The sequence below is a fragment of the Ornithinimicrobium sp. genome, assembly GCF_051004135.1.
GTDB lineage: Bacteria > Actinomycetota > Actinomycetes > Actinomycetales > Dermatophilaceae > Ornithinicoccus.
Genome location: NZ_JBPCKQ010000247.1, coordinates 56,200 through 104,538, shown reverse-complemented (window position 1 = coordinate 104,538; position 48,339 = coordinate 56,200). Strand labels below are relative to the sequence as shown.

The following is a 48,339-nucleotide window of genomic DNA, read 5'->3' as shown; positions in this document are numbered from 1 at the left end:
GTCAGAGGGCGTGTCACCCATCGCCGCAGCACCGCGCCGAAGACACCCACAACCACCCGACCGCACCACCACGAGCGGAATCACCAGAACTGCCGAATGATGCATCAGCTGCAATTCCGCTCACTTGCATCGTGGTGACGAAGGTGTGCCGCAGCATGTGGGGGTGCATCCTGGGCAGGCTGATCCCAGCCTCATCGGCCAGGTGATGCAGGCGTCGGGTGGCGGCGTGGCGGTCCATCCGGCCGCCGCGTCGGTTCCGCAGGATCGGGCCTGCCTCGCGGCGGTCGACGGCGCGTTCTATCGCGCGTTGCACGGCCGGGGGTAGCGGGGTGAGCACGACCTTAGACCCCTTGCCACGCACCTTCAGGACACGGTGGCCGTGTTCCTCCCGGAGGTCTTCGATGTCGGCGCCGCAGGCCTCGAAGATGCGCAGCCCGAGGAGTCCGAGCATGGTGACGAGGGCAAAGTCGTTGATGTTGGCGCTGGTGCGCGCGGCGTGCAGCATGGCTTCGAACTGCAGGTGGGACAGCCCTAGGGTGGGTGATTCGGGTGGGACGTGGGGTCGGCGGACGTGGTCGGCCGGGGGAGGCGGTCAGGACGCCGTCGATGACGCAGGTGCGGTAGAACCCAATGACCACGCTGAGTCTGCGGGAGATCGTGGCCGGCTTGTACCGGCGGACTTCCTGCATCCACCGCACGTACAGCTCGACATGGACGCGTTGGGCGTGTAGGGGATCAAGGCCGCGCTCGGTGCACCAGGTGAGGAAGGCGCGCAGGTCGGAGTCAGTGTGGGTACGCGTCTGCCCGGTGTACCGGGCCAGGTGCGCGGCGACGGCGCGACGGAACGCGCTGTCGGCACCGTCGAACGGAATCGGAACGAGGACTGCTTGGGGCTGGGGTGTGCTCATGGACCATGCTGGCTCCCTCGACCTGTTGTGCCCACGACGTCCTTGCCCGCTCCTTGTCGTACGACACTCGGCATGTCCGGACGAAAGGAGGACACGATGAGCCTGACTCGGAGGCGCCCGGTCGCCCCCTACGGGGTCCTCTCCGGTGCCGGGGCCGCGAGCAACCTGGCTGGCTCGGTGAGAGATTCCGTGCACGTCTCGAGTCGGTCGGGGCCAGGGGCTGATCAGTCGCGTTGGGTGGCGACCGCCCGACCGTCCTCGGTCTCGAGGACCGCGATGTCTCCGTCGGTGTCGGTGCGCAGCACCACCGCCCCCGTCTGGCGCAGCAAGGCGAGCGCGCTGGGCGTGGGGTGCCCGAAGGTGTTGTCGGCGCCCACCCCGATCATGGCGACCTGCGCGCCCAGCCCGTCCACCAGCTCGCGATCCTGCACGGCCGACCCGTGGTGGGCGACCTTGAGCACGTCGAACCGCTCGCCGGCCACGGCCCGACGCAGCTGCGCGGCGGCCATGGTCTCGATGTCGCCGGTGAACAGGATCCGGGTGCGCCCGCTGGTCAGGTCGAGCACGACGCTCCCCTCGTTGGCGCCGGTGCGTGCACTCGTCGTGGGCAGCGGCCAGAGCACCCGCGCCGAGGCCGAGCCCCACTGCATCTGGTCACCCGCGAGCGCGGGGTATGTCGGAACGCCGGCGTCGGCGAGCAGGTCCAGGGTGCGCTCGGCCTCCCCCGGGGGGTCGCGCACCGGGGTGACGTAGGCCGCGCCCACGGGCATGGCGTCCAGCACACCCGACAGCCCCTGCACGTGATCACTGTGGAAGTGGCTGAGCACCACGGCGTCCAGGGTCTCGACGCCCAGCTCGTCGAGGCACCGCACCACCAGTCCGGGCTCCGGCCCCGTGTCGACCAGCACGGCCGAGGTCGGCCCGGTCGGCACGACGAAGGCGTCGCCCTGGCCGACGTCGCAGCCGGCGACGACCCATCCCGTGGGTGGCCAGCCGCCCGGGGTCGGCACCGGCCACGCCGCTGCGGCCAGCAGCGCGAGCAGGGCCAGGACCGCATACGGGTGTTGACCGGCACACTGCCGCAACCACGGCCCGGTGAGCAGCACGACCACGGTGAGCCCGGTCAGCAGCCACGCTCCGGGAGCACCGTCTACCCAGTCGAGCTGTCCCATCGGCACCTCGGCACAGACCCGTGCGATGCGGCCGATCAGCCAGGCGGGCAGCGCCCCGGCCCAGGCCAGCGGTGCAGCGATGGGCAGCCACAGCACGCCGAGCAGGGCCGCGCCGATGCCCGCGATGGTCGTCGGCGCCACGAACGGGGCGGCCAGCAGGTTGGCCAGCACGGCGATGGTGCTGACACTGCCCTGCAGCAGCACGATCACGGGCGCGCAGACCACCTGCGCGGCCAGGGGGATCGCGATCGCGTCGCCCATCAGCGAGAGTCGCTTCGGCAACCGGCCGGCGATGGCGTCACCCCACGGCCGGGCGAAGATCACCAGACCGAGGGTGGCCAGGGTCGACAGGGCGAACCCGTAGGACCGGGCCAGCTCGGGCCAGATGCACAGCAGCACCAGCACTGCGACGCCCAGCGCCGGCAGGCTGCTGCTGCGCCGCGCACTCGACAGCGCGATCAGCCCGACGACCCCCATGACTGCGGCCCGGAGCACACTGGGCTCGGGCCGGCAGAGGATCACGAAGCCGACCAGCGCGCCGACGGCGATCACCGGTCGCCAGGCGCGGCGCACGCCGCAGCATCGGCACAGCACGACCACGGCTCCGAGCACGATCGCGACGTTGCTGCCGCTCACCGCAGACAGGTGACTCATCCCCGTGTCGAGCATGGCCTCGGTGAGCTCGGTCGGCGTCAGCGAGGTGTCGCCGATGACCAGCCCGGGGATCAGGCCACGGGCGTCCGCGGGCAACGGGTCGACCGCGGAACGCAGCCGTGAGCGGGCGTGCTCGGCCCACCCCAGCAGCACTGTCGGTCGCTGGACCAGCCGCGGCGCGGAGTGCGGAGTGAGCACGGCCACGGTCGCGGCCCCGGTCTCCTCCGGCGGGCCGAGCCGCCCGGCGACCTCGATCCGGGAGCGCCACGAAACCTGCGACCACTCATCTGGGCTGGTGGCGAAGACGAGCACGGGGGTCCGTGGGCTGCTTCGCTCGCCCCGACCCTCGACGTGGTCCACGCGCAGGGTCAGCACCACGAGGTCGGCCCGCTCGTCGGCGCGGCTGATGGTCCGGGGCTCGGTGAGCACCGTCCCGCGCACCTGGACGACGGCGCGCTCAGCAGCCAGGGTCGGCACCTCGCCCGCACGGGCCACCGCGGCGTGACCGGCCGCTGCCACCAAGACCAGTCCGCACGCGGCCGCCGACAGTCCGACCTGCGCTGCGGGCGCCGTCGTCCAGGTGGCGCCGGGGTGATCACCGCGAGTCGGTCCGCGCGGGCCGCGCAGGAATCTGCGGACCGACAGCGCCACCGCCCCCAAACCGGCCGCGACACCCAGCTGCGCACCCGGCGGACATGGCAGCGCGGTCGCGGCCACGGCCCACGCGACGAGGGCCGGGACCAGCAACCGCAGGTCCAGCCGCGGCGCGGCCACCGCATGGACGCTCGCCGTGCTCGCCGTCACGGCCCCAACCCGACGTGCGGGCGGAGCTGCTCCAGCGTGCGCTCCCCGATGCCACTCACCTCCAACAGCTCCTCGACGGTGCTGAAGGCGCTGTGCTCCTCGCGCCACGCCAGTATCCGCTCCGCGGTGACCGGACCCACCCCGGGCAACGTCTCCAGCTCGGTCTGGTCGGCGGTGTTGAGGTCGACCACGGTGTCGTCGCCGGCGGCACCGTCGCTCGACCCGGCACCCGGAGCCGCCGAGGTCGGGACCGGTAGCGGTGGCGCCGGCAGCTCCGGTGGCGGCTCCTCCCCCGGCACGGGGACCCACAGCCGCTCCCCGTCGACAGCGGGCCGGGCCAGGTTGAGGCGGCTCAGGTCGGCCCGTTCGCTGAGCCCGCCGGCGCCCTCGACCGCATCGTGGACCCGGGAGCCGGGCGCCAGCGAGACGATGCCGGGGTCGCGCACGGCCCCGATGACGTGCAGCACGATCTGCGGAGCGGACGTGGCGGAGACAGCCGAGTTCGCGACGGACTCGCTCGACGGTACCGAGGCAGAGCTCTGCGGACTGCCGAGGACAGGCGGCGCCGTCGTCGTGGCAGCGCCAAGATCGGCGGAGTTCCCGGGAGCCGACACCGGCCGTGGCGTGGCGCTGCGCTCGGCCCAGGCCACGCGTACCCCCAGGACCACGGCCAGGACCGCGACGAGCACCACCACACCGCGTAGGACGGGAGTGCTCACGCCCAGCCGGGCACCGTGCAGCGACGACGGCAGGGACAGCAGGGGGATGCGCCCCGGCCGGTGTCGTCCGAGGGGTACCGCGTCTGCTGCCGTGCCCTCGCGCACACGACCCGGTCGCGGCGGTGGCCCTGGCGGCTCACCGGCCCTGCCCGTCTCTTCGGTCCCGCCGCCCGCCTGCATGCCTCGAGCGGCCTCGGTCCCGAGCGCCTCGATCAGCCGATCGAGGCGCTCGTCAGGGGTGGGCATGACCGCACGCTAGGCACGAGACCCGCAACTCCGACAGCCACGACTCCGCCGTTGTGGACGCACGACTCGAGGGGCGGGGATGTGGACAAGGGTTCGGCCGCGACTAAATCTCAGCCAGCAGACGGGGAGACGACCACGGCCAGCGTCCCGGGACCGGTGTGCACCGCGGTGACCGCGCCGAGCTCTACCAGGTCCACCCGGCAGTCCGGCAGCTGCTCGCGCAGCCGGCCGGTGAGCTCGTCGGCACGCTCGGCCCAGGCCAGGTGGTGCACGGCCACCGCGACCTCGCGCCCACCGTCGCAGTGCCCCTGCGCCGTCTGCACCGCCTGTGTCTCCAGCCGGGCCAGCGCCTTTCCCCGCGTGCGGACCCGCTCCCACGGCTCCACCTGACCATTGCTGACCTGCAGCAACGGCTTGATGGCTAGCGCACCGCCGACGACCGCCGCCGCGGCCCCGACCCGGCCACCACGGCGCAGATACTCCAGGGAGTCCAGGTAGAACCAGGCCATGCTGTCGCCGGCCCGCTGCAGGACGCGCCGGACGACCTCCTGCGGCGCAGCACCCGCCGCGGCTGCCTCGGCACCGGCGCACGCGGCATACCCCATCGCCATGCCCAAGGTCCGACTGTCGACCACACTCACCCCGATCTCAGATCGCACCGCAGCAGCAGCCAGCTCCGCCGCCTCGACCGTGCCACTGATCCGCGAGGACAGGTGCACCGAGACGATGTGGTCGACACCCTCCCGCTGCGCCAGCGCCCGGTAGCGCTGGACCAGCTCTCCGGGCGAGGGCCGAGAGGTGCTCACCTGCTCCTTGCCTTTGCGCAGCAGGTCGGCGACCTCGGCGGAGCCGATGTCGACCCCCTCGGCATACGTCCGCCGACCCACGACGACATGCAGCGGGACGACCTCGACCCCGCGTTCGGCGGCGAGCGCGGCCGGCAGGGACGCGGTCGAGTCGGTGACGACGACAGTGCTCATCGAACGGCGGTGCTCATCGAACGGCGGTCCTCACGGGGCGCTCCCTGCGGCAGGGACGATGTTGACCAGCTTGGGCGCACGCACGATCACCGTGCGGGGCTCGCTGCCCCCCAGGATGTCGCGGATCCGGCTCGTCGCCAAGGCCCGCTCGCGCAGGTCGGTCTCGGCGATGTCGGCCGGCACCTCGATCCGGTCGCGCACCTTGCCCTTGACCTGCACCACGCAGGTCACCGTGTCCTGCACCAGCAGCGCCGGGTCGGCCAGCGGGAAGGTCGCGAACGCCAACGACTCGGCGTGCCCCAGCCGGGCCCACAGCTCCTCGCCGAGGTGCGGGGCCACCGGGGCGACCATCTGCACCAGAGGCTCGATCGCCTTCCGCGGCACCGCAGCCAGCTTGGTCAGCGCATTGTTGAGCTCGATCATCTTGGCAATGGCCGTGTTGAAGCGGATGCCCTCATAGTCGGCGCGCACCCCGGCGATCGTGCGGTGCAACGCCCGCTCGGTCTCGGCGTCCATCGGCTCGTCCACGACGCGGACCTCGCCGGTGTCCTCGTCCACGACGTTGCGCCACAGCCGTTGCAGGAACCGCTGCGACCCCACGACCGCCCGGGTCTCCCACGGCCGGTACTGCTCCAGCGGGCCCATCGACATCTCGTAGACCCGGAACGTGTCGGCGCCGTACTGCTCGCACATGTCGTCCGGCGTCACGACGTTCTTCAGCGACTTGCCCATCTTGCCGTGCTCCTGGGTGACCGGCCGGCCCTGCCAGGTGTATGTCGACGCGCCGCCGGCTGGGTCGGTGTGCTCGGCCACCTCGTCGGCCGGCACCGGCTGACCGCGGGAGTCGCGGTAGACGTAGGCCTCGATCATGCCCTGGTTGATCAGCCGCCGGAACGGCTCCTCGCTGCTGACGTAGCCCAGGTCGTGCAGCACCTTGTGCCAGAACCGGGAGTACAGCAGGTGCAGCACGGCGTGCTCCACGCCACCGATGTAGAGGTCGACGCCACCGGGGTCCTTCGCGCCCTCGGGCGCCCCGGCGACCGGCTCGTCGCGCGGCCCGATCCAGTAGCGCTCGACCTCCGGGTCGACCGGAGCCTGCTTGTTGTCCGGGTCCAGGTAGCGCAGGTAGTACCAGCACGAGCCCGCCCAGTTGGGCATCGTGTTGGTGTCCCGGCGGTAGGTCTGCAGCCCGTCACCGATGTCCAGCTCGACCTCGACCCAGTCGGTGGCCCGGGCCAGCGGCGCCTCCGGGTTGGAGTCCGCGTCGTCCGGGTCGAAGGTGCGCGGGCTGTAGTCGGGCACCTCGGGCAGCTGCACCGGCAGCATCTCGTCGGGCACGGTGTGCGCGACACCGTCGGCGTCCCAGACCACCGGGAACGGCTCGCCCCAGTAGCGCTGCCGGCTGAACAGCCAGTCGCGCAACCGGTAGGTGATCGTGGCCTCACCGCGGCCCTGCTCGCCCAGCCAGGCGACGATCGCCTCCTTGGCCTCGACGATCTCCAGCCCGTCCAAGCTGACGTCGTCGTTGGCCGAGTTGATCGCCGGACCCTCCCCGACATACGCCTGGTCCCCCGGGTGGTCGTCGCTGGGTTGCACCGTGCGCAGGATGGGCAGCCCGTATGCAGTCGCGAAGTCCCAGTCGCGCTGGTCCTGCCCCGGCACGGCCATGATCGCGCCGGTGCCGTAGCCCATCAGCACGTAGTCGGCAACAAAGACCGGGATCTGCTGTCCGTTGACCGGGTTGGTCGCGAAGGCACCGGTGAACACCCCCGACTTGGTCCTGGTGTCGGCCTGGCGCTCCAGGTCGCTCTTGGTCGAGGCCGCCCGCTGGTATGCCGTCACCGCCGCCCGCGGGTCGTCCGCGCCCTGTCTCCAGAGCGGGTCAGTGCCGTCGGGCCAAGCCGCCGGCACGATCTGCTCCAGCAGCGGGTGCTCGGGTGCCAGCACCATGAAGGTGGCTCCGAACAGCGTGTCCGGGCGGGTCGTGAACACCCCGATGTCCACCGCACCCTGCGCCACACTCCCCTGCACCACGGGAGTGGCGAAGCGCACCCGGGCGCCGGTGGACCGGCCGATCCAGTTGCGCTGCATCGCCTTGACCCGCTCCGGCCAGTCGAGCCGGTCCAGGTCGTCGACCAGCCGGTCGGCATACGCGGTGATCCGCATCATCCACTGGCTCAGGTTGCGCCGGAAGACCGGGAAGTCGCCGCGCTCGGTCAGCCCCTCGTTGGTGACCTCCTCGTTGGAGACCACGGTGCCCAGGCCGGGCGACCAGTTGACCGGGGCCGATGACACGTAGGCCAGCCGGTGCTCCTCCAGCACCGCCGCCTGCTCGACCCGGCTCAGCTCCGCCCACGGCTGGCCCCCAGGGGTCACCCGCTCCCCGGACTCGAACTGCTCGACCAGCTCGGCGATCGGTCGGGCCCGCCCGGTGCCGCCCCCCTCGCGCGGCGCGTCCACGTCATACCAGGAGTGATAGATCGTCGAGAAGATCCACTGGGTCCAGCGGTAGTAGTCGGGGTCGATCGTGGCGAACCGGCGGCGCTGCTCATGCCCCAGACCCAGCTGACGCCACTGCCGCAGGTAGGTCTCGATGTTGGCCTCGGTGGTGGCGCGCGGGTGCTGCCCGGTCTGCACGGCATACTGCTCGGCCGGCAGCCCGAAGGCGTCGAAGCCCATGGTGTGCAGCACGTTCTTGCCGGTCGTGCGCTGGAACCGGGCGTAGACGTCGGTGGCGACGTAGCCCAGCGGGTGGCCGACGTGCATGCCCGTCCCCGAGGGGTAGGGGAACATGTCCATGATCATCAGGTGGCCACGCTCGGGAGCCAGTCGTGGGTCGTCCGGCTGGGCCCATGGCCCGGCCGGGTTGGCCGAGGAGAACGTGCCCTCGACGTCCCACCGGTCCTGCCAGCGGGCCTCGATCTGCCCGGCCAGCGCCGCGGTGTAGCGGTGCGGGGGTGTGTCCTCGCTCATCTGCCTGGTCTGTCCTTGCCTGAGGTCTGCTGCTGAGTATGTCGTCCGGTCCGGTGCACAAAAAAGCCCCTCGGCGCTCGAGGGGTCAGCCGCGCTGGGTGGTGCGTCGTCAGCGCGGCCGCATAAGGAGAAGGTGCACGCAGGCCGGGGTCGTCATGGTCTCTGCATCGTAGCGCAGCGCCTGGGCGCTGTATATTGTGATGTATGTCTGCCACGCGCACCCAGATCTACCTCACGGCGCAGCAACGCTCCCGGATCGACGAGCTGGCCGCGTCCGAAGGGCTGACCATGGCCGAGGTGATTCGCCGAGCACTTGATGCCTACCTCGCTGAGGAGCACCCCGATCCTGCTGCGGCATTGAGTCAGACCTTCGGCACGGCACCGGACCTCGTTACCCCCACCAGGGACGAGTGGCTGCGTGGCTGACCTGCTGATCGACACGGACGTCTTCATCGACCACCTGCGTGGGGCGCACGAGCTGTCGCCCGGTCGGCACCGGCTGCACTACTCGGTGATCACGCGCGCCGAGTTGCTGGCGGGCAACTCGGCCACCGAGCGCACGCACATGCTGCTGTCACCGTTCCGGGAGATCACGGTGAATCGGGCAATCGCCGAGCGTGCCGGCCGAATCCGCAGAGAGTCCGGGACTCGTCTGCCTGACGCGCTCATCGCGGCCACCGCGCTGGAACTCGGCCTCAGCCTGGTCACGCGCAATCGCTCGGACTTCGACAAGGTCCGGCAGCTGAGGATCAAGAGTCTCTGACCCCGTTGCGCGCGACACCCCTGGAGATGCCGAAGGCGCCCTCCCGGTCTCGGGTGAGCGCCCTCGCAGCGTGAGGCCGCCGATGGCGGCAGCCGGCTCAGCCGAGGCTGGCGGTCTTCTTGGCCATGGCCGCCTTCTTGTTGGCGGCCTGGTTCTTGTGGATGACGCCCTTGGAGGCGGCCTTGTCGAGCTTGCGGCTCGCGTCACGGAGTGCGATCTGCGTCGCCTTGGCGTCGCCGCTGGCGTGCGCCTCGCGGAACTTGCGCAGCCAGGTGCGCAGCTCGGACTTGTGCGCGCGGTTGCGCTCGGTGCGTACGGCGTTGGTCTTGACGCGCTTGATCTGGGACTTGATGTTGGCCACGAAGTGTCTTCCTGCTCGATCGGTCGGGGTATGTCGTGAGGGCCACCCGGCTCGGGCCGGGCGCCGATGTGGCGCGCGCGGGGATCGGAGTCGGTGCTGCCCGTTTGGTCGTGCATGCGCGCACGACCTGAGCGCGCACGCGACCGCCCACGATACCGCGAGCTGCCCTGCATCACCAAGACGCACGTCGGCGTCCGTATGCTGCCTGGATGCGCGCAGGAGATCCGGTGCTGCGGGCCGCCTGGCTCGCGCAGCCGGCATACCTGATCGGTGAGGTGCTCATCGGGCTGGTCACCGGGGTGACCTACTCCTTCCGCGACAACACGATCAGCGCGCTGGGCACCTCGTGCGGCTCGGACGTGGTGAGCGGCTGCTCCAGCGCTCCGGCGGCCATGAACGTCGTCTTCATCGTCTTCGGCGTGCTGCAGGCCCTCGGGGCGGTGCTACTGCTGCGGCGCTCGCCTCGATCCCATCAGTTGGTGGGGACGCTGTGGGCGGTGGCCGGGCTGTTCTCGATCTTGGTGGGCCTGCTGCCGGTCGATGACCACCCCACCGCACACACGCTCGTGGCCCTGCCGGTCTTCGTGGCCCAGCCACTGGCGATCCTGCTGCACGCCCGGCTGATGCCGGCGGGCGCGACGCGCCGCACCGGCCTGGTCTTGGGTGTCGTCGCGGTCAGCGGGGCTGTGGCCTTCGCTGCACTGCTGGGCTCGGCGACCTGGGAGGGTGCGGTCGAGCGGGTGACGATCTGGCCGGCCAAGATCTGGCTGTTGCTCGCCGCGGTCACGATGCTGCGCGGCGAACGGAGACCGTGACGACCGACCCTTCTCCATCCCCCTTCGGGCGCGTAGAATTTGCGGGACGTGGAAGGAGTCACCATGGACCTCGGACGACCGATTGCCCGGCACATCGCACGTCGACCCCAGGAGTGCGGCGACCACGCCCCGCCCGGCGACAGGCCGCCCGTCGACGTCCGTGTCAGGACGCCCGACCTCGCGGAGACCGAGCAGCCGGTCTCGCCTGACCCTGCGCCGGTGGGCCGCCCCACGGGCTAGCGGGCCCGCGACCCATGGAGCTGCTCATCGCCATGCTGGTGCTGGTCCCGCTGCCCCTTGCGGTGGAGTGCCTGACGCGAGCCCGACGCCGCCGGACCCGCCAAGCACGGTGGGAGGGCCACGACATACACGCGTGTGACCAACCGTTCCGCGGTTACAAGGTCGCGCAGCTGATCGTCGGGGACGGGCGAGCCTGGCTCGCCGGGGTGATGGGTGCTCGCTACGACGTCGACGACCACGCGAGGTGCCTACGAGGCGACTGCGCTCCGCCCGGCCTGAGCTGTTTCTGCGGGTTCTATGCCTTCCGCGACCGCACCCAGGCCCTCGAGCTGATCGACCGGCTCGGCTCGATCCAACCGACCCGCAGCTACGTGCTGCTGACCGCCGATCTGGACGGCGACGTGCTGGAGTACGAGCACGGCTACCGCGCGCAACGTCAGCGGATCGTCCGCATCGAGGTCGCAGATCGGTGCCAGCCGTGCGCACGCGAAGGCATGAGTGCCGCCGCCTGCCCGATCACGCATCCACGGTTTCGCAGCGAGCAGCTCTTCGCCCAGCAGGACCTGGTCTCCCGCAGCGCCATGCCCCTGGGTAGCGCACCCCTGCGCCCGTTGTGCGAGCGACACACGCCGGCGACCCTGGCTCGACGGCATACCCTGCTTGAGCTGCGCGGGCTCATCGGCACGGAGGTGATGACCCTGCCGCCGGACGAGGGGCCTGGCCGGTCAGTGGCGACCGAGGAAGCCGCGTAGGTCCCGTCGGCGCAGGGCAAGAGCGACGGACAAGACAGCGCCTACGGTCCTGGACGAGATCCTGGCGGCGTGGCAGGCCGCGTCACCTGCCCCCGACGACGCGCGACAGCAGGCCGTGGCCGAGCTCGACGGCGTCGGTCTGACCGATCCGGATCAACGGCATCCCGGGGGCGCTGGGTGATCGCCTCGGCAACGGTGGGGCTCACCCTCGACACCGGAGCCCTCCTCGCTCTGGATCACCCGACCAAGGCCGTCATCATGCTCACGACTGGACGAAGCGCGACGTCGCAACGCAGCGATCTGCATCCCCGCGGTAGTGGTCGCCCAGGCGTGGCGCGGACCAAAGCAGGTGCGCCTGGCTCGACTGCTCAAGGCTCACGACGTCGACATCGTCAGCATCGACCCCAGCCTGCCGCTGATCCGGGCGTAGGGGCCCATCGCCCTACGTGTCGTTGGGCTCCGCTTCCAGCGTGGTGAGGGATCGCACCGTCACGAGGTGCTCCAAGTCTGCAGAGCTGTCGTCGATCGCTTCCTCGACTCGGTCACGCACACCCCACGTCGCTGGCGTCCTGCCGAAGCTCCGCCAGGCCGATCTCGTCCTTGTGCCGCGTCGTGCATGCGGTAGCTGGACTCCCGACCCTGGCCCTGCTGTACAGTTTTCCGTACGCCCCGGAGAGGAGAGATTCACGTGAGGACCATGACGTACACCGAGTCGCGCGCACGCTACGCGGAAGTGCTCGACTCCGTCATTGACGATCGAGAGGCGATCGTCATCACCAGGTCGGGCCACGATCCGGTGGTGATCGTGTCGTTGGAGGATTTCGAGTCGTTGCGGGAGACGGCCTACCTGATGCGCTCGCCGGCCAACGCGCGGCGCCTGTTGGATGCCATGGAGCGACTGGAGGCCGGAGGCGGGGACCAGTACGACCTGATCGACGCCGACTGATGCGCCTGGTCTGGGATGTCAACGCCTGGGAGGACTACCTGTGGTGGCAGACCCAGGACCGCAAGATCCTCAAGCGGGTCAACCTGCTGATCCACGACGTGATGCGAAAAGGCAACGAGGGGATAGGGAAGCCGGAGCCACTGAAGCACGACTTCGCGGGCTACTGGTCTCGCCGCATTACCGACGAGCACCGGCTGGTCTACAAGGTCACCGGCACCGAAGTTCGCATCGCCGCCTGCCGTTACCACTACGGCAGGTAGAACGACGGGTGGCCGGTGCGGATCCGCAACCGTGTCACGCGTCGCTGCTCACTCTCGATGGTGAACGATGTTGATGACAGTGCCGTCCGGTGCCTGGACGAGGAACCGGCGCACCCCCCAGGGCTCCGTGGTGAGGGGATGCACGATCTCGTAGCCGAACCGCTGAGCGTCGGCATAGGCGCCGTCGACGTCATCCGTGTGGACGGAGATGACCGAGTCTTCGGGTGCGGACGCGTCGCGGGTGAGGAGCTGGACGTTCGCTCCCGAGTCGGGGGAGGTATAGCGGACCACCCAGCCCAGGTTGAACTCCTCAGTGCTCAACCCGAGGTAGTCGGTGTAGAAGTCCTTGGCTGACTCGACGTCGGCCACTCGAAGATTGGCCGTGATGCGGATGGCGCGCATGGGGTCCTCCTATCGGCAACGGTAGTGGTATTCGGCAGGCTCGGTGAAGCCGGCAGCCGGGTAGAGACGCCGTGCCGCGACGTTGGACTGCTCGACCTGCAGGTACAGGTGTGGTGCGTCGTTCGCTTCGCCCCACTGCGCGATCGCCGACAGGGCCAGGCCCCCCACCCCGCGTCTGCGCGCGGTCCGGATGGTGGCCATGGTGAAGACGCCGGTCCAGCCGTCCTCAGCGACGGCGCGGCCGATCCCGACCGGCTCCCCATCGGCACGCACGACGACATACGCCTGCGGCCGATCGACCGGTCCAGGAGACGCGTCTCGCGCTCGACATCGGTGCCGGACTCGCTGGTCGCGAGCAGAACCTCGAGCCATTCCCTGACGGGCGTCGCGCTCACGTGCACCGTCATTCCCGATCTGGGCTGCGGAAGTGCCTGTGGACCGGCGACCGACGTCAGCAGCGAGATCGCCGACTGCCTCAGGTAGCCGCGCTCGGCCAACGACGGGTCGAGCCCGTCGGGACAGTCCGGACAGATCTGGAAGCGTGCGTCGGCGTCGTGCTCGGCGTAGAAGCTCTCCGCGGTCTGGATGCGCTCGTCCAGCGCATCGGCGGCGCCGTGGGCAAGGACCGCTCCCGACCACCAGGTGTCGTTGTCGGTGTGCCGCAACCACCAGCCGGACCCGCGGGCCTCCACGGCAGCCGGCGTGGCCCGCGCCGCCCGTTCCAGCAGATCACCGACCATGCCCACGCCTGCATGGTCCCACCTCAGCTGCGCCGCTCCCGGCAGATGGTCATCACAGCCCGCTCCACGGCATACTCCGGCGACCTCGCCACGGTCGTGCCGGTGCGCAGACCGCCCTTGACCTCGACATCGGCGGCCGCGACCGCCTGAATAGCGCGTCCCAGCCGGTGCCCGTCCCACCCCTGCGCCACCCGCCGCGCCTGGTCCACCTGCCAGGGCGCGATGCCCAGGTCCTTGGCCACCGTGCCCGAGCTGGCCCGTCCGGCGGCGCCGACCCGGCCGACCTGCCGCAGCTGCATCGCCAGCACCGCCACGATCGGCACCGGGTCCAGCCCTCCGGTCATCGCGTGCCGCAGCAGCCGCATCGCCTCCGGCTCGTTGCCGGCCAGTGCTGCCTCGGCCACCTTGAAGCCGGTGGTCTCCACCCGTTCCCCGTAGTAGGTCTCGACCTTCTCGACGCCCACGCTGCCGGTGGTGTCGCGGATCAGCTGCTCACACGCTCCGGCCAGCTCGCGCACGTCCTTGCCGACGGCGTGCACCAGGGCCAGGGCCGCGTCCCGCTCGATCCGGCGCCGCCCGGTCTGGAACTCCCCCATCACGAAGCCCAGCTTGTCGCCCTCGGACTTGATCGCCTTGGCCTCGATCACCCGGGCCCCCGCCTTGCGCAACGCATCGAGCACCCGCTTGCCCCGGTTGCCGGACTTGTGCCGCACGATCAGGGTGACCCCGTCCGCGGGCGCGGCCAGCAGTGCCATCACGTCATCCAGCAGCGCGTCGTCGGCCTCGTCCAGGTCGTGCACCACGATGACGGTCCACCCACCGAACAGCGACGGGCTGGCGTGCACCCCCAGGTCACCCGGGGTGTAGGACCCGGCATACAGCCGGACCACCTCGGCGTCCGCCTCCTGCTCCCGGACCAGGGTGACGACGCTGGCCACTCCTCGCTCGGCCATCACCTCCTCGGGACCGCTGACCAGCACGTATGTCGGGGGCTGGGTGCTCATGACGTGCTCACCGTGAGCTCCAGCTGGTTGAGCCGGGCGGTCACCAGGTCGGGCGCCAGCTCCAGGTGCTCGGCGACCTCCTCGATGCCCACCCCGGCCTCGACCCCCTCGCGCAGCTCAGCATCCTGCTCATCGGTCCAGGCGTGCCCTCCCGTGACGGCCGTGCGCGCTGACCGGGCCACCGGCGGCGGACCGGCGCTGGGCCGCTCCCCCGGCTGCTGCACCGGCTCCGGCGGGCCCGCCGTCTGGTCAAGACGTCGTAGTGCACCGAGCACCAGGTCACGGTCCTTCGTCGGCCAGAACGGTGGCAGCGAGCGCTGCAAGAAGCCGGCGTAGCGCGCGGTCATCATCCGCGAGTCCAGGAAGGCGACCACGCCCCGGTCGTCGCTGCGCCGGATCAGCCGGCCGGCGCCCTGCGCCAGCCGCAGCGCCGCGTGGGTGGCGGAGACGGCCATGAAGCCGTTGCCGCCCATCCGCGAGATCGCCTCGGTGCGCGCCGAGGACAGCGGGTCGTCCGGCCTCGGGAAGGGCACCCGGTCGATGATCACCAGCTGGCACGCCGAGCCGGGCACGTCGACCCCTTGCCACAGCGACAGCGTGCCGAACAGACACGTCGTCGCATCGGAGGCGAACTGGCGCACCAGGGTGGGGGTCTGGTCGTCGCCTTGGCACAGCACCTCGATCTCGGCGTCGGCGAGCCGGGTGCGCAGCTCCGCAGCCGCCACCTCGGCGGCCCGCCGCGAGCTGAACAGCCCCAACGTGCGTCCCCCCGCCGCGCGGACGAGGGCCTCGATCTCGTCGAAGACGACCGACCCTGCCCCGTCGCGCCCGGGCGGCGGCAGGTGCGCGGCGACATACGCCATGGCCTGCTGCGGGTAGTCGAACGGGCTGCCCACGTCGAGGCCCTGCCACCGCGGGGCGTCCGGCCCGCGCAGGCCGAGGGTGCCGGCGACGGCGTCGAAGCTGCCGCCCAGCTCCAGGGTGGCCGAGGTCATCACCACGGTGCGGTGGCCGAAGACCTTGTCGCGCAGCAACAGCGCCACGCTCATCGGCGCGACCCGCAGCACGGCGCCGCGCCGCGGGTCGCGCGAGACCCAGGCGACGTCGAGCTCGCGCTCCTCGAGGACCCGTTCGACGGTGTCGAAGATCTCCTCCAGGGCGGCCTTGGCGAGCTGCTTGGCGCCGTCGCCGGCGTCCTTGGCCTCACCCTTGAGCTCGCTGGTCAGCCCGCGGCTGGCGTCACGGACCGCGGCCAGGGTGATCGCCAGCTGCTCGGGCACGCCGCCGGTCAGCCGGCCCTCGGGCAGCTGGTCGAGCACGTCCTGCACCTGCTCGGAGGCCTCGGTGAGCTGGTCGGTGTCGGCGAACCGCTTGGCCTTCTTGGCCGCCGCGGTCACGGTGCCCCCGGTCAGCTCGTCGGTGATGGTGGAGGTGACGCGGTCGGTGAGCTCGTGTGCCTCGTCGATGACCAGCAGGTCGTGCTCGGGCAGCATCTGCCGGCCCTCGAAGGAGTCGATCGCCATGAACGCATGGTTGGTGACCACGACGTCGACCTCGTGGGCGGCCGCCCGGGTCTGCTCCACGAAGCACTCGGTGACCATCGGGCAGCGCTGCCCCAGGCACTCCCGGGCGCTGACCGACACCTGCCGCCACGCCTGCCCACTCACCCCGGGCACCAGCTCGTCGCGGTCACCGGACTCGGTGACCTCGGCCCACTCACGCAGCCGCACGATCTGTGTGCCCAACCGGGAGCGGTCGGCATCGACAGCTCCCATCGAGAGGAGACTGTCCTCGTCGTCGTCGGGGAAGCCGCCGGCCAGCTTGTGCTGGCACAGGTAGTTGGCCCGGCCCTTGACCAGCGCGAACGTCGGACGTCGTCCCATCAACGGCGCCAGGGCGTCCGCGATCCGGGGCAGGTCACGGTCCATGATCTGGGCCTGCAGGGCCAGGGTGGCGGTGGCCACGATGACCGGCTTGCCGGTGGCCATGGCGTGCGCGATCGCCGGCACGAGGTAGGCCAGCGACTTGCCGGTGCCGGTGCCGGCCTGCACCAGCAGGTGCTCCTCGTGCTCCACCGCGTCTCGCACGGCGTGCGCCATCTGCACCTGGCCCGGTCGCTCGGTGCCGCCGACCGACTCGACCGCCGCGTGCAGCAGCGCGTCGAGGTCAGCGGTCGAGGGGTCCGGCACAGCCCCAGGGTATGCGGTGGCGCCGACCGTCAAGCACGCTTGCAGGTGCCTCTGTGGACAACTTCTGCGGCGGGCACGGCATATCTGCTGGTATGCCGTCATGACCCGCTCCCCCCGCTCGTCCGACCAAGTCGCTACCGGCGCTGAACCTGGCCGCCTACTCGCTAAGCGCGGACCGCAAGGCCGTCCGGAACTCCTCGGGCCGGTCGCGAGCGGGGTCGTCGGCCGCCCGTTCGATGATGTGGAGCGGCCAGCCGTGGCGGATGCTGGCCCGTTCGGCGACGCGCACGCGGTTGGCTCGGTCGTCGCGGCCCCAGATGAGCGTGGTGGGCACGTCGATGCGGTCCAGTTCTTCGTCCGGGATGCGGGGTAGACCGGCCGTGCGGAACAGGCGCCCTGCTTCGCTGGCCGAGTCCGATGTGGCCATCCCCAGGTTGTAGGCCACGAACGAGGGCCAGTCCTCGGCCAGGTCGTGCCGCAGCTCGTCGAGGTCGTAGGCGCACTGGCTCATGAAGCGCTCGTAGCTCCGCTCGCGGGGGCGGGCCTGGAAGTGCAACAGGCCGAGGGCGAAGCGGGCGCGAGGCCGGAAGCGGCCGAGTCCCAGCGAGTCGACCAGCACGAGCCGCCGCAGACCGCCCGGGCGGCGGGTGGCGAACCTGGCGGCGATCGCCCCGCCGAGCACATGGCCCACGACCGTCGGTGGCTCGTCGCAGGTCGCCTCGATGAGCGCGCCCAGCCAGTGCACGGCGCGGTCTGCGTCCAAGGGCGGGTCGCTGGCCGCCGAGGAGCCATGCGCGGGAAGATCGGGCGCGATCACTCGATGGGTCATGACTAGATCGGGGATGGTCCAGCGCCAGTTCACGGCCGACTCGCCCGGACCGTGGAGGAGCAGTACGGGCGGGCCGTCGCCGCCGTCGAGGACGGCGGTGGAGATGCCGGACACGTCGAGCCGACGCTCGGTCACCGGCACGCCCCGCAACAGGCGGTTCCGGTACTGCTGCAGCGTGGTCGGGGTCATCACTCCTCCCGGTGACCGGTGACGGTCAGCAGGCCGGGTTCCAACACCGAGCCGTCGCCGTCCACGAATGGCGCGCAGCGCTGGACGACCTCGGCCTCCAGCGCTGTCCGCGCCCGCTCGTCGAGCTCGGCCGCCGCCGCAGCCAGCGGGGTGCTCTGGACGTACTGCCAGAAGAAGTCGGCCGGCGACGCCACGCGCAGCGGCACCGACGTGGTCTCGGTGTTGACGCGGTCGAAGCCGGCCGCCTTCATCAAGGTCCGCGCCTCGTCGGCGTCGTGCAGCGAGAACACGGTGTGGACGAACATGGACGCGCCCGGCCCCATGTGGTTCGTGAGGGCCTCGTCGATGGCCTCGAACAGCGGAGGCGTGGGCCCGGGCGTGCACCATACGACCCGACCGCCCGGGGCGAGAACCCGGCGCGTCTCCCGCAGCGCCTGGTCCTTGTCGGTGAAGAACTGCAGCCCCATGGAGCACAGCGCCAGGTCGAAGGCGGCGTCGGGCAGCGGCATGGCCTCGGCCGGCGCCGCGTGCCACTCGATGCCGTCAGGACACACGGTGCGGGCCACCTCGAGCATGCCGAGGTTGGCGTCGAGGCCGGCGACGGTGCCTTCAGGTCCGACGGCCGAGGCCGCGAGGCGGGCCGCGATTCCGGTGCCGCAGGCGATGTCGATCACCCGCTCACCCGAGGCGAGCCGAGCGGCGGCGACGAGGCGCCGGGCGATCGGTTCGCCGATGACGGGTACGAAGTAGCGCTCGTAGTTCTCGGCGCTGCTGGCCGCGTACTTCTCGTACAGCGACGTGGTGGTCCGGGTGCTCATCGGTTCCTCCTCGATGGGTGATGGAAGCCAACGTACGCATGGGCCGACCCGGCCGACTTCGGGGGAATCCGCCAACTTCGTGGGGGTCCGCCTGGGGGAGAACCCCCACGCCCGCACTGGGGGCCGAGACCGCGCTACAGCAGACCGTGCTCGTAGGCGTGGGCGGTGGCAGCCGTCCGGTTGGACACCCCCAGCTTGGTGAAGATGTTGCCCAGGTGGCGCTCGACAGTCTTCTCGCTGATCGTCAACTCGCTGGCAATCGCCCGGTTGGTCCGCCCCGCGGCCACCAGGCGGAGCACCTGCCGCTCCCGGCCGGTGACCAACCGGCCCCGACCCGATGACCCGGAGGGCTCGGTCACGTCCAGGGAATCGTCGGCCAGCAGCCGGTCGAGCTGCGCCAGCGCCGGCGCCGCGCCGAGCTGCTCGAATGTGTCACGGGCCGCATCGCACTCCAGCTCGGCCCGGTCTCGGTCGCCGAGCTGCCGGCAGGCGCCGGCCAACAGCACTCGCACCTGCGCGGCCTCGTAAGGCGCGTCCAGCTCCTGCCACGCGTCGAGCGCAGCCCTTAGCGGGCCCAGCGCCGCCCTGGCGTCGCCGCCTGCCAGCAGCAGCGCTCCGCGGGTCTGGCTGGCGAAGGCGCCGAGCATCGTGGCGCCTCCGGCCTCGACCAGCTCGACGAGCTCGTCGGCCGCGGCCCGGGCTCGGTCCAGCCGACCGACGGCCAACATGATCTCGGCGTAGGCCGGCAGCAGCTGGGCACGGGACATGCGGTCGCCCGCGGCATCGAGCGCTGACTCGATGGCGGCGGCCGCGGTCTCGGCGCGTCCCTCGGCCAGGCGGAGCAGGGCCATGCCAGGTTGCGGCTCCCGGCCGGCGGCGTGGGCCTGGCGGTAGGCGGCCTCGGCCCGCGGCAGCTCACCCCGCAGCCGCTGGAGCTCACCGAGCTGGTAGTGCGCCATCCCCACGGCCGGGTGGGGCGGGTCGCTCAGCCTTTCCCGGGCCCGCTCGACCTCGGCGATCGCCTCGGCCCACTTGCCCCGGAGCTGCAGAACCTGGGCCCGGTGCACCAGGCACTGCCCCCGGTACGGCACGAGCCCGGGTTGCTGATCGCACCACCGGTCGAGCGCCGCCGTCCACTCGCGAGCCCGACGCAGGTCGAACACGTGTTGACAGCCATCGATGACCGCGCAGTAGACAAGTCCTGAGATCATCGGCGAGGTCTCCCCGGCGGTCACCGCCACCATGGCCTCGTCGAACAGGCGCAGGCCCTCCGCCATCCGTCCCATGCGCAGCAGGGCCTCGCCCTGCCCCAGCGTGCCGAGCGCGGCCAGGTCCCGGTCGCCGAAGCGTCGAGCCAGCGAGTCGGCCTGGGCGAACCGCTCGAGGGCAGTGGCGGGCTCGCCAGCGCCGATCGCCATCAGGCCCTCGGGTACCAGCAGGTATCCGCGCTCCACCGTGTCCAGCTCGTGCTGCTGGACCATCCGCGCGGCTCGGGCCAGCCAGCCACCGCCCTGGGCCATCTCCCCCCGCTGCACCAAGGCGAAGCCGAGCCAGAACGCGCAGCGCACCGCCCGCTCCGCGTCGCCCCGCTCGTGCCACGCATGGTGGGCCTGCGACCAAGCGTCGGTGCTCTCGGCATCGTGGCCGGTCAGGTAGGCCGCAGTGGCAAGTCGCTGGAGATCGGTGGGCTCCAGCGACGCGGTCAGACGGGCTCGCCTGAGGTCGTCGTAGGCGTCCTGCCAGGAGCGCGCGGCGAACGCTGCTCGTGCCCGTTCCAAAAGCTCGGTGGTCACCATCGCTCACTCCGCACTGGTCCAGAGGGTCGCTGCGCCGCCCGACGCCTGCCCGACGGTAGAGGGCAGTCCCGTGGTTTGGCGCTGGCGCATGCGAGTTCAGGTGCGGGACGCGATGGGAGCATGGAGGTTCCACGTCGCAAGTGCTCGAGCCAGATGCGGCGGACCCGAGACAGTGATCCGACCATCACGTCCGGCCGATGACCACGAGAGCGCACCTCGGTGCCAATCGACAAATGCCAACGACTCGGCCTCGACATACAGGTCCGGGGCACCACCGGGATCGGCGTAGCAGACCTCGGCGTCGCCGTTCTCGATAAGGAGCCAGTAGTGCCGGTTTCCAGCCGCTTCGTCGGGGAAGGTGAAGGCGACGACGATACGGCCCTCGGGGAGCTTGGATCGGTCGAGCTGGGCCTGGCACCATGCCCACAGCGCGAAGCCCGGATCAGCGTGCGTGGTCGTGACCTCGACCCATCGCTCACCCCAAGCACCCAGTGCATGGATGACAGCGGCCAGATCGGCGCCGGCTTCGGTGAGCTCGTACGTCGATCCGCGGCCCAGCTCCTTCGGCTTGGACCGGATCACCCCGACGTGCTCGAGCTCGGCCAGGCGCTTGGAGAGCATCGAGCGCGACATGGCCGGAACTCCGCGGGCCATGTCGTTGAACGTATGGGCACCGAGCATCAGATTCCGTACCAACAGAGGGGTCCAGCGCTCGGCCAGGATCTCCGATGCGCGTGCGATCGGGCAGTACTGGCGATAGGCGCCCATCTCACCATTCTTGCACCATGACGTCGCGTTCCGGGTTCGAAATCAGAACTTCACACGGTGCGCGGACAGGCGGACACTTCGACCCATGGCTGACAACACGAACACGACCATGACCGACTCCGAACGCGGGCAGGTGAGCACGGCAGCAGCGGAGATCTACGACACCTTCTTCGTGCCGGCCCTGTTCGGGCAGTTCCCCGACCAGGTCCTCGACCATGCGCGGGTCAGAGCCGGCGCCCGGGTGCTCGACATCGGCTGTGGCACCGGAATCGTCGCCAAAGCAGCTTACCGACGCGTCGGAGCGAATGGCGAGGTGGTCGGCGTCGATCCGAACGAGGGCATGCTCGCCGTCGCCCGCCGATCGGAGGAGTCAATCGACTGGCGGTTAGCCGGCGCCGAGTCTCTCCCCATCGATGACCGCTCCTTCGACCACATCCTCAGCCAGTTCGCTGTCATGTTCTTCACCGACCGCGAAGCCGCACTCCACGAGATGGCCCGCGTGACCGTCCCTGGCGGCACCGTGACCATCGCCACCTGGGCCGGTCTCGACCGCACCCCCGGATACGACGCGATGGTGGCCTTGATCGACGACGAGCTCGGCGAAGCAGCGGCCAACGCCCTACGGGTCCCCTTCGTGCTCGGAGATGTTGAGGACGTCCGGCAGCTCCTGACCCCATTCGGTCATGACATCCGCGTGGATGAGATCGCCGGCACGGCTCGATTCGCGTCCATCGCCGACTGGGTACACACCGACGTACGAGGCTGGACGCTCACCGACCTGGTCGACGACGCTGGCGAAGCTGCCTTGGTGGCCCGGGCAGAACGCGAGCTGGCTTCGTTCGTATCGGCCGACGGCTCCGTGACGTTCCCTGCCCCAGCACTGGTCGCCACAACCCAGATCGACCATTGACGCCAAACTAACCCCCGGCGTGGGAGGCGGTGCCATGGCCCTGCCCGACCAAATCGGCGACGGCGACACCGACAGCGATACTCAAGTGGTGGCCAACCAGGAGGGCGCCTGGCTCTTCGACGCGCCATGAGATCGGTGACGGCGCGCTGACCGGCACGGTGCCGACAATTTTCTTAGCATGGTCGCGTGCTGACGAACTGGCTGCCTCTTGCCTTGGCCGGGGTCGGCCTCACCGGGATCGTGCTGGCGTTGTTCAGCGCACCCATGCAGCGCCGGGTGCCGCTGACCGAGTCGCTGGTGGCACTCGTCCTGGGGGTTCTGCTCGGACCGGCGGTGCTCGGACTGATCGAGGTCCCCGACGACGTGCGCGATGCCATCTTCCTGGAGGGCAGCCGGGTGCTGCTGGCCTTCTCGGTGATGGCAGCCGCACTGCGGTTCGGCTTCGACAGCCTCCGGGGGCTGCTGCGGCCGGTGCTGCTGCTGCTCGTGGTGGTCATGCCGGTCGCCGCGCTGCTGACCGGCCTGTCCGCGCTCGCTCTCGGCGTGCCGGTTGCCCTGGCCGTGCTCATCGGTGCCTGCCTGGCACCGACGGACCCGGTGCTGGCCGCGTCGGTGGTCACCGGTGAGGCCGCCGAGAGGACCTTGAGCGAGCGAGTGCGCTCGATGCTGACGATGGAGAGCGGCGCCAACGACGGGCTGGGGATCGTCCTGGTCGGCGTTGCCGTGGCGGCGGTGCTGCCTGCCGAGGGCTTCGCGCAGGCGATCGGCCTCGTGGCCTGGGAGGTGGCGGCGGGTGCGGTCATCGGTGTCGCGATGGGCTGGCTGGCCGGGCTCTGCCTGAGAGCGGCGGTGAACCATCACGACCTGGGCGAGGGCCCCGAGCTGGTGTACACGTTGCTGCTCGCCCTCGCCGTCCTGGGCGTCGCCCGACTGGCCGAGGTGGCCGGGGTGCTCGCGGTGTTCGTGGCCGGCCTGGCCTACAACCGGGTGGTCCCCGACAGTCCTCGCCGGCACCAGGTCGCCGTCGACGAGGGCATCAACCGGTATGCCGTGATCCCGCTGTTCGCGGTGCTCGGGATCGTGCTGCCCTGGGCGCAGTGGTCGGACCTGGGCTGGGGAGTGATCCTGTTCGTGCTGGGCGTGGTCCTGTTGCGCCGACCCGGTCTCGTCGTCGCGTTCGCCCGTCCGCTCGGGGTCCGCAGACCTCAGGCCGCGTTCATGGGCTGGTTCGGACCGATGGGGGTCAGCGCCCTGTTCTACATGGAGCATGCCCGGGACGAGGGCGTGCAGGATCCTGCGCTGTTCGCGGCCGTCACCCTGGCGGTCACGGTCAGCGTGGTGCTCTACGGCCTGACCGCCAACCCCGGCCGGCAGTTCTACGCCCCTCACGACCAGTCGCCGAGGGAGCGCACTTCCCAAGAACGGTGATCCCGAAGGGCGCCCCTCAGCGGTTGTCGATGCCCTCGGGTACGCAGACGAAGTGCGCGACCAAAGCGGTCCACCCGGTCTGATGCGACGCGCCGAGCCCGGCCCCGGTGTCACCGTTGAAGTACTCGCTGAACGTCGGGTGCGCGTCCCACAGCGGACCGCTCGGATGGTGCCGTGGCGTGCTGGGCCGACGCCCGTCCGGTCCTGGCCGGAACATCGCGACCATGCGTTGTTCGACCAGGGCGGCGATCTGGGTGATCGGCAGCTGCTCACCGGACCCGGTCGGGAACTCAACCCCGGCCCGGGCGCCCGCCCCCCGGCCGTAGCTGCGCAGCGCGTCGGTCAGCAGGGCATTGACCGGCAGCCAGATCGGCCCACGCCAGTTGGAGTTGCCGCCGAACATGTGGGAGCGCGACTCGGCCGGCTCGTAGGCCAGGCTCCACTGCTGACCGTCGATGTCGACCTGCACGCCGTCGCGGTGGGCGGCGGACAGCGACCGGAAACCGTGTGGTGACAGGAACTCCCCCTCGTCCAGCAGCGCCCTCAGGATCGCCTCCCACTGGTGTCGCGAGATCATCGACAAGGTGCGCCGCGTCGCTCCGCCGTGCTGCGTGTGGATCAGGCTGTCGGCCAGCTCGGGCCGCCGCTGCACCCATCCGCCGAAGAAGTCGGTGATCTCGGGCAGCTCGTCGTCGACCCAGTCGGGCACCAGCATCACCCCGGCCATCGGCAACAGGCCCACCATGGAGCGCACCTCCATCCGGTGCGCCAAGCCGTCCTCGCCGACCAGGATGTCGTGGAAGAACTCGTCGCCGGAGTCCCACAACGCCGCGTGCTGGGAGCCGAAGTCCTCCATCGACTCCGAGATGGCCAGGAAGTGGGTCAGGAACTTGGTCGCCACCTCCTCCCACGCGTCGTCCTCTCGGGCCAGCTCGGCCGAGATCCGCAGCATCTTCAGGCAGAACATGCCCATCCACGCGGTCGCGTCGGCCTGCTCCAGCCGTTGCCCGCCGGGCAGCTCCTCACTGCGGTCGAACAGGCCCACGTTGTCCATCCCGAGGAAGCCGCCCTCGAAGACGTGCGAGCCCTCCGCGTCCTTGCGGTTGACCCACCACGGGAAGTTGAGCAGCATCTTCAACCCGATCCGCTGCAGGAACCCCCGGTCGCGGCACCCGTCGATCGCGTAGACCTGCCAGGCCGCCCAGGGATGCACCGGCGGGTTGACGTCGGAGAAGTTCCACTCGTATGCGGGCAGCTGACCGTTGGGGTGCATCGCCCACTCCCGGCACATCAGCAGCAGCTGCCACTTGGCCCACGCCGGGTCGACGTGCGCCAGTGCGACGCAGTGGAAGGCCAGGTCCCAGGTAGCAAACCACGGGTACTCCCACTCGTCCGGCATCGAGATGACCTCGGACAGGTCGACGTGCGCCCAGTCGGTGTTGCGGCCCCGATGCTGGTGCGCGCGCTGCGGCGGCGGGGGCGGGCCGGCCGGGTCGCCGCGCAGCCACTGCCTCACGTCGTAGAGGTAGAGCTGCTTGCCCCACTGCAGGCCCGCAAAGGCGCGGCGGGCGATCAGTGCATCCTGCTCGCTGGTGCCCTCCGGCAGCACCTGCGCATAGAAGTCGTCGGTCTCGGCACGACGCGCGGCCAAGACCTCGTCGAAGGCGGTCACCGCTGCAACCGCGCCCTCGCCCTCGCCCTCGCCGTCCGTGGCGGTCAGCCGCAGCCGCACCGTCACGCTCTCCCCCGGCGGCACCGCCTCGAACGCCCACCAGAACGCCGCCTTGGTGCCGGTCTGCTCCGGGTTGGTCGCGTCGTCCTGTCCGCGCACGATGGCACGGTCGATCGCGTCCTTGGGGTATGCCGTGTGCTGGCTCGCCGCGGCCGCCTCGCCCCACAGGCCCACGGCGTTGGTCTCGTTGTCGCAGAACAGCAGCCGGGGCGGCCCAGCCTGCGGGTGATCCTGGGCGGTGAGCCGCACCTGGCCGAGCTCGTGGTGATCGCCCAGCACCCCGGCATACCCCTGCGGCGTCTCGGGGTCCGGGGTGAGGGTGGGCCGGCGGTCGTCCAGACCCCACGACCAGGTGTTGCGGAACCAGATCTGCGGCGCGAGATGCAGCGGCGCCGCATCGCGGCCGTGGTTGGTGGCGGTGATCTCCATGCAGATGTCCGACGGTGACGCCTTGGCGTGGGTGAGGTGGACGTCGAAGAAGCAGTCGCCGGAGAAGATGCCGGTGTCGGCCAGCTCGAACTCCTCGTCGTTGACCCCCCGCGCGGCATTGCCCGCCACCAGGTCGGCATACGGGAACGCGGCCTGCGGGTAGCGGTAGAGCCACGTCGCGTAGCTGTGCGTGGGCGTGCCCTCCAGGGCCCACCAGTACTCCTTGACGTCCTCGCCGTGGTTGCCCTGCGGGCCGGTCAGCCCGAACAGCCGCTCCTTGAGCCGGTCGTCCTGACGGTTCCACAGGGCCAGTCCCACGTTGAGGTAGCCCTTGACGTCGCACAACCCGGCCAGGCCGTCCTCACCCCAGCGGTAGGTCCGGCGGTGCGCGTGCTCGAACGGGAAGAATTCCCAGGCGTCGCCGCCGGCCGAGTAGTCCTCACGGACCGTGCCCCACTGCCGGGCGGAGACGTAGGGTCCCCACTGCCGCCAGGGCGCTCGCGGGTCGTCGGACTCGGACAGTCTGTCGTGTTCGGCGCTCACGCGGGTCAGCCTGACACAACAGGTGGCCGGTGGTCGGACGGCGTCGCGGCCAGTCCAGATGGACCGGCCGCAGGCTCAGACGGCGTAGGCGCCGAGCAGCCCGTGCAGGTCGGGCGAGACCTTGGCCTGCACCAGGGTGCCCTCGCCGGTGTGCTCCTCGGTCAGCACCTCACCCTCGGCATGCAGCCGGCTGACCAGGTCGCCCCGGTCGTAGGGCAGCAGCACCTCGACCGCGATCTCGGGGCGCGGCAGGGCGCCCTCGAGCACCCCGACCAAGGCCTCGATGCCCTCCCCCGTGCGGGCCGAGACCACGAGGGCGCCGGGATGGTGCCGGACGAGCTCGTCCAGCGTCCCGGGCTGCGCCAGGTCGGCCTTGTTGATCGCGATGATCTCGGTCAGGTCGGTGGCCTCGACCTCGGCGAGCACCTCGCGCACGGCCGAGATCTGGCCCTCGGGGTCGGGGTGCGAGCCGTCGACCACGTGCAGCAGCAGGTCCGCGTCGCCGGCCTCCTCCAAGGTCGACCGGAAGGCCTCGACCAGCTGGTGCGGCAGCGCCCGGACGAAGCCGACCGTGTCGGCCAGGGTGTAGGGCCGGCCGTCGGCGGTCTCGGCCCGGCGGACCGTGGGGTCCAGCGTCGCGAACAGCTGGTTCTCGACGAGGACGCCAGCCCCGGTCAGCCGGTTGAGCAGCGAAGACTTGCCCGCGTTGGTGTATCCGACGATGGCAACGCTGGGCACGTGACCGGCTCGGCGCGATGAGCGCTTGGTGTCTCGGGTGGTCTTCATCCCGGCCAGGTCGCGGCGCAGCTTGGCGATGCGCTGGTTGATCCGCCGCCGGTCCAGCTCGATCTTGGTCTCACCCGGTCCGCGCGAGCCGATCCCCTCACCCCCGGCGACCCGGCCACCCGCCTGCCGGGACATCGAGTCACCCCAGCCGCGCAGCCGTGGCAGGAGGTACTGCAGCTGGGCCAGCTCCACCTGGGCCCGACCCTCCCGAGAGGTGGCGTGCTGGGCGAAGATGTCCAGGATCAGCGCCGTGCGGTCGATGACCTTGACCTTGACGACGTCCTCCAGGGCGCGCCGCTGCGACGGGGCGAGCTCGCTGTCGCACACGACGGTGTCGGCACCCTCGGCCAGCACGATGTCACGCAGCTCGACCGCCTTGCCCGAGCCCAGGTATGTCGCGGGGTCCGGCTTGTGTCTGCGCTGCAGCACGCCATCCAGCACGGTCGAGCCGGCGGTCTCGGCGAGGGCGGCCAGCTCGTGCATCGAGTTCTCCGCGTCCTGCACGCTGCCCTCGGTCCACACCCCGGCGAGCACGACGCGCTCCAGGCGCAGCTGTCGGTACTCGACCTCGCTGATGTCCTGCAGCTCGGTGGACAGTCCCTGCACCCGGCGCAGTGCGGCGCGCTCATCGCGCTCAAGCTGGTCACCGTCTTGGTTGGCGATGTGGCCGTCGTCGTGCATGCGAGCGGTCATGGTCCCCTTCGGTCGATTCTGGGTGCCTTGCTGAGGCCACCGTCTCATCGTGCAACGCGCGACGCCACCGAATTCGTCCCCGCCGTAGACTCCCCGCGATGACCGAGCGACCCGAGCCCGAGCACTACTTCACCGCCGAGCCGGTTTCGGACGGTGAGCTGCGCGAGCGCACGATCGAGCTGGCCGGGCACACCGTGACGGTGCACACGGCGGGCGGCGTCTTCTCCCCCGGCGACCTCGACAAGGGCACCGCCGTGCTGCTGCGCTCAGCGCCGCCCCCTCCTGCCGACGGCACCTTCCTGGACCTCGGCTGCGGCTGGGGGCCGCTGGCGCTCACCCTGGCGCTGGCCTCTCCCCAGGCCACGGTGTATGCGGTCGACGTCAGCCGACGAGCCCTCGACCTCACCAGGCGCAACGCCGACCGGCTCGGCTGCGCGGCCACCCTGGCCAACGGACCCTCCAGCGGCGGTGGCATCGTGACCGCCGAACCCGACGGTGTGCCCGACGACGTGACCTTCGACCTGATCTGGTCCAACCCGCCGATCCGCGTCGGCAAGCAGGCGCTGCACGAGATGCTGGTGCACTGGCTGCCCCGCCTGGCCCCCGGCGGGACGGCATACCTCGTGGTGTCCAAGAATCTCGGTGCCGACTCGCTGCAGACCTGGCTGACCACGCAGCTTCCACACGCAGACGTCAGCCGGCACGCGAGCTCCAAGGGCTTCCGCGTCCTGGCCGTCCACGCCGGAGCCTGAGTCCGCACCCCGGGTCCTACCGGCCCCGGCACTGGTGCCCTCTCTCGCACACCGGTGCCGACTTCGGCCCACTCGTGCCCCCTGCCGCACACTCATGCTGCGCGCGCGCCGTGCATAAGTCCTTCATGTCGTGCATGAGTCAGCCCTAGCGGGCACCAGTCATCCACATCCCGCACGAGTCGTGTCGTTCATCCACAGGCGGGGTCACCATGACCTCAGCGGCCACTCCCGCGCCGCACCCTGGCCTCATGACCTTCGACCCGACGCACCTACCGCTCGTGACCCTCGGCCGGGTCCGCCCGACCGGCGTGTTCACCCTGGCGGAAGCCGCGGCCAGCGGGGTACATCGGCACGATCTAGGGCAGTGGGCCACTCGCGGCGTCATCACCCGAGTCGCCCCTGGCGCCTTCGTGACGGGTGGGCGGTGGCAGGCGGCCTCCCCGGAGCGACGACTGGTGCTCCGAGCGCAGGCGGCGTCCCTGCGCCTGTTGGCGCCCGCCCTGCTGAGCCACTCGGCCGCCGCCGCGCTGCACGGCCTGCCCCTGGTCTGTTCGCCATCCGGCATACCGTGCCTTCGGCTGCACCTGACCCGCGGCGACGGAGGTCCGAGCCACACGACGAGACGCCACACGCTGCACCGGCGTTACGGCACCGACCAGCGCGCCGTCCCCGTCGACGGGGTCGCCGCCGTCCTGCCGGTGTTGGCCGCCTTTGGGGTCGCCGAGGCCGACGGCATGGTGGCCGGTGTGGTGGCGCTCGACGCGGCTCTGCACCAGGGCAAGACCACGCTCGAGGAGGCACAGGCGTGGCTGGCCCGACTGCCCCGTCGCCCGGGGACCGCCGTGATCCGACGGGTCATCCATGCGGCGGACGGGCTCAGCGAGTCGCCGTTGGAGAGCAGGGCGCGTCTGGTGGTCTCGGCCCTCGGCCACCAGATGCGGCTGCAGGTCCGCTTGGTGGCGCCCGACGGTGCGTTCGTCGCTCGAGTGGACGGACTGATCGAGGAGCTCGGCGTCGTGATCGAGGTGGACGGGCGGGTCAAGTATGTCGGGTCCGACGGCTCCGGATCGGTCGAGGCCGTCATGTCCGAGAAGCATCGGGAGAGCGCCATCTGCGATCTCGGCTACGGAATCGTGAGACTCGCCCACGCCGGGCTGAGCGACCCTGCGCAGCTCGACGTCCGGATCCAGGCCGCCGCACGGCGTGCGCATCCCCGGGTATGTCGTCCACCGCAGCCCGAAGGGTGACCAGCCGTGGCTGTCGTCGTCACCCGGCAGCTCGGAGCCTCGTCCGCCCACCCCACAGTGGACGTGGGCTCGTGCGTGAATCAGCACACTCATGCACGGCGCGCGGTGTGCACCAGTGTGCTGGGCCGTGCACGAGTCGACCGAACCGCGCCCGAGTGGCGCGCGGCCGGCAAGGTCATCGCTCAGCGGAGGCGGCGGCGGCCAGCGCGCGGTCCACCAGGTCAGGGGCATCGTGCTCGATCCACACGATCCGCGGGTCGGCGCCGAACCACGCCTCCTGCCGCCGGGCGAACCGGCGCGTCGCGACCACGGTGGCCTCCTGTGCCTGCGTGGCGCTCAGCTCACCGTCGAGGTGGGCGAGCGCCTGGGCGTAGCCCAGCGCCCGCGATGCCGTCCTGCCCCTCCGCAGGCCCACGGCGTCCAACCGAGCCACCTCCGCCAGCAGCCCGCCGCTCCACATCCGCTGCACGCGCGCCGCGATCCGCTCGTGCAGCACCGCGCGCGCGGCGCGCAGCCCCAGCAGCACGGTCGGCTCCATGAGCTCCCGGGCCGGCAGGGTGGCGCTGAAGGGGCGCCCGGTCAGCTCGATGACCTCCAGCGCCCGCACGATCCGTCGTCCGTTGGCCGGCTCGATTCGCTCGGCGGCCACCGGGTCGCGCTCCTGCAGCACGACATACAGGTGCTCGACGCCCCGCTGCGCGAACTCGCGCTCCCAGCGGGCGCGCACCGCGGGATCGGTCGGCGGGATCTCCAGGCGGTCCAGCAGCGCTCGAGCATAGAGCCCCGACCCCCCGACCACGATCGGTCGGGCGCCGCGGGAGCGGATGTCAGCCAGGTCGGCCCGGGCCGACGGCTGGTATGCCGCGACGTTGGCCTCATCGGTCACCTCCAGGACGTCCAGCTGGTGGTGGGCGATGCCGCGACGCTGCTCACGGGGCACCTTGGCGGTGCCGACGTCCATGCCGCGGTAGAGCTGGGAGGCATCGGCGTTGACGATCTCGCCACCCAGGCGGACGGCCAGCTCCAACGCGAGCCCGCTCTTGCCCGTCGCCGTGGCACCCAGGACCGCCACCACGGGGTCAGGCTCGGGGCGGGCCGGCGCTGCGGGGCCGCCGGCCGAGACGTCGGCAGACACGCGGGCAGTCTGCCACGCCCCGGCATACTGGGCTCATGGCCAGAACCCCGATCGAGCTGCACGTCCTGGCCGACTCCACCGGCGACACGGCCGCCCGGGTGGCGCGCGCGACGGCGGCGCAGTTCGCGGGGTGGGAGGTGCGCATCGTGCGCCACCCCCGCCTGTCCTCCCCGCAGTCTGTCGAGAAGGTGCTGGACCGGCTCGACCCCTCCCGGATCCGCACCGTGGTCTTCTCCACGATCGTCCAGCAGGATCTGCGCCATCTGGTCGTCGCACGCTGCGAGGAGCTGCGCATCCCGCACGCCGACCTGCTCGACGCTGCCGTCTCGGCGATGCAGGTGGCCACCGGCACCGACCCGGAGCGTGTGGTGCGCCCGGTGGGCGTCGGCGAGGACTACTTCCAGCGCATCCACGCGATGGAGTTCGCCATCGCCAACGACGACGGCCAGCTGGGCAACCCGATCGGGCAGGCGGACATCGTCCTCATCGGCGTCTCCCGTTCGGGCAAGACCCCGCTGTCGATGTACCTGGGCTACCTGGGCTATCACACCGCCAACATCCCGATCGTCGCGGGCATCGAGCCGCCCCGCGAGCTGTTCGAGGTGGACCGGTGGAAGATCGTCGGGCTGACCATCGACCCGGAACGACTGCAGGCCATCCGCAAACGCCGGGTCAGCACCCTCGGCGCGCGGGCCGGGCGCGACGGGTACGCCGAGCTGGGCCGGATCTTCGACGAGCTGGACGAGGTGAACGCGCTTCAACGGCGGTTGGGGTGTCCCGTGATCGACACGACTGCGCTGGCCCTCGAAGAGGCCGCCGGGAGAGTGATCGAAGTCATCGAGCGGCGCCGCGACGCGGCCACCAGCTGAACGATAGCCTGCTAAGGACGCAGTCACGCAACGACGCGAGGAGCGACGATGAGCACGACCGACCCGTCCGCGGAGCAGTACCTCTACGACCTGGCCGACGGTGACGCGAGCATGCGTCCGCTACTGGGCGGCAAGGGCGCCAACGTCGCCGAGATGATGCGGCTCGGGGTGCCGGTGCCCGACGGGTTCACCGTGAGCACGGCCGCCAGCATCGCCGCGATGCGCACGGGCGGCGACTGGCCGGACGGGCTGTGGGACGACACCCTCGCGGCGCTGCAGCGGCTGGAGGAGCGGACCGGCCGTGCCCTGGGCTCGGCGCAGCGCCCCCTGCTCGTCTCGGTCCGCTCCGGCGCCGTGGTCTCCATGCCCGGCATGATGGACACGATCCTCAACCTGGGCGTCAGCGACGAGACGGTCGAGGCGCTGGGCGCGGAGGCGGACAACCCCCGGTTCGCCTGGGACTCCTACCGCCGGTTCATCCAGATGTACGGCGAGGTGGTCGAGGAGGTGCCCGCCTACGCCTACGAGGACGCGCTCAGCGCCATGAAACGCAAGCGAGGCATGGAGCACGACACCGAGCTGAGCATCGAGGACCTGCAGGCCCTGGTGGAGCAGTTCAAGGAGGTCTCCCGCGAGCACATGGGCGAGGAGCTCCCCGAGGACCCGAGAGACCAGCTGCGCCGCTCCATCGACGCGGTCTTCCGGTCGTGGAAGAACCCGCGGGCCGGGGTCTACCGGAAGGCACACGGCATACCCGATGACCTCGGGACGGCCGTCAACGTGATGCAGATGGTCTTCGGCAACCGCGGGCAGACCTCCGCGACGGGGGTCTGCTTCACCCGCAACCCCTCCACCGGCGCCAAGGAGCTCTACGGCGAGTTCCTCGTCGACGCCCAGGGTGAGGATGTCGTTGCCGGCATCCGCACCCCCCGGGACCTGGCGGAGATGCAGGAGGTGCTTCCGGAGGCGTTCGAGGAGCTCGTGGACACCATGCGCCGGCTCGAGGAGCACTACGGCGACATGCAGGACATCGAGTTCACGGTGGAGGAGGGCACGCTCTATCTGCTGCAGACCCGCTCCGGCAAGCGCACCGCCCCCGCCGCGTTCAAGATCGCCCGCGACATGGTGGCCGAGGACGTGCTCACCCGCGAGCAGGCGCTGCGGCGCATCGAGCCCGCCCAGCTCGACCAGCTGCTGCACCCGGCCATCGACCCCGAGCACGACCAGACGCCGGTGACCAAGGGGCTCAACGCCTCACCCGGCGCCGCAGTCGGCGAGGTGGTCTTCGACGCCGAGACGGCCGAGCAGCGCGGCAAGGCCGGTGACGCGGTGGTGCTGGTCCGGTGGGAGACGGCACCCGACGACATCGCGGGCGTCATCGTCGCCCAGGGTGTGCTGACGGCCCACGGCGGTATGACGTCGCACGCGGCGGTCGTCGCGCGCGGGATGGGCAAGCCGTGCGTGGCGGGCGCCTCCGGCATCAAGATCGACGCGAGTGCCAAGCAGCTGAGCATCGGCGACCATGTGCTGGGCGAGGGCGACATGATCACCCTCGACGGCTCCACGGGTGAGGTCTACGTCGGTGCCCTCGACCTCGTGCCGCCGCAGGTCAACGAGGACTTCGAGGCCGTCGTGGGCTGGGCCGACGAGGTGCGCCGGCTCGGCGTGCGGGCCAACGCCGACACCGGAGAGGACGCCGCCAAGGCGCGGGAGTTCGGGGCGCAGGGCATCGGGCTCTGCCGCACCGAGCACATGTTCATGGCGCCGGACCGGCTGCCGGCGGTGCGCGCGATGATCCTGGCCGGCGACGAGACCGAGCGCGCGGCCGCGCTGGAGGAGATCCTGCCGATGCAGCAGGAGGACTTCGCGGCCATCTTCACCGCCATGTCCGGGCTGCCGGTCACCATCCGACTGCTCGACCCGCCGCTGCACGAGTTCCTGCCCGACCTGGTCGAGCAGTCGTTGCTGGTGCAGCGCCTGGAGCTGCAGGGCGGTGAGGAGGCCGAGCTGCGCCGGGAGCGCACCCTCCTCGCGCAGGTCAAGAAGCACACGGAGATGAACCCCATGCTCGGCACCCGCGGGGTGCGGCTGGCCCTGCTCTACCCCGAGATAGCGCGGATGCAGGTGCGCGCCATCGCGCGGGCCGCGTTCGCCGTCCAGGACGACGGCGCCGAGGCGGTGGTCGAGATCATGGTGCCCCTGGTGGGCTACGCCGAGGAGCTGCGCCGGATGCGCGAGGTCGTCGAGGAGACGCTCGCCGAGGAGTTCGAGGCTGCGGGCAAGGACTTCCCCTACACCGTCGGCACCATGGTCGAGCTGCCGCGAGCCGCGCTGGTCGCCGACCAGATCGCCGAGCATGCCGACTTCTTCTCCTTCGGCACCAACGACCTCACGCAGACGGGCATCGGCATCTCCCGGGACGACGCGGAGGGCAGCTTCCTCGCGGCCTATGTCGACTCCGACATCGTCCCGGCCAACCCGTTCGCCTCGATCGACGTCGACGGGGTGGGGAGGCTGGTGCAGCTGGGGGCGCAGCGGGGCCGGTCGACCAAGCCCGACCTCAAGCTGGGGGTATGCGGTGAGCACGGTGGTGACCCGGCGTCCATCGGCTTCTTCGAGTCCATCGGGTTGGACTATGTCTCCTGCTCCCCCTACCGGGTCCCGATCGCCCGGTTCGCTGCCGCCCGGGCGGTGCTGGACGCCGCCGAAGCGTGAGGCTCAGGGGTTTGCCACCTCGAACAGCGACTGCTGGGGCGGGGCGTAGGCCGGGTCGACCCCGTCGAAGAGACTGCTGACCGACTCACCGGCGTGGATGCGGGCGATGGCCGCCGCGAACAGGTCCGCCACCGAGCGCACCTGCAGCTGCGGCCACCCGGGGGGCGCGGGCACGGTGTCGGTGGTGACCACCTGGGTGATCATGGGGTGGATGGACAACCGCTGGACCGCCTCACCCGCGAACAGGCCGTGCGTGCAGGCCACGGCCGCCTCGGAGCAGCCGGCGTCCTTCAGGCGATCGAGCAGCTCCAGGATGGAGCCGCCTGTGGCGATCTCGTCGTCCAGCACCACCGCCCGCCGGCCCGAGACGTCACCCACGATCGAGTCGATGACCACACGGTCGTCGGCGAGCCGCCGCTTGCTCCCAGCAGCGACCGGAAGGCCGAGCAGCCGGGCGAACTGAGTGGCGGTCTTGGCGTTGCCCAGGTCGGGCGAGACCACGACCGTGTCGGTCAGGTCCGTGCCACGGAAATGGTCAGCCAGCACCCCGATGGCGGTCAGATGATCCACCGGCACCGAGAAGAATCCGTGCACCTGGGGTGCGTGCAGGGCCATCGTCAGCACCCGGTCGACGCCCGCGGCGGCGAGCATGTCGGCCACCAGACGGCCGCCGAGGGAGATGCGCGAGGCGTCCTTCTTGTCCGACCGCGCATAGGCGAAGTGCGGGATGACCGCGGTGATCTGAGCGGCCGAGGCACCCCTGGCGGCGTCCACCATCAACAGCAGCTCCATCAGGGAGTCCTGGGTGGGCCGGACCAGCGGCTGGACGAGGTAGACGTCGCGCTGCCGGCAGTTGGCCAGCAGCTGAGCCTGCAGACAGTCGTTGCTGAAGCGACTCGTGTGCGACGGCGAGATCCGCACCCCCAGCCGGTCGCAGATGGCGGTGGCCAGGGCGCGGTGCGAGGAGCCGGAGAACACGACGATCTCGCGCATGGAGTGTGCTCTCCCGTGGGTGGCGAGGTGGACCTGCAGATCGGGCCAGCGTAGCCGCCGGGGCGGCACACGTCAGCGGGAGGCGACGCGCCCGGTGCGGGTCGCCTGGTCATAGGTGTAGACCTCACGACCGCAGATCCACACCCGCAGCGCTCGCGAGGCGAAGTCCAGCGGGTCCCCGGACCACAGCACCACGTCTGCGTCCTTGCCGGGACTCAGCGAGCCGACCCGGTCGGCCACGCCGATGACGTCCGCGGGGTTGAGGGTGACGGCACGCAGGGCGGCCGCGGGGTCCATGCCCTCCTTGACGGCGAGCGCGGCCTGGGTGATGAGGTACTCCACCGGGACGACGGGGTGGTCGGTGATGATCGAGACCCGGACCCCCGCACGGTCCAGGATGCCGGGTGCTCGGGCCGAGCGCTCACGGACCTCGACCTTGGAGCGCGAGACGATCATCGGGCCGTAGAGCACAGGGATGTCCTTCTCGGCCAGCAGGTCGGCGAGCAGATAACCCTCCGTGCCGTGGTCCAGGACCAGCCGGTAGCCGAACTCCTCGGACAACCGGATCGCGGTCGCGATGTCGTCGGCGCGGTGGCAGTGCTGACGCCAGGGAATCTCCCGGTCCAGCACCATGACCAGGGCGTCCTTGACGACGTCCCGATCCGCCGGCAAGTCCGGGGTGGCCGCAGCCAGGCGCGCCTGGTAGTTGCGAGCCTCGGTGAAGGCCTTGCGCAGCGTCAGCGCGACCCCGAGCCTGGTCGACGGGGTCTTCTTCTGCTCGCCGTAGACCCGCTTCGGGTTCTCCCCCAGCGCGGCCTTCAGACCCGAGGGGGAGCGCAGCACCATCTCATCGACATACCGGCCGTGCGTCCTGATCGCCACCGCCAGCCCGCCGATCGGGTTGCCCGACCCGGGGTTGACGTTGACGGAGGTGATCCCGCCGGCGAGGGCGTCGTCGAAGCCGCGCTCGCGGGGGTTGATCGCATCCAGTGCCCGCGCCCCGGCCATGACCGGGTCGGTCATCTCGTTGGTGTCCTGCCCGGCCCAGCCCTCCCCCTCCTCCCACACGCCGAGGTGGACGTGAGCGTCGATCAGCCCGGGCAGCACCCAGCCGCCGTCGGCGTCCACGACCTGGGCACCGTCGGGTACGCTGACCTCCGGCCCGAGCTCGCGGATCGTTCCGTCCTCGATCAGGACTGTGCCGTCGAAGGGTTCGCCCTCGACCGGGACGACGCGGGCGTTGGTGAGAGCCAGCAGCATGTCGACCACTCTAGGCGGGGTGTGAGCGAAACCTCATCGCTACGGTGAGGAAATGTGCCGTTAACTCTTGTGCGCAGTCCCTCGGACTGTGATGATGTGAGGGCGCTGAGGACAGCGGCTATCACTGCGCGGGCCATCGGCCCGGTCCCCCTGCACGGCCCACCGACGCGTCGTGACCCGAGTGATGATGGCGCGCCGGCGAAACAATCCGCCCAGGTGCAACGTTACACGGTGCAACAGCGTCGCCGTGTCACTCGACGACTCATCCCCATCCACCGCACCCACCCCGCCCCGGGAGTCATCCCGGACAGACTTCGACTACAAGGAGCACCACCATGGACTGGCGCAGCCGCGCTGCCTGCCTCGAGGAGGACCCGGAGCTGTTCTTCCCGATCGGCAACACTGGACCCGCCCTGCAGCAGATCGAAGAGGCCAAGGTCGTCTGCCGGCGGTGCCCGGTGACCGACACGTGCCTGAAGTGGGCTCTGGAGACCGGTCAGGACGCCGGGGTGTGGGGCGGGCTGTCCGAGGACGAGCGGCGCGCGCTCAAGCGCCGCAAGGCCAGGGCCCGACGCGCCGGCTAGGACGACGAGGCGGGCTGCCCGCCTTCCTCGGCTGACCGGAGCCGCACGACGAACCTCGCCGAGGTGCCGTGCGGCTCCGCCGGCTCCCACCCGATCCGGCCGTCCATGTCGGCCAGCAGGGCCTGCACGATCTGCATACCCAGCCCGGATCCCGGCGACGCCGACGTGCCGGGGGGCAGACCTGCGCCGTTGTCCGACACGACGACGGTGAGCAACCCACCCTGGTCGTCCCTCGAGCGGGTGGCAGCGATGGTCACCCGCCCCTCGTCCGCCCCCGCGGCAGCGCCCTCCGTGAAGCCGTGCTCGACCGCGTTGTGCACCAGCTCCGCCAGGATCATCGCCAGCGGGGTGGCGTCCTCCGCCCGCAGCAACCCGAACGAGCCGCGGCTGACCAGAGCGACCGCCGGTCCCCGGGAGGCCACCTCGACGATCGCCCGTAGGATGCGCGGCGCCACCTCGTCGAAGGGCACCGTCTCGTCGAACCCGTGGCTCAGGGCGTCATGCACCAGGGCCACCGTGCTCAACCGCCGACCTGCCTCCTGCAGCGCCTTCTGTGCCGTCGGGTCCTCCAGTCGACGGGACTGCAAGCGCAGCAGCGCGGAGACGGTCTGCAGGTTGTTCTTGACCCGGTGGTGGATCTCCCGGATGGTCGCCTCCCTGGTCAGCAGCTCGCGCTCCCGGCGGCGCAGCTCGCTGACGTCGCGCACCAGCAGCAAGGCACCGTGCCGGGTGCCCCCCGCGACCAACGGGATGCAGCGCAGCGTCAGGTTGCTCCGGCGGGTCTCGATCTCGGTCCCCCACGGCGCCCGGCCGGTCAGCACGAGCGGCATCGTCTCATCCATCATGGTGCCGTCGGGCAGCTGTGCGGTGACGATGCGGGACAGGTCCTCGCCGGCGACCTGGTCGGTGTGGCCCAACCGCCGCAGGGCCGAGACCGCGTTGGGGCTGGCGTAGTCGATCCGACCCTCGGCACTGATCCGGATGACGCCGTCGCCCACGCGCGGCGTGCCGCGCAGGGCCCCGGCGTACCCCTGCGCGGTCGGGAACTGTCCTTCGGTGACCATGCCGATCAACGCCTGGGCAATCTGCAGGTAGTTGACCTCCAGCCCGCCCTGCTGACGCATGTTGTCCAGGTCGGTGTGCCGCACCATCACCCCCGTCACCGCAGCGTCGTGCACGACGGGGACGAAGTTCTCCCGCACGTGACCCACCCCGGGAGGGGTCACCACCCGCTTCGCCCGCGCGGCCTGGCTGAGCACCTCCGCGCGGCTGTCGGTGGCCAGCTGACCGACGACGTCGTCGTGGTAGAAGTTGGGGCCGGTGCTGGGTCGGGCGTGTGCCGCCAGCACCCAGCTGCCGGACTGCGTCCGCAACCACAAGGTGAGGTCCGCGAAGGACAGATCGGCGAGCATCTGCCAGTCCCCCACCAGGCGGTGCAGCCACTCGGCATCGGCCCCGCTGACGTGGCCGTCGACGGACAGGACATCGCGCAGGGTCGGCACACCCCGCAGACTAGACGCTCAGCCGGCGGTGCCTTGACGCACCAGCCCGCGCAGCGTCCGCAGAGCGACCGACACCGGGGCGAGCCCGGGATCCTCCAGGCTCCCCACGGCGTCCAGCACCTGCCCGACCCGCCGCAACGGCTCGCGTTGCGCGGCCATCCAGGTCTGCACCCGCTCCGGCGCCGTGCTGCCCGCGTCGGTGCCCTCCAGCACCGCGCGCGTCAGGGCGCGCATCACTCCGTAGAGGTCGTCGCGCACCGCACCGCGAGCCCACGCGGCCCACCGGTCCGCACGGGGAAGGTGGGAGGCCTGAGTGAGCAGCGCGTCGATCCGGAAGGCCTCGGAGACGGCGAAGTACACCTCCGCGACGTCCCGGACCTCGAAGCCCTCGCTCGTGGCCAGCTCGACGGCGTCGAGCAGGGAGAAGGCGTCCAGCAGCGCGGCATACCGGTGCGCGGTCGGCTCGGGAACCCCCGACTCGGTCACCGCCGCGGCCTGCTCGCGGTAGCGGTCGAGCTCCTCACCCTGCAGCATCTCGCCGATGTGCCCCATCAGCGAGCGGACCGGCCCGGCGAACCGCTCGATCTCCGCGGCCATGTCGGCGCTGAGGGAGCGGTTGCTGAGGAACCACCGTGTCGTCCGGTCCAGCAGCCGCCGGAACTCCAGGTAGAGCTCGGTCTGCACGGAGGTGTCGACGACGTTGTCGAGCCGCTCGACCTCCTCGACGTAGCCGGTGAGATCGAAGACCTCACGGCACACGACGAAGGCGCGCGCGATCTGGGCAGCAGTGGCACCGGTCTCCTCGATGGCTCGGAAGACGAAGGTGACGCCGCCGCGGTTGACGATGGCGTTGGCGACCTCGTTGACGACGATCTGGCGCCGCAGGGGGTGCTCGGTGAGCTGGTCGCTGATGGTGTCGCGCAACGGCTCGGGGAAGTAGGTCACCAGTGACGAGGTGACCGCGGGCTCGTCCGGGATCTCGGAGGCCAGCAGGGCCTCCTTGAGCCACAGCTTGGCGTAGGCCGCCAGGACCGAGAACTCCGGAGCGGTCAGGCCCTGCCCGGCCCGGCCCCGTCGACGCAGCTCCTCGGCGTCCGGCAGAAACTCCAGCTCCGGGTCCAGCCCGGCCTCCTCGACCAGGTAACGGATCAGCCGCTCGTGCACGCTCAGCATCCGGCCCCCTTGGTCGCGGGCATTCCCGATCAGCACGTTCTGCTCGTAGTTGTGCCGGAGAACTTTGCGAGCCACCTCCTCGGTCATCGAGGCGAGCAGCTCGTCGCGCTCCTGCATGCTCATCTGCTCGCTGCCGACCAGGGGTGTCAGGGCGATCTTGATGTTGACCTCGTGGTCGGAGGTGTCCACTCCCGCCGAGTTGTCGATCGCGTCGGTGTTGACGTGCACACCGTTCCAGGCGGCCTCGATGCGGCCCAGCTGGCTCAGGCCGAGGTTGCCACCCTCACCGACGACCTTGACCCGCAGGTCGCCTCCGTCAACCCGGATGTTGTCGTTGGCCCGGTCGCCGATGTCGGCCGAGGTCTCGGTCGAGGCCTTGACGTAGGTGCCGATCCCCCCGTTCCAGAGCAGGTCGACCGGTGCCAGCAGGGTGGCGCGCAGCAGCCCGGCCGGGGTCAGCGAGCTCACGTCGGCGGCGAGCCCCAGGACCTCGCGCACCTGATCGCTGACCGGCACGGACTTGGCCGACCGGGGATAGATGCCGCCCCCCTCGCTGATCAGCTCGGTGTCGTAGTCGGCCCAGCTGGACCGGGGCAGCTCGAAGAGCCGGCGGCGCTCGGCATACGAAGTGGCTGCGTCCGGGGTGGGGTCCAAGAAGATGTGCCGGTGGTCGAAGGCGGCGACCAGCAGGATGTGCTCGGACAGCAGCATCCCGTTGCCGAAGACGTCTCCGCTCATGTCACCGACGCCGGCCACGGTGAACTCCTCGCTCTGGGTGTCCAGACCCAGCTCGCGGAAGTGCCGCTTGACCGACTCCCAGGCGCCGCGGGCGGTGATGCCCATGGCCTTGTGGTCATAGCCGGCCGATCCGCCGGAGGCGAAGGCGTCGTCCAGCCAGAAGCCGTAGTCCCGGGCCACGCCGTTGGCGATGTCGGAGAAGGTCGCTGTGCCCTTGTCGGCGGCCACCACCAGGTAGGGGTCGTCGTCGTCGTGCCGCACGACCCGCTCCGGGGGCAGCACCGTGCCGTCCGGGCGACGGTTGTCGGTGATGTCGAGCAGTCCTTTGATGAAGGTCTGGTATGCCGCCACACCCTCCGCGAGCCAGGCCTCGCGGTCGGCGCTCGGGTCCGGCAGTGCCTTGGCGAAGAACCCGCCCTTGGACCCGGTGGGGACGATGACCGCGTTCTTGACCATCTGTGCCTTGACCAGACCGAGGATCTCGGTGCGGAAGTCCTCCCGGCGGTCGCTCCAGCGCAGGCCGCCACGGGCCACCGAGCCGAAGCGCAGGTGCACCCCCTCGATCCGGGGCGCGTAGACCCAGATCTCGTGTGCCGGCCGGGGCTCCGGCAGACCGTCGATGTCGCGGGGACGCAGCTTGAGACTGACGTGGCTCTTGGGGGCGCCGTCCGCGTCGGCCTGGAAGTAGTTGGTGCGCACGGCCGCGGTCAGCACGGTCATCACGAAGCGGACGATACGGTCCTGGTCCAGGCTGGACACCTGCTCCAGGGCCGACTCGATGCGGTCCACAACCGCCTGCACCGCCCCGTCCCGGTCGGCGGAGCGCTCGGCGTCCAGGTCGGGATCGAAGCGCACCGTGAACATCTCGACGACCAGCGCGGCGACCCGCGGGTTGGCTACGAGAGCCTCCTCGAGGTAGTCCAGGCTGTAGCCGGTCACCTGGCGCAGATAGCGCACCAGGGTGCGCACGATCACCACCTGGCGCCAACCCAACCCTGCGGTGAGCACCAGGGAGTTCAGCGTGTCACTCTCGGCCTGACCACTCCATACGGCCGCGAACGCCTCCTCGAACGAGGCAGCGACCACGTCCTCGGCGTCCGGCGTCGTCCACACCTCCGCCCGCTCGGCGCGCAGCCCGAAGTCGTAGATGTAGGTCGAGCCCTGGGTGCCCTGCAGCTCATAGGGTCGCTCGTCGGTGACCTCCAGCCCGAGGTCGGCGAAGACAGGCAGCACGTCGGTGAGCGAGAGCTCATGGCGGCGGTAGAGCTTGAGCCGCCGTTCGCGCCCGTCGGCTCCCTCGGCGGCGTACAGGTGGGGACGCAGATCTGCCAGGTCTGCGTCCGCGTCCAGCTCACCGAGCCGGCGCAGGTCGTCGAAGGCCGCGACGGCGCCGAAGTCCTCCTTGTACGCCTCCGGGAAGGCGGTCTGATAGTGAGCCAGCAGATCGCCGGCCGCGGCGGCGTCGTCGTAGTGCTGCTCGACGACCTCGGACAGCCGTTCGCTCCAGGTCCGGGTTGCCTCCAGCATCCTCTCCTGCAGCCGGTCCACGTCGACGTCGGGGATGGACTCGCCTCGGGGCATCCGGACCACGAAGTGCAGCTGGGCCAGCGCCGACTCCCCGACCCGGGTGCGGTAGTCGACGGTCTCGCTGCCGTAGGCCTGGCGCAACAGCTCCTGCAGGCGGAGCCGGACGGCGGTGTTCCACCGGTCCCGCGGGATGTAGAGCAGCGCCGAGACGAAGCGCCCGAACTCGTCGGGCCGGATGAACAGCTTGGACCGGCGTCGCTCCACCAGGTGCAGCACCTCGTGAGCGATCCGGCTCAGGGTGTCCACATCGGCCTGGAAGAGCTCGTCGCGGGGGTAGGACTCCAGCACTCCCAGCAGGTCCTTGCCGGAGTGGCTGTCCGGGGTGAAGCCGCTGGTGTCCAGGATCTGCTGGACCTTGCCAGCGATGATCGGCAGGCGCAGCACCGACTCGGCATACGCGCTGGCGGTGAACAGCCCCAGGAAGCGGCGCTCCGCCACGGCCCGGCCGTCGTCGCCGAAGCGCCGCAGCCCGATGTAGTCGAGGTAGACCGGTCGGTGCACCGTGGAGCGGGAGTTCGCCTTGGTGATGGTCAGCAGCCGGGGGTCGGTCGCCGTGCGCTGCGCCTGCGGCTGCAGGGCGCTGACGCTGGCCTCGTCGCCCGGGTTGCGCAAGATGCCCAGTCCGGATCCGGGCACCGACTGCAACGCGGGCTCGTCGTCGCGCTCGACGAGGTCGTACTCCCGGTAGCCGAGGAAGGTGAAGTGGTTGTCCTCAAGCCAGGTGAGGAACTCGATGGTCGGCTCGAGCGTGTCCGGGTCCACCGAGCCAGGCACACCGTCCCGCAGCTCCTCCACGATGTCCAGGCAGGTGCGGCGCATCGCCATCCAGTCCTCGCAGGCCCGCCGCACGTCCTCCAGCACCACGCTCAACCGATCGCGCAGCTCCTCGCGATGCCCTTGCGAGGGCAGCCGGTCGATCTCGAGATACATCCACGACTCCGTGCTGCTGTCCTGTGGTGCATGCGTGACATCGACATCGAGCACCTCGGCCACCCCGTCATCTCCGCGCCGCACCACAACCTGGGGATGGACGAGCAGATGCACCGTGAGGTCGCGCTGCCGCAGCTCGCCCACCACCGAGTCGACCAGGAAGGGCACGTCGTCCACCGACACCTGCAGCACCGTGTGCCGGGTCGTCCACCCGTCGTCCGCCTTCGTCGGATTGCACACCCGCACCGCGGCCTCCGAGCCGTCCCGGGAGGACGCGAGGTGCTGGGCCGAGCGCGCGATGGCGGTCAGGTCGGACTGATCGTGCCCCTCCAGGTCCACCTCCGCCACGTGCTGGAAGTAGCGGCTCAACAGTGTCTGATCGGACGACATGGCGGTGACTCCTCGACCGTCGGTGGGCAGGCGCACTACACTGAGCGCCCGGCTGCGAGCCTAGTCGGTCCGCCCCACAGCTTCGCAGGCCCCGGCACCTAGAGTGTCGACCATGTCCCGGCGCCACACTGCTGTCCCGGCACTGCTGATGCTGGCCGACGAGGTCTCCTGCGTGCACGCGGAGGTAGGCGATGTCGCCACGCACAATGACTTGGCGGCGGCCATCGACGCGCTGGCCCATGCGCTGGTCGACCTCGCCGACGGCCGCGAGCACCCCTCGACCCACACAGCGGCGCCCGAGCTCCCCGGCGGAGGTGAGCAGGTTGAGTCCGCGTCCTGCGCGGCCGCCGCGGCCACCCTTCGGGGCGTGCAGCTGCGCGCCGGGCGGCTCCTTGCCGGTCCGGACGGCATACCGTCCGGTCTCGCCAGCGACACCGTCGAGGCGCTCGGTGTCCTCGCGGGCGCGCTGCAGGACCTGGCCGGCGCCGGTGGGCCGACCCGGCTGCGAGCCGTGCGACCCACCGCCCACCGTGCCGTGCGGCGGTGCCACCGCATGCTCCAACCGGGGTCTACGTTGGGCTCATGAGGATCACCGAGCGGATCGAGCACAGCGCCACACCCGACCAGGTCCACGCCATGCTCGTCGACCCGGCCTTCCAGGAGGAGCGCTGCCGGCGCAGCGGCAGTCTGCACCACGACGTCGAGGTGGAGGCGACCGGCGAGGGATCCATCGTGGTGACCCGACGGGAGATGCCCACCGATGACCTGCCCGACGTCGCGAAGCGCTTCGTGGGCAGCACCCTCCACCTCGTCGAGACGATGCGCTGGGGAAACAGTGACGTCGAGGGCGACTGGGAGGCCGCCTACACCCTGGACGTGGAGAGCACGCCGGTGTCCATGGTCGGCGGCATCCACCTGCTGCCCGACGGGCCAGGCACCGTGCACTCGGTCGACGGCGAGCTCAGCGCGCACGTGCCCCTGGTCGGCGGCCGGATCGAGCGCGCGGTGCGTCCTTTGGTCGTCTCGGCGCTGGAGCTCGAGGCCCGGTTGAGCCGGGAGTGGCTCAACCGCACCTGAGCAGCTGCGCTGCCCCGCTCAGCCCATGTGCGGGTACCGATAGTCCGTCGGTGCGACGAACGTCTCCTTGATCGTGCGCATGTTCACCCAACGCATCAGGTTGGCCGGGGATCCTGCCTTGTCGTTGGTGCCCGAGGCCCGCGCGCCGCCGAACGGCTGCTGGCCGACGACCGCGCCGGTGGGCTTGTCGTTGATGTAGAAGTTGCCCGCCGCGAACTGCAGACGCCGGGTGGCGTCGGCGATGACGGCACGGTCCCGCGCGATGATGGAGCCGGTCAGAGCGTAGGCGGCAACAGACTCCATCTGGTCGAGCACCGAATCGTAGTCCGCGTCCTCGTAGACATACACCGCGAGGATCGGCCCGAAGTACTCGGTGGTCAGCATCTCGTGCTCCAGGTCCTGCACCGTGACGATGGTCGGTCGCACGAAGTAGCCGACGCTGTCGTCGTAGGTCCCTCCGGCGATCACCTCGACCCCGTCGTCGGTGTGCGCGGCGTCGATCACCGACTTGTGCTTGGCGAAGGCGCGCTCGTCGATGACCGCGCCCATGAAGTTGTCGAAGTCGCGCACGTCGCCGCAGGCGATCGCCTCGGTCGTGGCCACCAGCTCGTCGCGCATGACGTCCCAGACCGACCGGGGCACGTAGGCGCGTGAGGCTGCCGAGCACTTCTGCCCTTGGTACTCGAACGCGCCCCGGACCATGGCGGTCCGGAGCACGGCGGGGTCCGCGCTGGGGTGGGCCATGATGAAGTCCTTGCCGCCGGTCTCCCCGACGATGCGCGGGTAGGACTTGTAGGCGGCGATGTTGGCGCCGACCTCCTCCCAGAACATCCGAAACACCCTGGTCGAGCCCGTGAAGTGCACTCCGGCGAAATCAGGGTCCGACAGCACCTCCTCGCTGACCTCGACCCCACTGCCGGTGACCATGTTGATGACCCCCGGCGGCATCCCCGCCTCGTCGAGGATCTCCATGATGAGCGAGGCGGCCCGCTGCTGCGTGGTGGCCGGCTTCCACACGGTGGTACAGCCCATCAGTGCGGGTGCGGTCGGCAGGTTGCCGGCGATCGCGGTGAAGTTGAAGGGCGTCACGGCGTAGACGAACCCCTCCAGTCCCCGGTACTCCGTGCGGTTCCACACACCGGGTGCGTTGCGCGGGGGCTGATCGGCCAGGATCTGACGGGCGTAGTGCACGTTGAAGCGCCAGAAGTCGGCCAGCTCGCAGACCGCCTCGATCTCGGCCTGGGTCGGGCTCTTGGACTGGCCGAGCATCGTCGCGGCGTTCATCCGGGCGCGGTAGGGCCCCGTCAACAGCTCGGCCGCCTTGAGCAGGACGGACGCGCGGTCGTCGAAGGACAGCGCCCGCCAGGCCGGGCCGGCCGCCACGGCGGCGTCGATGGCGGCCCGGGCGTCCTGCTTGGTGGCGTTGTGCAGCGTGCCCAGCACCTCGCCGTGAGCGTGCGGCTGCACGACCTCCACCGCTTCGCCGCTGCCGGTGACCGCCTCGCCGTTGATGATGTGCGGCAGCTCCATCGGATGGCCGGCGACCTGCGTCAGGGCCTGCTCGAGCTCGGCCCGCTCGGGGGAGCCCGGGGCGTACTCCAGGACCGGCTCGTTGTGCGGCTCGGGGACGGTCGTGATCGAGTTCATGATGGGTAGTCCTCTCGTGCTTCCTCGGTTGCGCTTCGTCAGTGGTCGGGTCGTCCGTGGTCGGTTCGTCAGTCGGGTCAGCGCGGGCGCTGAGGGTCTCGCCTGGTCACAGCAGGCTCACCAGCTGGGTCAGCTCAGTGGTGTCGTACCAGGACAGCTCGACCTTGCCCCGATCCACAACGGCCGGCTGCGTCCCGAGCACATCGTCGCCGACCAGCAGGGCAGCCACCCTGGCCAGGGCGATGTCACCGGGCACCGTCACCTCGAGGACCTCGGATGCCCGCGGCTCCACACCGGCGGCGCGACCCGCCGTCCCGGTGGCGACCTCGGCGCTGACGTCGGCGGCCGCGATGATGACCGGCTCCTCAGTCGCCAACGCCAGCCGGGCTGCATGCTGCAGCGCCGCTTCCTCCTGCAGATCGGTGTCGTGCTCCGGCGCTCCTGCGGTGGACACACCGAACAGCGGAGCCGCGAGCCGGCCCTCGTCGACCAGCTCGCGGACCTGATGGGGACGCAGCGGGACATACACCCGCACCAGCTCAACCATCAGTTCTCCGACCCGGGCGACGGGCAGCAATGCACGTTCACCCGGTCATGGTCGCAGACGGGCGTCGTTTCTCACTCATCGCCGTCGCCTGCGCCGGCCAAGGTCCCGGCGCCGGGAGGGGCCGGGGACACCGGCCAGCTCCCCGGCGAGGTCCAGCACCGCTCGGTATGCCGGACTGCCCGGCCGAGTCTCGCTCAACGTGCGTCCGTGCAGCACCGCCGCGTCCAGGGCCTCCCGGTCATCCGGGATCAGGTGCACCCGGTCGAGGCCCGCGAACCGCTGCAGCGACTCCCTGACCCGGCGATCCGGGTCCCTGCCCACCGATCCGGACCGCACGCGGTTGACCACGACGTGCACCGGCACCACCACGTGCGCGCGCAGGTCGTCCAGAGCGCGCACGAGCCGTTGCAGACCTACGGGATCTGCGCTTCCGACCACGACCACCACGTCTGCGGCCGCCAGGCTCGCCAGGCTCGCACCGTTGCGCCGCGGAGCCGAGGTGTCATAGCTCAGCTCCTCGTCACGCTCGAGACAGAAGCCCGTGTCGATGATGGTCCAGGCAGCCAACAAGGGGCACTGGGCGAGCACGTCCGCGACAGCGTGCTCGCGCAGCTCAGGCCATCGGTCTGCCCTGGGAAGGCCGGTGAGGACCCGCATACCAGGCTGCACCAGCGGAGCCAGTCGCGCGAGGGACGCGCGATCGAGCACACCCTGGTCGGCCGCTCGCACCGCAGCCGCCAGCCCGGGGGCCTCGTCCAGCACGGCGAGCACCTGGGCGACCGAGGCGCCGTAGGTGTCGGCGTCCACCAAAATCGAGGGAGCGGAGGCGGTGCCCAGTGCCGCCGCGAGGTGGATGGCGAGCGTCGTCCGGCCGGGTGCCCCGGTCGGCCCCCACACCGCCACGACCCGCCCTCGTCGGTCCCCGGCCTCGACGTCGGGGTCCGTCGGCGGTGTCCCCGAGCCGCTCCCCGCCGGCTGCGGTGTGGAGTCCGCGAGGCGCTCGGCGGGCGCCTGGGCGTCCAGGAGCAGCGCGCGCTCCCCCTGCGCACCAGCCCCGGCGGATGACACGGCCGGCGCGGACACCAGCAACGCCAGGACCTGCTCGATCTGTGCTGCCTCGGCGTCTGCGCTGACGACCGCCGCCACCCCCCAGCGACGCAACGTGCGCAGACCCGCCTCGTCCCCGGGCGGATGGACCCCCAGCACCCGCACCCCCTGCTGGCGAAGCTCGGCCAGGGCTGAGGCGTCCAGTCCCCGGAGGTCGACCGACACCGCGGCGACCTGCCCGATGCCGGCTGCGGCACACCCCAACAGCTCAGCCAGATCTGCGCAGCGTCGCGCCAC

General features: G+C 70.8%; 39 protein-coding genes and 1 pseudogene (1 of these 40 only partly in view). 15 read left to right on the top strand and 25 right to left on the bottom strand.

Features of this window, described 5'->3' with window-relative positions; all coding sequences use genetic code 11:
• Positions 1 to 13: 13 nt before the first annotated feature.
• From ACR2FV_RS18025 to leuS, 6 genes and pseudogenes are all read right to left on the bottom strand, one after another.
• Positions 14 to 520 carry a tyrosine-type recombinase/integrase gene (locus tag ACR2FV_RS18025; protein WP_434017089.1) on the bottom strand — a complete coding sequence of 169 codons (507 nt, stop codon included), beginning with the start codon at positions 518 to 520 and terminating at the stop codon, positions 14 to 16.
• 109 nt (positions 521 to 629) lie between these two features.
• Positions 630 to 908, bottom strand: a pseudogene (locus ACR2FV_RS18020) (hypothetical protein); the annotation flags it as partial.
• 224 nt (positions 909 to 1,132) lie between these two features.
• Positions 1,133 to 3,538 carry a ComEC/Rec2 family competence protein gene (locus ACR2FV_RS18015; protein ID WP_434017087.1) on the bottom strand — a complete coding sequence of 802 codons (2,406 nt, stop codon included), beginning with the start codon at positions 3,536 to 3,538 and terminating at the stop codon, positions 1,133 to 1,135.
• Complete coding sequence (locus tag ACR2FV_RS18010) at positions 3,535 to 4,503, bottom strand: helix-hairpin-helix domain-containing protein (protein WP_434017086.1); 969 nt, start codon at positions 4,501 to 4,503, stop codon at positions 3,535 to 3,537. The genes ACR2FV_RS18015 and ACR2FV_RS18010 overlap by 4 nt, the downstream gene beginning before the upstream one ends.
• A gap of 110 nt (positions 4,504 to 4,613) precedes the next feature.
• A complete protein-coding gene (locus ACR2FV_RS18005) occupies positions 4,614 to 5,483 on the bottom strand; it encodes a DegV family protein (RefSeq protein ID WP_434017085.1) in 870 nt (289 codons plus the stop codon).
• 30 nt (positions 5,484 to 5,513) lie between these two features.
• Positions 5,514 to 8,456, bottom strand: a complete 2,943-nt coding sequence (gene leuS, locus ACR2FV_RS18000) for a leucine--tRNA ligase (protein ID WP_434017084.1) — start codon at positions 8,454 to 8,456, stop codon at positions 5,514 to 5,516.
• A 204-nt stretch (positions 8,457 to 8,660) separates the two neighbouring features.
• Between leuS and ACR2FV_RS17995 the strand changes: the two genes are divergently transcribed.
• Positions 8,661 to 8,882: a CopG family transcriptional regulator gene (locus tag ACR2FV_RS17995; protein WP_434017083.1), complete on the top strand. Its 222-nt coding sequence runs from the start codon at positions 8,661 to 8,663 to the stop codon at positions 8,880 to 8,882.
• Positions 8,875 to 9,219 carry a type II toxin-antitoxin system VapC family toxin gene (locus tag ACR2FV_RS17990; protein WP_434017082.1) on the top strand — a complete coding sequence of 115 codons (345 nt, stop codon included), beginning with the start codon at positions 8,875 to 8,877 and terminating at the stop codon, positions 9,217 to 9,219. The genes ACR2FV_RS17995 and ACR2FV_RS17990 overlap by 8 nt, the downstream gene beginning before the upstream one ends.
• 97 nt (positions 9,220 to 9,316) lie before the next feature.
• On the opposite strand, the gene rpsT is transcribed toward ACR2FV_RS17990, so the two are convergent.
• Positions 9,317 to 9,580, bottom strand: a complete 264-nt coding sequence (gene rpsT, locus ACR2FV_RS17985; RefSeq protein ID WP_434017081.1) for a 30S ribosomal protein S20 — start codon at positions 9,578 to 9,580, stop codon at positions 9,317 to 9,319.
• A 209-nt stretch (positions 9,581 to 9,789) separates the two neighbouring features.
• Here rpsT and ACR2FV_RS17980 point away from each other — a divergent pair, with 209 nt between their 5' ends.
• The 4 genes from ACR2FV_RS17980 to ACR2FV_RS17965 all read left to right on the top strand — a co-directional run bounded on the left by ACR2FV_RS17980 (position 9,790) and on the right by ACR2FV_RS17965 (position 12,593).
• Positions 9,790 to 10,395 carry a DUF998 domain-containing protein gene (locus ACR2FV_RS17980; protein WP_434017080.1) on the top strand — a complete coding sequence of 202 codons (606 nt, stop codon included), beginning with the start codon at positions 9,790 to 9,792 and terminating at the stop codon, positions 10,393 to 10,395.
• 254 nt (positions 10,396 to 10,649) lie between these two features.
• Positions 10,650 to 11,387: a hypothetical protein gene (locus tag ACR2FV_RS17975; RefSeq protein WP_434017079.1), complete on the top strand. Its 738-nt coding sequence runs from the start codon at positions 10,650 to 10,652 to the stop codon at positions 11,385 to 11,387.
• A gap of 688 nt (positions 11,388 to 12,075) precedes the next feature.
• Positions 12,076 to 12,333, top strand: coding sequence for a type II toxin-antitoxin system Phd/YefM family antitoxin (locus ACR2FV_RS17970; protein WP_434017078.1), 258 nt, complete (start codon positions 12,076 to 12,078; stop codon positions 12,331 to 12,333).
• Positions 12,333 to 12,593, top strand: coding sequence for a Txe/YoeB family addiction module toxin (locus ACR2FV_RS17965; RefSeq protein WP_434017077.1), 261 nt, complete (start codon positions 12,333 to 12,335; stop codon positions 12,591 to 12,593). Before ACR2FV_RS17970 ends, ACR2FV_RS17965 begins: the two co-directional genes overlap by 1 nt.
• 48 nt (positions 12,594 to 12,641) lie before the next feature.
• Here ACR2FV_RS17965 and ACR2FV_RS17960 read toward each other — a convergent pair whose 3' ends face one another.
• The 8 genes from ACR2FV_RS17960 to ACR2FV_RS17925 all read right to left on the bottom strand — a co-directional run bounded on the left by ACR2FV_RS17960 (position 12,642) and on the right by ACR2FV_RS17925 (position 21,328).
• On the bottom strand, positions 12,642 to 12,995 hold the full coding sequence (locus ACR2FV_RS17960) for a VOC family protein (protein WP_434017076.1): 354 nt from the start codon (positions 12,993 to 12,995) through the stop codon (positions 12,642 to 12,644).
• A gap of 9 nt (positions 12,996 to 13,004) precedes the next feature.
• Positions 13,005 to 13,367, bottom strand: a complete 363-nt coding sequence (locus tag ACR2FV_RS17955; protein WP_434017075.1) for a GNAT family N-acetyltransferase — start codon at positions 13,365 to 13,367, stop codon at positions 13,005 to 13,007.
• Between the two features lie 391 nt (positions 13,368 to 13,758).
• Positions 13,759 to 14,739: a DNA polymerase III subunit delta gene (holA, locus tag ACR2FV_RS17950; RefSeq protein ID WP_434017074.1), complete on the bottom strand. Its 981-nt coding sequence runs from the start codon at positions 14,737 to 14,739 to the stop codon at positions 13,759 to 13,761.
• Positions 14,736 to 16,928 carry an ATP-dependent DNA helicase gene (locus tag ACR2FV_RS17945; protein ID WP_434017073.1) on the bottom strand — a complete coding sequence of 731 codons (2,193 nt, stop codon included), beginning with the start codon at positions 16,926 to 16,928 and terminating at the stop codon, positions 14,736 to 14,738. Before ACR2FV_RS17945 ends, holA begins: the two co-directional genes overlap by 4 nt.
• A 157-nt stretch (positions 16,929 to 17,085) precedes the next feature.
• Positions 17,086 to 17,946 (bottom strand): alpha/beta fold hydrolase, encoded by an 861-nt coding sequence (locus tag ACR2FV_RS17940; protein ID WP_434017072.1) that lies wholly within the window; start codon positions 17,944 to 17,946, stop codon positions 17,086 to 17,088.
• Entirely contained in the window at positions 17,946 to 18,764 is an 819-nt protein-coding gene (locus tag ACR2FV_RS17935; RefSeq protein ID WP_434017071.1) for a methyltransferase domain-containing protein, read from the bottom strand. The genes ACR2FV_RS17940 and ACR2FV_RS17935 overlap by 1 nt, the downstream gene beginning before the upstream one ends.
• 134 nt (positions 18,765 to 18,898) lie before the next feature.
• Complete coding sequence (locus tag ACR2FV_RS17930; protein ID WP_434017070.1) at positions 18,899 to 20,557, bottom strand: LuxR C-terminal-related transcriptional regulator; 1,659 nt, start codon at positions 20,555 to 20,557, stop codon at positions 18,899 to 18,901.
• Positions 20,558 to 20,656: 99 nt separating this feature from the next.
• Complete coding sequence (locus ACR2FV_RS17925; RefSeq protein ID WP_434017069.1) at positions 20,657 to 21,328, bottom strand: winged helix-turn-helix transcriptional regulator; 672 nt, start codon at positions 21,326 to 21,328, stop codon at positions 20,657 to 20,659.
• A gap of 10 nt (positions 21,329 to 21,338) precedes the next feature.
• On the opposite strand from ACR2FV_RS17925, the gene ACR2FV_RS17920 reads away from it, so the two are divergent.
• Together ACR2FV_RS17920 and ACR2FV_RS17915 are read left to right on the top strand one after the other, a co-directional pair.
• Complete coding sequence (locus ACR2FV_RS17920; protein WP_434017068.1) at positions 21,339 to 22,238, top strand: class I SAM-dependent methyltransferase; 900 nt, start codon at positions 21,339 to 21,341, stop codon at positions 22,236 to 22,238.
• Positions 22,239 to 22,424: 186 nt separating this feature from the next.
• Entirely contained in the window at positions 22,425 to 23,666 is a 1,242-nt protein-coding gene (locus ACR2FV_RS17915) for a cation:proton antiporter domain-containing protein (RefSeq protein WP_434017067.1), read from the top strand.
• A 16-nt stretch (positions 23,667 to 23,682) separates the two neighbouring features.
• Here ACR2FV_RS17915 and ACR2FV_RS17910 read toward each other — a convergent pair whose 3' ends face one another.
• Complete coding sequence (locus tag ACR2FV_RS17910) at positions 23,683 to 26,370, bottom strand: MGH1-like glycoside hydrolase domain-containing protein (protein WP_434017066.1); 2,688 nt, start codon at positions 26,368 to 26,370, stop codon at positions 23,683 to 23,685.
• 75 nt (positions 26,371 to 26,445) lie between these two features.
• Positions 26,446 to 27,897, bottom strand: a complete 1,452-nt coding sequence (hflX, locus tag ACR2FV_RS17905; protein WP_434017065.1) for a GTPase HflX — start codon at positions 27,895 to 27,897, stop codon at positions 26,446 to 26,448.
• Between the two features lie 50 nt (positions 27,898 to 27,947).
• On the opposite strand from hflX, the gene ACR2FV_RS17900 reads away from it, so the two are divergent.
• Both ACR2FV_RS17900 and ACR2FV_RS17895 read left to right on the top strand, forming a co-directional pair.
• Entirely contained in the window at positions 27,948 to 28,601 is a 654-nt protein-coding gene (locus ACR2FV_RS17900) for a class I SAM-dependent methyltransferase (protein ID WP_434017064.1), read from the top strand.
• A 248-nt stretch (positions 28,602 to 28,849) separates the two neighbouring features.
• Positions 28,850 to 29,848, top strand: a complete 999-nt coding sequence (locus ACR2FV_RS17895) for a type IV toxin-antitoxin system AbiEi family antitoxin domain-containing protein (RefSeq protein WP_434017063.1) — start codon at positions 28,850 to 28,852, stop codon at positions 29,846 to 29,848.
• Positions 29,849 to 30,023: 175 nt separating this feature from the next.
• On the opposite strand, the gene miaA is transcribed toward ACR2FV_RS17895, so the two are convergent.
• Positions 30,024 to 30,983, bottom strand: a complete 960-nt coding sequence (gene miaA / locus ACR2FV_RS17890; RefSeq protein ID WP_434017062.1) for a tRNA (adenosine(37)-N6)-dimethylallyltransferase MiaA — start codon at positions 30,981 to 30,983, stop codon at positions 30,024 to 30,026.
• Positions 30,984 to 31,018: 35 nt separating this feature from the next.
• On the opposite strand from miaA, the gene ACR2FV_RS17885 reads away from it, so the two are divergent.
• Complete coding sequence (locus ACR2FV_RS17885; RefSeq protein WP_434017061.1) at positions 31,019 to 31,852, top strand: pyruvate, water dikinase regulatory protein; 834 nt, start codon at positions 31,019 to 31,021, stop codon at positions 31,850 to 31,852.
• Positions 31,853 to 31,900: 48 nt separating this feature from the next.
• Complete coding sequence (gene ppdK, locus ACR2FV_RS17880) at positions 31,901 to 34,567, top strand: pyruvate, phosphate dikinase (protein WP_434017060.1); 2,667 nt, start codon at positions 31,901 to 31,903, stop codon at positions 34,565 to 34,567.
• Positions 34,568 to 34,570: 3 nt separating this feature from the next.
• Here ppdK and ACR2FV_RS17875 read toward each other — a convergent pair whose 3' ends face one another.
• Together ACR2FV_RS17875 and ACR2FV_RS17870 are read right to left on the bottom strand one after the other, a co-directional pair.
• The gene (locus ACR2FV_RS17875; protein ID WP_434017059.1) at positions 34,571 to 35,560 is read right to left on the bottom strand and encodes a ribose-phosphate diphosphokinase; all 990 of its coding nucleotides are present in this window, start codon (positions 35,558 to 35,560) and stop codon (positions 34,571 to 34,573) included.
• A gap of 72 nt (positions 35,561 to 35,632) precedes the next feature.
• Positions 35,633 to 36,820 carry an amidohydrolase gene (locus ACR2FV_RS17870; RefSeq protein ID WP_434017058.1) on the bottom strand — a complete coding sequence of 396 codons (1,188 nt, stop codon included), beginning with the start codon at positions 36,818 to 36,820 and terminating at the stop codon, positions 35,633 to 35,635.
• 335 nt (positions 36,821 to 37,155) lie between these two features.
• On the opposite strand from ACR2FV_RS17870, the gene ACR2FV_RS17865 reads away from it, so the two are divergent.
• Positions 37,156 to 37,404: a WhiB family transcriptional regulator gene (locus ACR2FV_RS17865; protein WP_434017057.1), complete on the top strand. Its 249-nt coding sequence runs from the start codon at positions 37,156 to 37,158 to the stop codon at positions 37,402 to 37,404.
• Here ACR2FV_RS17865 and ACR2FV_RS17860 read toward each other — a convergent pair.
• Positions 37,401 to 38,906: a sensor histidine kinase gene (locus ACR2FV_RS17860; RefSeq protein ID WP_434017056.1), complete on the bottom strand. Its 1,506-nt coding sequence runs from the start codon at positions 38,904 to 38,906 to the stop codon at positions 37,401 to 37,403. The genes ACR2FV_RS17865 and ACR2FV_RS17860 overlap by 4 nt on opposite strands.
• A gap of 18 nt (positions 38,907 to 38,924) precedes the next feature.
• Complete coding sequence (locus tag ACR2FV_RS17855) at positions 38,925 to 43,724, bottom strand: NAD-glutamate dehydrogenase (protein WP_434017055.1); 4,800 nt, start codon at positions 43,722 to 43,724, stop codon at positions 38,925 to 38,927.
• 112 nt (positions 43,725 to 43,836) lie between these two features.
• On the opposite strand from ACR2FV_RS17855, the gene ACR2FV_RS17850 reads away from it, so the two are divergent.
• Both ACR2FV_RS17850 and ACR2FV_RS17845 read left to right on the top strand, forming a co-directional pair.
• Complete coding sequence (locus ACR2FV_RS17850; RefSeq protein ID WP_434017054.1) at positions 43,837 to 44,310, top strand: hypothetical protein; 474 nt, start codon at positions 43,837 to 43,839, stop codon at positions 44,308 to 44,310.
• Positions 44,307 to 44,801, top strand: coding sequence for a DUF2505 domain-containing protein (locus ACR2FV_RS17845; protein ID WP_434017053.1), 495 nt, complete (start codon positions 44,307 to 44,309; stop codon positions 44,799 to 44,801). The genes ACR2FV_RS17850 and ACR2FV_RS17845 overlap by 4 nt, the downstream gene beginning before the upstream one ends.
• A gap of 18 nt (positions 44,802 to 44,819) precedes the next feature.
• Here the strand turns inward: ACR2FV_RS17845 and pruA are convergent, their stop codons facing one another.
• From pruA to ACR2FV_RS17830, 3 genes are all read right to left on the bottom strand, one after another.
• Positions 44,820 to 46,448, bottom strand: a complete 1,629-nt coding sequence (gene pruA / locus ACR2FV_RS17840) for an L-glutamate gamma-semialdehyde dehydrogenase (RefSeq protein ID WP_434017052.1) — start codon at positions 46,446 to 46,448, stop codon at positions 44,820 to 44,822.
• 106 nt (positions 46,449 to 46,554) lie between these two features.
• A complete protein-coding gene (locus tag ACR2FV_RS17835; protein ID WP_434017051.1) occupies positions 46,555 to 46,995 on the bottom strand; it encodes a DUF6912 family protein in 441 nt (146 codons plus the stop codon).
• Positions 46,996 to 47,070: 75 nt separating this feature from the next.
• Positions 47,071 to 48,339, bottom strand: the 3' portion of a protein-coding gene (locus ACR2FV_RS17830; RefSeq protein WP_434017050.1) for an AAA family ATPase. Its footprint extends 84 nt past the window's final position; only the last 1,269 of its 1,353 coding nucleotides appear in the window; its start codon lies off the right edge, out of view; its stop codon occupies positions 47,071 to 47,073.

Bases quoted from the DNA above. Each gene is read 5' to 3' on its own strand.
- ACR2FV_RS18010 (WP_434017086.1), bottom strand. From the start codon at position 4,503: ATGCCCACCCCTGACGAGCGCCTCGATCGGCTGATCGAGGCGCTCGGG.
- ACR2FV_RS18005 (WP_434017085.1), bottom strand. From the start codon at position 5,483: ATGAGCACTGTCGTCGTCACCGACTCGACCGCGTCCCTGCCGGCCGCG.
- leuS (WP_434017084.1), bottom strand. From the start codon at position 8,456: ATGAGCGAGGACACACCCCCGCACCGCTACACCGCGGCGCTGGCCGGG.
- ACR2FV_RS17995 (WP_434017083.1), top strand. From the start codon at position 8,661: ATGTCTGCCACGCGCACCCAGATCTACCTCACGGCGCAGCAACGCTCC.
- ACR2FV_RS17980 (WP_434017080.1), top strand. From the start codon at position 9,790: ATGCGCGCAGGAGATCCGGTGCTGCGGGCCGCCTGGCTCGCGCAGCCG.
- ACR2FV_RS17975 (WP_434017079.1), top strand. From the start codon at position 10,650: ATGGAGCTGCTCATCGCCATGCTGGTGCTGGTCCCGCTGCCCCTTGCG.
- ACR2FV_RS17965 (WP_434017077.1), top strand. From the start codon at position 12,333: ATGCGCCTGGTCTGGGATGTCAACGCCTGGGAGGACTACCTGTGGTGG.
- ACR2FV_RS17960 (WP_434017076.1), bottom strand. From the start codon at position 12,995: ATGCGCGCCATCCGCATCACGGCCAATCTTCGAGTGGCCGACGTCGAG.
- ACR2FV_RS17955 (WP_434017075.1), bottom strand. From the start codon at position 13,367: ATGGCTCGAGGTTCTGCTCGCGACCAGCGAGTCCGGCACCGATGTCGA.
- holA (WP_434017074.1), bottom strand. From the start codon at position 14,739: ATGAGCACCCAGCCCCCGACATACGTGCTGGTCAGCGGTCCCGAGGAG.
- ACR2FV_RS17940 (WP_434017072.1), bottom strand. From the start codon at position 17,946: ATGACCCCGACCACGCTGCAGCAGTACCGGAACCGCCTGTTGCGGGGC.
- ACR2FV_RS17935 (WP_434017071.1), bottom strand. From the start codon at position 18,764: ATGAGCACCCGGACCACCACGTCGCTGTACGAGAAGTACGCGGCCAGC.
- ACR2FV_RS17925 (WP_434017069.1), bottom strand. From the start codon at position 21,328: ATGGGCGCCTATCGCCAGTACTGCCCGATCGCACGCGCATCGGAGATC.
- hflX (WP_434017065.1), bottom strand. From the start codon at position 27,897: ATGAGACGGTGGCCTCAGCAAGGCACCCAGAATCGACCGAAGGGGACC.
- ACR2FV_RS17900 (WP_434017064.1), top strand. From the start codon at position 27,948: ATGACCGAGCGACCCGAGCCCGAGCACTACTTCACCGCCGAGCCGGTT.
- ACR2FV_RS17895 (WP_434017063.1), top strand. From the start codon at position 28,850: ATGACCTTCGACCCGACGCACCTACCGCTCGTGACCCTCGGCCGGGTC.
- ACR2FV_RS17885 (WP_434017061.1), top strand. From the start codon at position 31,019: ATGGCCAGAACCCCGATCGAGCTGCACGTCCTGGCCGACTCCACCGGC.
- ppdK (WP_434017060.1), top strand. From the start codon at position 31,901: ATGAGCACGACCGACCCGTCCGCGGAGCAGTACCTCTACGACCTGGCC.
- ACR2FV_RS17875 (WP_434017059.1), bottom strand. From the start codon at position 35,560: ATGCGCGAGATCGTCGTGTTCTCCGGCTCCTCGCACCGCGCCCTGGCC.
- ACR2FV_RS17870 (WP_434017058.1), bottom strand. From the start codon at position 36,820: ATGCTGCTGGCTCTCACCAACGCCCGCGTCGTCCCGGTCGAGGGCGAA.
- ACR2FV_RS17865 (WP_434017057.1), top strand. From the start codon at position 37,156: ATGGACTGGCGCAGCCGCGCTGCCTGCCTCGAGGAGGACCCGGAGCTG.
- ACR2FV_RS17855 (WP_434017055.1), bottom strand. From the start codon at position 43,724: ATGTCGTCCGATCAGACACTGTTGAGCCGCTACTTCCAGCACGTGGCG.
- ACR2FV_RS17850 (WP_434017054.1), top strand. From the start codon at position 43,837: ATGTCCCGGCGCCACACTGCTGTCCCGGCACTGCTGATGCTGGCCGAC.
- ACR2FV_RS17845 (WP_434017053.1), top strand. From the start codon at position 44,307: ATGAGGATCACCGAGCGGATCGAGCACAGCGCCACACCCGACCAGGTC.
- pruA (WP_434017052.1), bottom strand. From the start codon at position 46,448: ATGAACTCGATCACGACCGTCCCCGAGCCGCACAACGAGCCGGTCCTG.
- ACR2FV_RS17835 (WP_434017051.1), bottom strand. From the start codon at position 46,995: ATGGTTGAGCTGGTGCGGGTGTATGTCCCGCTGCGTCCCCATCAGGTC.